54 protein-coding genes and 1 tRNA gene (1 of these 55 running past the window's edge) are annotated in these 54,326 nt (G+C 67.5%); 29 read left to right on the plus strand and 26 right to left on the minus strand.

Translation table 11 applies throughout. The features are described from left to right. The 4 genes in view from urtB to urtE are tightly spaced (at most 5 nt apart) and all read left to right on the plus strand, a layout consistent with a single transcriptional unit that may run on beyond the window. A protein-coding gene (gene urtB / locus QZ772_RS17985) for an urea ABC transporter permease subunit UrtB (RefSeq protein ID WP_295529252.1) crosses the window boundary here: on the plus strand, nucleotides 1–549 show its 3' end. It extends 1,020 nt beyond the left edge of the window; only the last 549 of its 1,569 coding nucleotides appear in the window; its start codon lies beyond the left edge, outside the window; it ends in the stop codon at nucleotides 547–549. Nucleotides 550–553: 4 nt separating this feature from the next. Beyond that, entirely contained in the window at nucleotides 554–1,789 is a 1,236-nt protein-coding gene (gene urtC, locus QZ772_RS17990; RefSeq protein ID WP_295529095.1) for an urea ABC transporter permease subunit UrtC, read from the plus strand. Further along, the gene (urtD, locus tag QZ772_RS17995) at nucleotides 1,786–2,661 is read left to right on the plus strand and encodes an urea ABC transporter ATP-binding protein UrtD (RefSeq protein WP_017761594.1); all 876 of its coding nucleotides are present in this window, start codon (nucleotides 1,786–1,788) and stop codon (nucleotides 2,659–2,661) included. The genes urtC and urtD overlap by 4 nt, the downstream gene beginning before the upstream one ends. Before the next feature lie 5 nt (nucleotides 2,662–2,666). Then, on the plus strand, nucleotides 2,667–3,371 hold the full coding sequence (gene urtE / locus QZ772_RS18000) for an urea ABC transporter ATP-binding subunit UrtE (protein WP_295529098.1): 705 nt from the start codon (nucleotides 2,667–2,669) through the stop codon (nucleotides 3,369–3,371). A 9-nt stretch (nucleotides 3,372–3,380) separates the two neighbouring features. Here the strand turns inward: urtE and QZ772_RS18005 are convergent, their stop codons facing one another. Beyond that, nucleotides 3,381–4,262: a LysR family transcriptional regulator gene (locus QZ772_RS18005; protein ID WP_295529100.1), complete on the minus strand. Its 882-nt coding sequence runs from the start codon at nucleotides 4,260–4,262 to the stop codon at nucleotides 3,381–3,383. A gap of 76 nt (nucleotides 4,263–4,338) precedes the next feature. On the opposite strand from QZ772_RS18005, the gene QZ772_RS18010 reads away from it, so the two are divergent. The 3 genes from QZ772_RS18010 (at nucleotide 4,339) to QZ772_RS18020 (ending at nucleotide 7,421) form a co-directional block, all read left to right on the plus strand. After that, a complete protein-coding gene (locus tag QZ772_RS18010) occupies nucleotides 4,339–5,214 on the plus strand; it encodes a CoA ester lyase (RefSeq protein WP_295529102.1) in 876 nt (291 codons plus the stop codon). 69 nt (nucleotides 5,215–5,283) lie between these two features. Further along, nucleotides 5,284–6,267, plus strand: coding sequence for a tripartite tricarboxylate transporter substrate binding protein (locus tag QZ772_RS18015; RefSeq protein WP_295529105.1), 984 nt, complete (start codon nucleotides 5,284–5,286; stop codon nucleotides 6,265–6,267). Next, a complete protein-coding gene (locus QZ772_RS18020; RefSeq protein WP_295529107.1) occupies nucleotides 6,264–7,421 on the plus strand; it encodes a CoA transferase in 1,158 nt (385 codons plus the stop codon). The genes QZ772_RS18015 and QZ772_RS18020 overlap by 4 nt, the downstream gene beginning before the upstream one ends. A gap of 65 nt (nucleotides 7,422–7,486) precedes the next feature. Here the strand turns inward: QZ772_RS18020 and QZ772_RS18025 are convergent, their stop codons facing one another. Next, the gene (locus QZ772_RS18025; RefSeq protein ID WP_295529109.1) at nucleotides 7,487–8,611 is read right to left on the minus strand and encodes a TauD/TfdA family dioxygenase; all 1,125 of its coding nucleotides are present in this window, start codon (nucleotides 8,609–8,611) and stop codon (nucleotides 7,487–7,489) included. A gap of 101 nt (nucleotides 8,612–8,712) precedes the next feature. Here QZ772_RS18025 and QZ772_RS18030 point away from each other — a divergent pair, with 101 nt between their 5' ends. Then, nucleotides 8,713–9,606 (plus strand): LysR family transcriptional regulator, encoded by an 894-nt coding sequence (locus QZ772_RS18030; RefSeq protein WP_295529111.1) that lies wholly within the window; start codon nucleotides 8,713–8,715, stop codon nucleotides 9,604–9,606. A 66-nt stretch (nucleotides 9,607–9,672) separates the two neighbouring features. On the opposite strand, the gene QZ772_RS18035 is transcribed toward QZ772_RS18030, so the two are convergent. The 12 genes from QZ772_RS18035 to QZ772_RS18090 form a co-directional block, all read right to left on the minus strand. Then, a complete protein-coding gene (locus tag QZ772_RS18035; RefSeq protein WP_295529113.1) occupies nucleotides 9,673–10,680 on the minus strand; it encodes an aldo/keto reductase in 1,008 nt (335 codons plus the stop codon). Continuing rightward, the gene (locus QZ772_RS18040) at nucleotides 10,652–11,227 is read right to left on the minus strand and encodes a hypothetical protein (protein ID WP_295529115.1); all 576 of its coding nucleotides are present in this window, start codon (nucleotides 11,225–11,227) and stop codon (nucleotides 10,652–10,654) included. Before QZ772_RS18040 ends, QZ772_RS18035 begins: the two co-directional genes overlap by 29 nt. Continuing rightward, nucleotides 11,224–11,682 carry an AsnC family transcriptional regulator gene (locus tag QZ772_RS18045; protein WP_295529117.1) on the minus strand — a complete coding sequence of 153 codons (459 nt, stop codon included), beginning with the start codon at nucleotides 11,680–11,682 and terminating at the stop codon, nucleotides 11,224–11,226. The genes QZ772_RS18040 and QZ772_RS18045 overlap by 4 nt, the downstream gene beginning before the upstream one ends. Continuing rightward, nucleotides 11,679–12,059, minus strand: a complete 381-nt coding sequence (locus tag QZ772_RS18050; protein ID WP_295529119.1) for a GIY-YIG nuclease family protein — start codon at nucleotides 12,057–12,059, stop codon at nucleotides 11,679–11,681. Before QZ772_RS18050 ends, QZ772_RS18045 begins: the two co-directional genes overlap by 4 nt. Nucleotides 12,060–12,255: 196 nt before the next feature. Continuing rightward, entirely contained in the window at nucleotides 12,256–13,218 is a 963-nt protein-coding gene (locus QZ772_RS18055; protein WP_295529121.1) for a Gfo/Idh/MocA family oxidoreductase, read from the minus strand. Nucleotides 13,219–13,247: 29 nt separating this feature from the next. Then, nucleotides 13,248–14,117 carry a class III extradiol dioxygenase subunit beta gene (locus QZ772_RS18060; RefSeq protein ID WP_295529123.1) on the minus strand — a complete coding sequence of 290 codons (870 nt, stop codon included), beginning with the start codon at nucleotides 14,115–14,117 and terminating at the stop codon, nucleotides 13,248–13,250. A 32-nt stretch (nucleotides 14,118–14,149) separates the two neighbouring features. Beyond that, nucleotides 14,150–14,593, minus strand: a complete 444-nt coding sequence (ligA, locus tag QZ772_RS18065; protein ID WP_295529125.1) for a protocatechuate 4,5-dioxygenase subunit alpha — start codon at nucleotides 14,591–14,593, stop codon at nucleotides 14,150–14,152. Between the two features lie 179 nt (nucleotides 14,594–14,772). Continuing rightward, nucleotides 14,773–15,702: an amidohydrolase family protein gene (locus tag QZ772_RS18070; RefSeq protein WP_295529127.1), complete on the minus strand. Its 930-nt coding sequence runs from the start codon at nucleotides 15,700–15,702 to the stop codon at nucleotides 14,773–14,775. A 25-nt stretch (nucleotides 15,703–15,727) separates the two neighbouring features. Beyond that, nucleotides 15,728–16,720 (minus strand): tripartite tricarboxylate transporter substrate binding protein, encoded by a 993-nt coding sequence (locus tag QZ772_RS18075; RefSeq protein ID WP_295529129.1) that lies wholly within the window; start codon nucleotides 16,718–16,720, stop codon nucleotides 15,728–15,730. A gap of 1 nt (nucleotide 16,721) precedes the next feature. After that, nucleotides 16,722–17,711, minus strand: coding sequence for a tripartite tricarboxylate transporter substrate binding protein (locus QZ772_RS18080; protein WP_295529131.1), 990 nt, complete (start codon nucleotides 17,709–17,711; stop codon nucleotides 16,722–16,724). 70 nt (nucleotides 17,712–17,781) lie between these two features. Further along, on the minus strand, nucleotides 17,782–18,465 hold the full coding sequence (ligK, locus tag QZ772_RS18085) for a 4-carboxy-4-hydroxy-2-oxoadipate aldolase/oxaloacetate decarboxylase (protein WP_058640580.1): 684 nt from the start codon (nucleotides 18,463–18,465) through the stop codon (nucleotides 17,782–17,784). Between the two features lie 20 nt (nucleotides 18,466–18,485). After that, complete coding sequence (locus QZ772_RS18090) at nucleotides 18,486–19,514, minus strand: amidohydrolase family protein (RefSeq protein ID WP_295529254.1); 1,029 nt, start codon at nucleotides 19,512–19,514, stop codon at nucleotides 18,486–18,488. Nucleotides 19,515–19,699: 185 nt separating this feature from the next. Between QZ772_RS18090 and QZ772_RS18095 the strand changes: the two genes are divergently transcribed. Beyond that, a complete protein-coding gene (locus QZ772_RS18095; RefSeq protein ID WP_295529133.1) occupies nucleotides 19,700–20,605 on the plus strand; it encodes a LysR substrate-binding domain-containing protein in 906 nt (301 codons plus the stop codon). A gap of 191 nt (nucleotides 20,606–20,796) precedes the next feature. Here the strand turns inward: QZ772_RS18095 and argH are convergent, their stop codons facing one another. Continuing rightward, the gene (gene argH / locus QZ772_RS18100; protein WP_295529135.1) at nucleotides 20,797–22,197 is read right to left on the minus strand and encodes an argininosuccinate lyase; all 1,401 of its coding nucleotides are present in this window, start codon (nucleotides 22,195–22,197) and stop codon (nucleotides 20,797–20,799) included. A 193-nt stretch (nucleotides 22,198–22,390) separates the two neighbouring features. Between argH and QZ772_RS18105 the strand changes: the two genes are divergently transcribed. The 3 genes from QZ772_RS18105 to QZ772_RS18115 are packed head-to-tail and all read left to right on the plus strand — an operon-like array spanning nucleotide 22,391 to nucleotide 25,441. Further along, entirely contained in the window at nucleotides 22,391–23,422 is a 1,032-nt protein-coding gene (locus QZ772_RS18105) for a sensor histidine kinase (RefSeq protein WP_295529137.1), read from the plus strand. Beyond that, nucleotides 23,403–24,170, plus strand: coding sequence for a LytTR family DNA-binding domain-containing protein (locus tag QZ772_RS18110; protein WP_295529139.1), 768 nt, complete (start codon nucleotides 23,403–23,405; stop codon nucleotides 24,168–24,170). Before QZ772_RS18105 ends, QZ772_RS18110 begins: the two co-directional genes overlap by 20 nt. After that, complete coding sequence (locus QZ772_RS18115) at nucleotides 24,167–25,441, plus strand: AI-2E family transporter (protein WP_295529141.1); 1,275 nt, start codon at nucleotides 24,167–24,169, stop codon at nucleotides 25,439–25,441. The genes QZ772_RS18110 and QZ772_RS18115 overlap by 4 nt, the downstream gene beginning before the upstream one ends. 68 nt (nucleotides 25,442–25,509) lie before the next feature. Here QZ772_RS18115 and QZ772_RS18120 read toward each other — a convergent pair whose 3' ends face one another. Further along, the gene (locus tag QZ772_RS18120; RefSeq protein WP_295529143.1) at nucleotides 25,510–26,256 is read right to left on the minus strand and encodes an aspartate/glutamate racemase family protein; all 747 of its coding nucleotides are present in this window, start codon (nucleotides 26,254–26,256) and stop codon (nucleotides 25,510–25,512) included. A gap of 22 nt (nucleotides 26,257–26,278) precedes the next feature. Continuing rightward, nucleotides 26,279–27,772, minus strand: a complete 1,494-nt coding sequence (locus QZ772_RS18125; protein ID WP_295529145.1) for an NCS1 family nucleobase:cation symporter-1 — start codon at nucleotides 27,770–27,772, stop codon at nucleotides 26,279–26,281. A gap of 286 nt (nucleotides 27,773–28,058) precedes the next feature. On the opposite strand from QZ772_RS18125, the gene QZ772_RS18130 reads away from it, so the two are divergent. Next, nucleotides 28,059–28,964, plus strand: a complete 906-nt coding sequence (locus QZ772_RS18130; protein WP_295529147.1) for a LysR family transcriptional regulator — start codon at nucleotides 28,059–28,061, stop codon at nucleotides 28,962–28,964. A 16-nt stretch (nucleotides 28,965–28,980) separates the two neighbouring features. On the opposite strand, the gene QZ772_RS18135 is transcribed toward QZ772_RS18130, so the two are convergent. The 3 genes from QZ772_RS18135 to QZ772_RS18145 all read right to left on the minus strand — a co-directional run bounded on the left by QZ772_RS18135 (nucleotide 28,981) and on the right by QZ772_RS18145 (nucleotide 32,657). After that, entirely contained in the window at nucleotides 28,981–30,054 is a 1,074-nt protein-coding gene (locus QZ772_RS18135; RefSeq protein ID WP_295529149.1) for an AI-2E family transporter, read from the minus strand. A gap of 102 nt (nucleotides 30,055–30,156) precedes the next feature. Then, on the minus strand, nucleotides 30,157–31,137 hold the full coding sequence (locus QZ772_RS18140) for a tripartite tricarboxylate transporter substrate binding protein (protein WP_295529151.1): 981 nt from the start codon (nucleotides 31,135–31,137) through the stop codon (nucleotides 30,157–30,159). Between the two features lie 110 nt (nucleotides 31,138–31,247). Then, entirely contained in the window at nucleotides 31,248–32,657 is a 1,410-nt protein-coding gene (locus QZ772_RS18145; protein WP_295529153.1) for a M20 family metallopeptidase, read from the minus strand. Between the two features lie 120 nt (nucleotides 32,658–32,777). Between QZ772_RS18145 and QZ772_RS18150 the strand changes: the two genes are divergently transcribed. Both QZ772_RS18150 and QZ772_RS18155 read left to right on the plus strand, forming a co-directional pair. Continuing rightward, a complete protein-coding gene (locus tag QZ772_RS18150) occupies nucleotides 32,778–33,758 on the plus strand; it encodes a LysR family transcriptional regulator (protein WP_295529155.1) in 981 nt (326 codons plus the stop codon). Nucleotides 33,759–34,073: 315 nt separating this feature from the next. Then, the gene (locus QZ772_RS18155) at nucleotides 34,074–34,685 is read left to right on the plus strand and encodes a LysE family transporter (RefSeq protein WP_295529157.1); all 612 of its coding nucleotides are present in this window, start codon (nucleotides 34,074–34,076) and stop codon (nucleotides 34,683–34,685) included. 185 nt (nucleotides 34,686–34,870) lie between these two features. Here the strand turns inward: QZ772_RS18155 and QZ772_RS18160 are convergent, their stop codons facing one another. Genes QZ772_RS18160 through QZ772_RS18175 form a run of 4 tightly spaced genes read right to left on the minus strand, consistent with a single transcriptional unit; the run spans nucleotide 34,871 to nucleotide 39,550 of the window. Further along, the gene (locus tag QZ772_RS18160; RefSeq protein ID WP_295529159.1) at nucleotides 34,871–36,109 is read right to left on the minus strand and encodes a M20/M25/M40 family metallo-hydrolase; all 1,239 of its coding nucleotides are present in this window, start codon (nucleotides 36,107–36,109) and stop codon (nucleotides 34,871–34,873) included. Next, nucleotides 36,106–37,905 (minus strand): 2-oxo-4-hydroxy-4-carboxy-5-ureidoimidazoline decarboxylase, encoded by a 1,800-nt coding sequence (uraD, locus tag QZ772_RS18165; RefSeq protein WP_295529161.1) that lies wholly within the window; start codon nucleotides 37,903–37,905, stop codon nucleotides 36,106–36,108. Before uraD ends, QZ772_RS18160 begins: the two co-directional genes overlap by 4 nt. Nucleotides 37,906–37,917: 12 nt before the next feature. Then, nucleotides 37,918–38,877 carry an allantoinase PuuE gene (puuE, locus tag QZ772_RS18170; protein ID WP_295529163.1) on the minus strand — a complete coding sequence of 320 codons (960 nt, stop codon included), beginning with the start codon at nucleotides 38,875–38,877 and terminating at the stop codon, nucleotides 37,918–37,920. A gap of 7 nt (nucleotides 38,878–38,884) precedes the next feature. Then, nucleotides 38,885–39,550 carry a GntR family transcriptional regulator gene (locus QZ772_RS18175; RefSeq protein WP_234196637.1) on the minus strand — a complete coding sequence of 222 codons (666 nt, stop codon included), beginning with the start codon at nucleotides 39,548–39,550 and terminating at the stop codon, nucleotides 38,885–38,887. 118 nt (nucleotides 39,551–39,668) lie between these two features. Between QZ772_RS18175 and uraH the strand changes: the two genes are divergently transcribed. Beyond that, on the plus strand, nucleotides 39,669–40,019 hold the full coding sequence (gene uraH / locus QZ772_RS18180) for a hydroxyisourate hydrolase (RefSeq protein WP_295529165.1): 351 nt from the start codon (nucleotides 39,669–39,671) through the stop codon (nucleotides 40,017–40,019). 45 nt (nucleotides 40,020–40,064) lie between these two features. Here uraH and QZ772_RS18185 read toward each other — a convergent pair whose 3' ends face one another. Continuing rightward, nucleotides 40,065–40,571: a hypothetical protein gene (locus QZ772_RS18185; RefSeq protein ID WP_295529167.1), complete on the minus strand. Its 507-nt coding sequence runs from the start codon at nucleotides 40,569–40,571 to the stop codon at nucleotides 40,065–40,067. Nucleotides 40,572–40,687: 116 nt separating this feature from the next. Between QZ772_RS18185 and xdhC the strand changes: the two genes are divergently transcribed. Next, on the plus strand, nucleotides 40,688–41,515 hold the full coding sequence (xdhC, locus tag QZ772_RS18190) for a xanthine dehydrogenase accessory protein XdhC (RefSeq protein ID WP_295529169.1): 828 nt from the start codon (nucleotides 40,688–40,690) through the stop codon (nucleotides 41,513–41,515). 61 nt (nucleotides 41,516–41,576) lie between these two features. On the opposite strand, the gene QZ772_RS18195 is transcribed toward xdhC, so the two are convergent. Further along, nucleotides 41,577–43,073, minus strand: a complete 1,497-nt coding sequence (locus QZ772_RS18195) for a deoxyribodipyrimidine photo-lyase (RefSeq protein ID WP_295529171.1) — start codon at nucleotides 43,071–43,073, stop codon at nucleotides 41,577–41,579. Between QZ772_RS18195 and QZ772_RS18200 the strand changes: the two genes are divergently transcribed. The 12 genes from QZ772_RS18200 (at nucleotide 43,074) to QZ772_RS18255 (ending at nucleotide 54,164) form a co-directional block, all read left to right on the plus strand. Continuing rightward, nucleotides 43,074–43,697 carry a YqgE/AlgH family protein gene (locus tag QZ772_RS18200; RefSeq protein ID WP_295372784.1) on the plus strand — a complete coding sequence of 208 codons (624 nt, stop codon included), beginning with the start codon at nucleotides 43,074–43,076 and terminating at the stop codon, nucleotides 43,695–43,697. It abuts the gene before it with no gap. Beyond that, a complete protein-coding gene (ruvX, locus tag QZ772_RS18205; protein ID WP_295529173.1) occupies nucleotides 43,690–44,100 on the plus strand; it encodes a Holliday junction resolvase RuvX in 411 nt (136 codons plus the stop codon). Before QZ772_RS18200 ends, ruvX begins: the two co-directional genes overlap by 8 nt. Next, on the plus strand, nucleotides 44,097–44,594 hold the full coding sequence (gene pyrR, locus QZ772_RS18210; protein WP_295529175.1) for a bifunctional pyr operon transcriptional regulator/uracil phosphoribosyltransferase PyrR: 498 nt from the start codon (nucleotides 44,097–44,099) through the stop codon (nucleotides 44,592–44,594). The genes ruvX and pyrR overlap by 4 nt, the downstream gene beginning before the upstream one ends. After that, nucleotides 44,594–45,556, plus strand: coding sequence for an aspartate carbamoyltransferase catalytic subunit (locus tag QZ772_RS18215; RefSeq protein ID WP_294378034.1), 963 nt, complete (start codon nucleotides 44,594–44,596; stop codon nucleotides 45,554–45,556). Before pyrR ends, QZ772_RS18215 begins: the two co-directional genes overlap by 1 nt. A 138-nt stretch (nucleotides 45,557–45,694) precedes the next feature. Next, a complete protein-coding gene (locus QZ772_RS18220; RefSeq protein ID WP_295529178.1) occupies nucleotides 45,695–46,978 on the plus strand; it encodes a dihydroorotase in 1,284 nt (427 codons plus the stop codon). Between the two features lie 40 nt (nucleotides 46,979–47,018). Then, nucleotides 47,019–47,774, plus strand: coding sequence for a 1-acyl-sn-glycerol-3-phosphate acyltransferase (locus QZ772_RS18225; RefSeq protein WP_295529180.1), 756 nt, complete (start codon nucleotides 47,019–47,021; stop codon nucleotides 47,772–47,774). Nucleotides 47,775–47,822: 48 nt separating this feature from the next. Further along, a tRNA-Arg gene (locus QZ772_RS18230) sits at nucleotides 47,823–47,897 on the plus strand. 162 nt (nucleotides 47,898–48,059) lie between these two features. After that, complete coding sequence (locus QZ772_RS18235) at nucleotides 48,060–49,232, plus strand: tyrosine-type recombinase/integrase (protein ID WP_295529182.1); 1,173 nt, start codon at nucleotides 48,060–48,062, stop codon at nucleotides 49,230–49,232. Beyond that, the gene (locus tag QZ772_RS18240) at nucleotides 49,229–50,032 is read left to right on the plus strand and encodes a hypothetical protein (protein ID WP_295529184.1); all 804 of its coding nucleotides are present in this window, start codon (nucleotides 49,229–49,231) and stop codon (nucleotides 50,030–50,032) included. Before QZ772_RS18235 ends, QZ772_RS18240 begins: the two co-directional genes overlap by 4 nt. Before the next feature lie 844 nt (nucleotides 50,033–50,876). Then, on the plus strand, nucleotides 50,877–51,335 hold the full coding sequence (locus QZ772_RS18245; protein ID WP_295529186.1) for a hypothetical protein: 459 nt from the start codon (nucleotides 50,877–50,879) through the stop codon (nucleotides 51,333–51,335). 381 nt (nucleotides 51,336–51,716) lie between these two features. Further along, the gene (locus QZ772_RS18250; protein ID WP_295529188.1) at nucleotides 51,717–52,892 is read left to right on the plus strand and encodes a hypothetical protein; all 1,176 of its coding nucleotides are present in this window, start codon (nucleotides 51,717–51,719) and stop codon (nucleotides 52,890–52,892) included. A gap of 171 nt (nucleotides 52,893–53,063) precedes the next feature. Next, the gene (locus tag QZ772_RS18255) at nucleotides 53,064–54,164 is read left to right on the plus strand and encodes a hypothetical protein (protein ID WP_295529190.1); all 1,101 of its coding nucleotides are present in this window, start codon (nucleotides 53,064–53,066) and stop codon (nucleotides 54,162–54,164) included. Nucleotides 54,165–54,326 lie beyond the last annotated feature (162 nt).

Genomic DNA, 54,326 nt, shown 5'->3' on the forward strand with positions numbered 1-54,326 from the left:
ATTTTCGGCGCGCAGAACGTAGGCGTCGAGAACCCCGGCTGGATGAGCGGCGGGCTGGAGGTGCTCTCCAACCTGGTGCTGCCCTGGAACCGCATCGGCATCATCATCTTTGCCGGCCTCGTGCTGGCGTCCATGGCCTGGCTGATCAGCCGCACGCGCCTGGGCCTCTTCGTGCGCGGGGTGACGCAAAACCGGCCCATCGCCTCGTGCATGGGCGTGAACACGGCTCGGGTGGACACCTACGCCTTCGCGCTGGGTTCGGGCATTGCCGGCCTCGCGGGCTGTGCGCTCAGCCAGATCGGCAACGTGGGCCCCGACCTGGGCCAGAGCTACATCGTCGACAGCTTCATGGTGGTGGTGATGGGCGGCGTGGGCCAACTGGCCGGCACCGTCTACGCGGCCCTGGGCCTGGGCGTGCTCAACAAGTTCATCGAAGGCTGGGCGGGCGCGGTGCTGGCCAAGATCGCCATCCTGGTCTTCATCATCGTGTTCATCCAGAAGCGGCCGCAGGGCATCTTCGCGATCAAGGGCCGCAGTGCCGAGGCCTGAAGCCGTGACGACATCCGTTCAACTTCCCTCCAAGGCGCCGCTGCTCAGCGGCAAAGGCTGGACCGCCTTCTTCATCGCGCTGATCGTGGCCTGCGGCCTGGCGCCGGTGCTCAACCTGTGGGTGCCCGAAGGCAGTGCCTTCCATCTCAGCGATTACGCGGTGGCGCTGCTCGGCAAGATCATGTGCTACGCCATCTGCGCGCTGGCCATGGACCTGATCTGGGGTTACACCGGCATCCTGTCGCTGGGCCACGGCCTGTTCTTCGCGCTGGGCGGCTACATGATGGGCATGTACCTCATGCGCCAGATCGGCCGCGACGGCAACTACAAGAGCGATCTGCCGGACTTCATGGTCTTCCTCGACTGGAAGACCTTGCCCTGGCACTGGACCTTCAGCGACAGCTTCGTCTTCCAGATGTTGATGGTGGTGGTGGTGCCGGGCCTGCTGGCGCTGGTCTTCGGCTACTTTGCCTTCCGCTCGCGCATCAAGGGCGTGTACTTCTCGATCATCACGCAGGCCATGACCTTCGCGGCCATGCTGCTGTTCTTCCGCAACGAGACAGGCTTCGGCGGCAACAACGGCTTCACCGACTTCAAGCGCATCCTGGGCATTCCGATCGCCACGCAGGAGATGCGCATGACGATCTTCGCCCTGACCGGCGCGGTGCTGCTGGGCTTCTTCCTGTTCGCCAAGTGGCTGATCGGCAGCAAGTACGGCCGCGTGCTGCAGGCGATTCGCGACGCCGAGTCGCGCACCATGTTCTGCGGCTACAACCCACTGCCCTACAAGCTCAGCATCTGGGTCATCTCGGCCATGATGTGCGGCGTGGCCGGCGCGCTGTACGTGCCGCAGGTGGGCATCATCAACCCGGGCGAGATGAGTGCCGCCAACTCCATCGAGATCGCCATCTGGACGGCCGTGGGCGGCCGGGCCACCCTGGTCGGGCCCATCGTGGGTGCCTTCCTGGTCAACGGTGCCAAGAGCTGGCTCACCGTGGTGGCGCCGGAATACTGGCTGTACTTCCTGGGGGCGCTCTTCATCGCCGTCACGCTGTTCCTACCCGACGGCATCGTCGGCCTGGTGCGCCGGCTGATGAGCCGCGGCAAGGCCGAGGCCGTTGCAGAGCCCCTCGCGCCCACCGGTCGCGAGGAAGCCCAGCGCGCGCTGGCCAAGGCCGAAGGCGTGGAGCCCGAAGCCCTGCCTACCGTGCATGTCGAACCCAAGGGAGCCCAGGCATGACGCCCGACCTGATGGAAGCCGGCGCCGAGCGCCATGCCCGCGCCCAGGGCCTGCCTGCCGGCGCATCGACCGAATCCGGCGGCCGCACTGCCGGCTACGGCCGGCCCGCGGTGGCCGGCGAGGTGGACGTGACCCACGGCCGCATCCTGTACCTGGAAGACGTGAGCGTGAGCTTCGACGGCTTCAAGGCCATCAACAAGCTGAGTCTGGACATCGCGCCTGGCGAACTGCGCTGCATCATCGGCCCCAACGGTGCAGGCAAGACCACGATGATGGACATCATCACCGGCAAGACGCGGCCCGACGAAGGCACCGTGTACTTCGGCAGCACCATCGACCTGCTGCGTCACCGCGAGGCCGAGATCGCGCAGCTGGGCATCGGCCGCAAGTTCCAGAAGCCCACCGTCTTCGAGCACCTGACCGTGTTCGAGAACCTGGAGCTGGCGCTCAAGACCGACAAGCGCGTCAAGCCCTCGATGTTCTTCAAGCTCGACTCGGCCCAGGCCGACCGCCTGGCCGACATCCTCCAGACCATCCACCTGGCCGACAGCGTCAACCGCATGGCCGGCACGCTGAGCCACGGCCAGAAGCAGTGGCTGGAGATCGGCATGCTGCTCATGCAGGATCCGAAGCTGCTGCTGCTGGACGAGCCCGTGGCCGGCATGACCGACGAGGAGACGGCGCGCACGGCCGAGCTCTTCCTCACGCTCAAGGGCAAGCATTCGCTGATGGTGGTGGAGCACGACATGAGCTTCATCCGCACCATCTCCGAGATCGTCACCGTGCTGTGCGACGGCTCGGTGCTGGCGCAGGGCACGTTGGACGAAGTCCAAGCTGACGAGCGCGTCATCGAGGTGTATCTAGGACGTTGAAGACCATGTTGAAAGTCAAGAACATCCACCAGTACTACGGCGGCTCGCACATCCTGCGGGACGTGAGCTTCGAGGCGCCGCTCGGCCAGGTCACCGTGCTGCTGGGCCGCAACGGCGTGGGCAAGACCACGCTGCTGAAGTCGCTCATGGGCCTGGTGCCCATCAAGAGCGGCAGCATCGAGTTCGACGGCCAGCCGGTGCACAAGAAGACGCCCTACGAGCGTGCCCGCTCCGGCATGGGCTTCGTGCCGCAGGGCCGCGAGATCTTCGCGCGGCTGACCGTCGAAGAGAACCTGCGCATGGGCCTGGCCTACCGCAGTGCCTCCACGCCCATCGCGCCCGAGCTCTACGAGCTGTTCCCGGTGCTCAAGCAGATGCTGCACCGGCGCGGCGGGGACCTGTCGGGTGGCCAGCAGCAGCAACTGGCCATCGCCCGCGCACTGGCGCCCGGCCCGAAGATGCTGATCCTGGACGAGCCCACCGAAGGCATCCAGCCCAGCATCATCAAGGACATCGGCCGCGCCATCCGCCGCCTGGCCGACGAGGGCTGGAAGGGCCAGAAGATGGCCATCGTGCTGTGCGAGCAGTACTACGACTTCGCCGAGGAACTGGCCGACCACTACCTGGTGATGGAGCGCGGCGAGGTCATCGCGCGCGGGCTGGGCAAGGACATGGAGGCGCAGGGGGTTCGCCAGCTCGTGGCGATCTGAAGCCCTTCCCTAGCCGTGCCCCTGCGCCACGACGTGCCGCGCATGGTCCACCAGCACCTCGATGGCGCGCGTGCGCGGGGAGTTGCGCAACCACACCATGCCGAATCGCCGTGATTCGGCGGGGCGCGGCAGCGGTAGCCGCGCGACCGGCGGCGCACTCGACCAGCCGGTGGCCACGTCAGGCGCGATCGACACGCCCGTGCCTCGGCCGACCAGGGCCGCGATGGCGGCGAGCGAGCTGATCTCGAAGCGCTCCCGCGGCACGATGCCCGCCCGGCGCAGATAGCGCTCGGCCGCCTGGCCCCCGCCCAGTCGGCGGTCGTAGCGGATCAGGGCCTCTTCCCGCAGCAACGCATGCGGGTCGCGATGTGCCCACGCGTGTGGCGCCAGCACCACCAGGGGCTCTTCGCGCAGCAGCAGCCAGTTCAGGGACTTGGGCAGCGCGAAATCCGGATGCAGGCACAGGGCCGCGTCGAGCCGGCCTGCAAGCACTTCGGCGTACAGCTCGGCCGACAGTCCCATGCGCACGACGATGCGCGCCGCCGGGTGCTCCTGCGCGAGCGCATCGAGCACCACCGGCAGCGGCCCGTTGAGCATCGTGTTGGTGGCGCCCACGGTCAGCTCCAGCACGCCGTCCACATTGCCGACGGTCGTGCGCATGCCCGCCAGTTCCGCCAGCAGCGCGCTGGCGCGGCCGGCGAGGCGGTGGCCGCCTTCGGTCGGGGTCACGGTCCGGCCCGAGCGGCGCAGCAGGGGGACGCCGAACTCGCGTTCGAGGACGCGCATCTGCTGCGCCACTGCAGCGGCTGTCAGATCCAGCCGCCGTGCCGCCTCCGACATCGATCCCGCGTCCAGGACTGCCATGAACGTGCGCAGGTAATTGGTCTCCATGAAGATAGATTTTGTTTGATCTGATCGAAGATCCGCATGCTTTTTCTTCGTGCCGGGCATCGCCACACTGCCGGACATGCGCAGCAAACTCTTCGTTCCGGGATCACGGCCAGAGCTTTTCGACAAGGCGTTTCGCAGCGACGCCGATGCCCTCTCGTTCGACCTGGAAGACTCGGTCAGCCCGGATCGAAAGACTGAAGCCAGGCAGGTCTTGCAGGCGCTGCTCAGCGCCGAGGCGCCCCGTGCATCGGGCAAGACGCTGATCGCGCGCGTCAACCCGTGCCAGTCGGCGCACTTCGCCGCCGATGTCCTTGCGGTGGTCCGCCCCGGCCTGGCGCTGCTGAACCTGCCCAAGGTCGAATCGGCCGAAGAGGTGCTTGCCGCCGCGGCAGCGCTCGATGCCGCCGAAGCGGCCAATGGCGTCGCCGAGCCGGTCGGCCTGCTGCTCAACATCGAGAGTGCGCGTGGCCTTCGCCTTGCGCATGCGCTGGCCGCGGCCCATCCGCGCGTGGCCGGGCTGCAGCTCGGGCTGGGCGACCTGTTCGAGCCCCTGCAGATCGACCGCCATGACCCGGCGACGGTGCATGCGGTGATGCTCCAGCTGCGGCTGGCGGCGGGTGAGGCCGGCGTCTTCGCCTATGACGCCGCCTACGCACGGTTTCAGGACGTGGACGGCTTCCGTGCCGAAGCGGGCGAGGCCCGGCGGCTTGGCTTCCTGGGCAAGAGCTGCATCCATCCGAGCCAGGTGGCCCATGCGAACGACATCTTCCGCCCCAGCGACGAGGAGATCGCGCGGGCGCAGCGCGTCGTGGCGGCCGCCGACCAGGCGCAGGCCCGCGGCGTCGGTGCCTACACCGTCGATGGCGAGATGGTGGACGCGCCATTCGTGCTGCGTGCCCGCGCGACGCTTGCCACCGCCCGGCGACTGGGTCTCGGACAAGGCCCGACTTGAACCCCACGGGCGGCCTGGCAACGCGGGCCGCGCCAGTCCATCACCCACAAAAAAGGAGACTTCGAAATCATGTCCATCGCCTTCCAGCGGCATCGCCGCGCGGCCATCGCCCTCGCGTCGCTGTGCGCCCTGGGCATCCCGTCCGTCCACGCCCAGGACAACTACCCGGTCAAGCCGATCACTATCGTCGTGCCCTATGCAGCCGGGGGCTCCAACGACAACTTTGCGCGCTTCATGGCGCGCGGCCTGTCGGTGGGCCTGAAGCAGCCGGTGGTGGTCGAAAACAAGCCTGGCGCCAGTGGCAATACCGGCACCGCCTTCGTCGCCAAGGCCCCGGCCGACGGCTATACGCTGGTAGCGGTGTCGTCCAGCCTCGTGACGAACGCGGCGATCCAGACGCGACTGCCCTTCGACGCGGCCAAGGACCTGGCGCCGGTGGCCATGATGGCCAAGGGCCCGTTCATCGTCGCCGTGAACAACGAGTTTCCGGCCCATACGCCGAGGGAACTCGTGGCTGCCCTGAAGGCCTCGCCGGGCAAGTACGGCTATGCCAGCTCGGGCATCGCCAGCACGAACCAGTTCGCCACCGAACAGCTGAAGGCGCTCACCGGCACGTACGTGCTGCATGTGCCCTACCGCGGCATCGGCCCGGCGGTGACCGACCTGATCGGCAACCAGGTCCAGCTGCTGATCTCGAGCGGGCCGTCGATCATGCCGCACGTGCGCAGCGGGCGCATCCGTGCCATTGCCGTCACGAGTGCGCAGCCGAGCCCGATCGCGCCCGAACTGCCGCCCATGGCTACGGCGGCGCCGGGCTACGACTTCGAGGCCTGGTGGGGCCTGCTCGCACCCGCAGGCACCCCGCCCGACGTCGTCTCGAAGCTCAACGCCGAGGTGAACAAGGTGCTCGCCACGCCCGAGTTCAAGGAGTTCCTCCTGAAGGAAGGCGCCCTGGCCGCCCCGATGACGCCGGCGCAGTTCGCGGCCGTCATTGCCGCCGACATCCCCCGCTGGCGAAAGCTGGCGAAGCAACAAAACATCCTGCCCGAATGACGACCTCCTTTTCCATCCCTGCCGCCAGCGGGCCGCTGGCCGGCGTGCGCGTGCTCGACCTCAGTGCCTACATCGCGGGACCCTACGGCTGCACGCTGCTGGCCGACCAGGGTGCCGAGGTGCTGAAGATCGAGCCGCCCGGCGGTGACAACCTGCGGCACTACCCCTCGACCCTGGCCCACGAAAGCCGCGCCTTCGTCGGCGTGAACCGCAGCAAGCGTGCTGTCGTGCTCGACCTGAAGCAGGCTGCCGACCTCGCGCTGCTGCTGCGCCTGGTGGCCGAGGCCGACGTGCTGGTGCACAACTTCCGGCCGGGCGTTGCCGAGCGCCTGGGCATCGGCTATGCGCAGCTCCAGCCGCTGAACGACCGGCTGATCTACTGCGACATCACCGGCTTCGGCACCACCGGACCGCTCAAGGACAAGGCGGGCTACGACCAGGTCCTGCAGACCTACAGCGGCATGTGCGACGAACAGGGGCCACGCGGCGGGCCGCCGGAGATCCTCTACGGCTCGGTGGTGGACTACTTCGCCTCGTCCCTGGTGGCCGGCGGCATCGCCTCGGCCCTCTATGAGCGGGAGAAGAGCGGGCGTGGGCAGCAGGTCGGCGTGTCGCTGTTGCGCGCGGCATTGACGATGCAGTCTGCCCGCCTCGTCTGGGCCGAAGACGAGCCGCGGGACGTGGGCCGCGACATGCGCTCGGGCGGCCTCACCGGCCTGCACCCGACGCGCGAGGGCCACCTTTACCTGTCGGCGAACACGCCGCACTTCTGGCGCGCGCTGTGCGAGCGGACCGGGCTGATGGCGCTGCACGACGACCCGCGCTACGACACCGTGAAGAAGCGTGCACAGCACCGCGACGAAATCGTGCCGCGCCTGCGCGAGGCACTGGCCGCGCGGACTGCGCTGGAATGGGAAACGGTGTTCGGCGACAGCGTGCCATGCGCGGCAGCGCGCACTGTCGCCGACATGTTCGACGACCCCCAGGTGCAGGCCGAATCCATGATCGCGACCTTGCCGCATCCCACTCTGGGCAGCTATCGCGCCTTCGCCCAGCCCTGGGTCTATGGGCGCACGCCGGGACCCGCGCCCTTTGCGGCGCCGACACTGGGCCAGCACGACGACGCCGTTCGGGGCGAGGTGGGCGCAGCCTGAATGCGGCGGTGCCGCCGCGGCGGCACCCTTGCACGGCCGCGGTCACGGCATGCAGCGTGCGCGCCTCAGGCAGCGACAGCCGCTTCGCGTCGACGCACGGGTGCCCAGGGCTTCCAGGCCATGCCCAGTGCCGCGGCCTGCCGCTTCTCGTAGGCCGCGAACTCGTCCGTCGACTGCGATCCGCGCAGCCCGCCCCGCACCGAGCCGGGCCGCGTGTCGATGAAGTATTCGGCCCAATCGGCAGGAAGCGGCTGGGAGCCGGGGACGGCCAGCCACAGGCGCAGCAGGTGACGCTTGCGGTCGGGTTCCTCGAAGTCCTCGAAGGGCGTGCGCGAATGCACGATCACATAGTTGTTGACGAGCTGCACGTCGCCTTGCTCCAGCTGCATGCGGAAGCACCAGCGCGGGTCGGCCATGATCTCTTCGAGCAGGTCGATGGCTTCCCACTGTTGCGGCGTCACGCGAGGCAGCTCGGGGAAGTCGCGCTCGGCGGCGACGATGTTCTTGCGGTTGACCCGCATCGTGAAGTGCTCGGGGTCGCTGCCGATGATCGGGCAGGCGTAGTAGGGCGGTTGCTCGGGGTCCTGCGAGCCCTGGTAGTGGTGGTAGTAGGGCTGCTTGAGCACTTCCAGCAGATCGGGCCGCCGGCGTTCCAGCTCGGCGGCCACGGCGATCGTGCTGGCCACCAGGCTCTCGCCGCCCGTCTTGGCGGTGCGTCGGCACAGCAGCGCCACCACGTCCGCCGAGTCCATGTGGAAGTCCAGCCCGGCTTTGGTGTTGTAGCCGCGGCTGCGGCCATTGGCGGCCTTATAGGTCGCGCCCTCGTCGCGCACGTCGTTCATGTACTGGCTGGCCGGGTTCTGCGTGCGCGCGACGCCCACATGCAGCCCCATGCCCCAGTAAGCCAGCTTGGTGTCTTCCTCGCTCCAGCGGTCGACCGGAAAGCCCTTGAGCAGGCACATGCCCCATCGCCCCTGCGTGGTGGCGAAGGCGCGTTGCAGCGCCGTGCGTGCGGCATCGTCGAGCGGGAAGTCCGCGGCGGTCATTGCCAGCCAGGACTTGCCAGAGGCTTTGGCATGCGCCAGTGCGTGGTCGAAGCCCGCCACTTCGGCGCTGCTCAGACGTTGGATCCAGGAGGTGTCGAGCCGGGCGTCTTCGGTGGTCCAGCCTTGGGGTTTGGCGGTGTTCATGGGGCGTCTCTTTTGACTGAAGTGATTCGGTGCACGCAGTCTAGGAAGGCCTCTTGCCAAGAAAAAGCGAATAAATTTGCGCTCCAAAGCAAGGAAATCTGATGAAGATCGAGATGTTCGACACCCTGGATGCCGTTCTGCGTGGCGGCTCGCTGGCGGCGGCCGCCACCGAGATGAACCTGACGGCCAGCGCGGTGAGCATGCAGATGCGACAGCTCGAGGCCTATCTGGGGCAGCCCCTCTTCGATCGCTCGGGCCACGCGATCCGCGCGACGGCGCTGGCCCATGAGGTGGCTGGGGCGCTGCGGCCGGGCCTGGCCCAGTTGCAGTCGTTGCGACGGCGGGAGGGAACCACGATCGAGGGCGTTGTGCGCTTCGGCATCATCGAGTCGCTGATGCCCACGCTGCTGCCGGGCACCTTGTCGGCGCTGCGTGAGCGGTATCCGCGTCTGGAGGTGCGCCCGACGCGCGGCCGCAGCGCTGGCCTGACCGATGCGGTCAAACGTGGAGAGCTTGATGCCGCGGTCGTCGCCGAGCCGGAGGGAGGCGGCTCCGTGCGGCTGCATTGGCGCCCACTGATGCGCCGCGAGATGCATCTCATCGCGCCGCCCGACGCGCGCGAGACCTCGGTCCCGGCGCTGTTCAAGCAGTACGAATGGATTCGCTACGACCGCCAGACCATTTCAGGCCAACTGGCGGCGCGCTACGTGGCCAGCCAGGTGGACGCCGCCCGCGGGGCGCTGGAGTTCGACAGCGTGCCGGCGATCGTGGCGATGGTCAGCGCGGGGTTGGGCATCGCACTGGTCCATCTGGTCGACAGCGGCTTCTGCCAGTCGTACCCCGTGCGCTTCGTGCGTCTGGGCAGGTCGGCACCGGCGGTGCAGATGTCGCTGGTGTGCCGCAAGTCGGACGCCGACAGCCGGCCCCTGCGCGCGGTCGGTGACGCGATGACCGCGGTGCTGACCGGCACGGTGCGCGCGCTGGCGGGCCGCTGAGGGGCCGGGCGTGGCATCGGGCGCGGCCGAGGCGTCCCGCCCGGCGGCCGGCCGAGCGACGGCAGTTCAGCCGGAGAACTCCTCCGTGTCCACTTCCTGGGTGGCCTGCGCCGGATAGCGGGGCCCGCTCACCGTGCGCTGGTTGATCAGCTCGCCGGCGCGCGCGATCACGTCGGCGGGCAGCTTCAGGTCGGCCGCCGCCAGGTCCTCGTGCAGATGGTCCACGCTGGTGGTGCCGGGGATGGGAATGATGTCCTCGCCCTGCGCCAGCAGCCAGGCCAACGCCAGCTGCGCGGGCGTGCAGCCGGCTTCCTGCGCCAGGGCCTCGAAGCCGGAGAGCAGCGAGAGGTTGCGCGGATAGTGCTCGGCCGAGAAGCGCGGCATGGGCCGGCGGATGTCCTTGGCGTCCAGCGCCGCCACGTCGGTGAGGCGGCCGGTCAGATAGGCGCGGGCCAGCGGGCTGAAGGCCACGAAGGCGGTGCCCAGTTCGCGGCAGGCGGCCAGCACGGCGATCTCGGGATTGCGCGTCCAGAGCGAATACTCGGTCTGCACGGCAGCGATGGGGTGCACGGCCGCTGCCTTGCGCAGTGTGCCGGCCGAGACTTCCGACAGGCCCAGCGCGCGCACCTTGCCTTCTTCGACCAAGCGCGACATCTCGCCGACCGAATCCTCGATGGGCACCTTCTTGTCCCAGCGGTGCAGGTAATACAGGTCGATGACGTCGGTGTTCAGGCGGCGCAGACTGTCCTCGCAATTGCGGCGCAGCGTGGCGGGTCGGCCGTCGATCACGCGGCGCATGACGCCGTCCTCGCCTTTCACGCCGGCCATGCCGCCCTTGCTGCAAAGCGTGAACTGCTGGCGGTGCTTCTTCAGCACACGGCCCACCAGTTCCTCGTTGGCGCCGAAGCCGTAGAGCGCTGCGGTGTCGAACAGCGTCACGCCGGCATTCAGCGCAGCGAGCAGCACGCGCTCGCCCTGCTCGGGCGAGGGGGGCACGCCATAGGCGTGGCTCAGGTTCATGCAGCCCAGGCCGATGGCCGAGACCTCAAAGTTCGCGATACGTCGTGTGTGCATGGGCAAAGCTTAGTCGGGGTTGGAAGGTTGAAAGTGGTGCGCGGACTCTTTGCCAGGCCAGGTGCTGCCAGGCCGGCGTGCCGTAGCCTGCCACCAGATCATGGCCGATGGCCCGCCAGGCGGGGTCGGTCGCGTCGAGGCCCAGGGCTTCGATGAAGGGTGCCTGCACGATGAAGCACTGGCGGCGGTAGGGGAGCAGGAAGCCGCCGGGCTGCGTTGCGAGTGCCAGCGCTGCCTCGTCACGGCGGGCGAACCAGAGGTGCAGCAGCAGGCCCGTCCGCGGTGCGTGCCAGAAGTCACCCATGTCATCGCCCGGCGCGGCGAGGCCGCCCAGCACGCGGCGGGCATGGTCCCAGTGCACGAAGCCGAGTTCGCGCGCTGCGGTCTGCAGATGGTCGCCCAGGGTGTGGCCATCGCTGCGGCCCTCGCGGCGCGCGCCATTCAGGCGCACGCGGGCACGCACCTTGAGTTCCTCTGCCGGGACCTTGGCGCTCCCCTTCAAGACGTCGTCGCGGGCATGCTTGTGCCCGAGGGGCTGCTGGCTCATGGCGCTGGCGTCGCAGACGGTGTCGGGATGACGGCGCCGCTTGCCACGGCATCGAGCTGCGACTGCAGAGCGTCCGGGCCGCACGGGTCCAGACCGACGCCGGCCCACGCTTTGGCGCACACCGCTCCCACGGTCTGCGCAGCTTCGGCATGCAGTTGCCGGCCGGCGGGCCGCAGCAGTACGGCACCGGCATCGCGTGCCACGAGGCCGGTCTTTTCCAGTGGCATCAGTTGCCGGACGAGCGCCGAGGGTGCGAGGTGCAGGGCCTGCGCGAGCCGCAGCGTGGGCAGACCTCCGTGCGACGCCCGTGCCAGTGCGTCAAGCAGCAGGAAGTCCGACGCGTCGAGGCCATGCCACATGCCCAGGCGCTCATCCAGGCGCTGCTGTTGGCGTGCATGGGCCCGGGCCAGTGCAAGGCCGAGACGCATGGCTTGGGCGTCGGTCAGCCGGCTCATGCGCTGCCTCCTTGTCGTGCGCCGCCCTCGGCCGCGGGTGAAAGCAACTCGGCCTCCCACAGCGCCAGCAGCGTCGCCAGCTCGGCGTCGTAGTCGAAGTCGGGCTCGTCGCGTTCCTTCACCCGGTCGACGACCTCGAAACGGAAGGCCTCGGCGCCATGCGTGTTCCAGGCCGATTGCAGGACCCGGTCGCGGTGGGCGCCGCGCATCAGTTCGAAGCGCAGGCGGTTGAAGATGCCGTCCAGATGACGGCTGCTGCCCACGCGCAGCAGTCCGGCAGCGTTGCAGCGCAGGGCATAGATGCCCATGGCGGGGAAGGCCTGCTTGTACTGGCGCGTCAGCTCGCGACGGGCCTGCAGGGAAAGGGAAGGGGTCATGGCAGTGCTCCAGGTCCTCGTCGGCGAGCCGGTCCCGCATGGGGCTCGAACGAAGACCGCGGTCTGTCCACGGAGTAAGAGAAACGGATCGGGAGGGTGAGAGCCTCTTGTGCGGGCAGGCGCCCCTCAGCACCTGCCCACAATTTTACCCGGGTTATTTTGACCGGATCAAGCGATCCGATTTCCGGGCCGTGCCTCAACCGGCGAGCTGCTGCTCCAGCTGATGCAGCACCTGGTAGCAGGGCAGCACCTGCGCCACGCTGCTGTTGGGCTCGCGGCCTTCGCGGATGGCGGCGAAGAATTCGCGGTCCTGCAGCTCGATGCCGTTCATCGACACGTCGACCTTGCTCACGTCCACCGGCTCTTCGGCGCCCTTGCTGTGCGACTGCACCAAGTCGTCGTAACGCGCGATGTAGGTGGCGGTGTCGCCGATGTAGCGGAAGAAGGTGCCCAGCGGGCCGTCGTTGTTGAACGAGAGCGACAGCGTGCAGATGGCGCCGTTGGCGGCCTGCAGCTGGATGCTCATGTCCATGGCGATGCCCAGGTCCTTGTGGATGGGGCCCTGCACGGCGTTGGCCTTCACGATCGGGCTGCCGGCCTGGTAGGCGAACAGGTCCACGGTGTGGGCGGCGTGGTGCCACAGCAGGTGGTCGGTCCAGCTGCGCGGCTGGCCCAGCGCATTCATGTTGGTGCGGCGGAAGAAGTAGGTCTGCACATCCATCTGCTGGATGTTGAATTCGCCGGCCTGGATCTTCTTGTGCACGTACTGGTGGCTGGGGTTGAAGCGGCGGGTGTGGCCCACCATCGCCACCTTGCCGACGTGCTTCTGCAGGGCCAGCACTTCCTCGCCTTCCTTGAGCACGTCGCACAGGGGAATCTCCACCTGCACATGCTTGCCGGCCTGCAGGCAGGCCTTGGTCTGGGCGGCGTGCATCTGCGTGGGCGTGCACAGGATGACGGCGTCCAGTTCCTGGATGGCCAGGCTGTCGGCCAGGTCGGTGGTGACGTGTTGGATGCCGTACTTGTCGGCCACTTCCTGGGTCTTGGCCAGGTCGCGGCTGATGAGCGAGATCACCTCGACGTCGGGGATGTTCTTGATGCCGTCCAGGTGCTTGATGCCGAAGGCGCCGGCGCCGGCGAGTGCGACTTTGATGGTCATGTCGGTGTTGGCTTTGGGTGGATGGTTGGTCAGGCCTGGTCTTCCAGGATGAGATGGCCCACGGCGGTGTTGGACGCCGGCACGTGGAAGAAGCGGTGCGCCAGTTTGGGCGCCGGGCCGCCGGCCACGTCGCCCATGGCGCCGCGCGCGATCAGCCACATCACCAGCTCGATGCCCTCGCTGCCGGCTTCGCGCACGTACTCGATGTGCGGCACCTTGGCCAGCTCGGTGGGTTCGGCGATCAGCCGGTCCAGGAACTTGTTGTCCCATTCCGAGTTGATCAGCCCGGCGCGTGCGCCCTGCAGCTGGTGGCTCATGCCGCCCGTGCCCCAGATGTGCACGTTGAGGTCTTCGTCGAAGCTCTCCACGGCTTTGCGGATGGCACGGCCCAGGTTGAAGCAGCGCTGGCCGCTCGGCACCGGGTACTGCACCACGTTCACGGCGAAGGGGATCACCGGGCAGGGCCAGGCCCCGCTCTTCGGGTCCTGCTCGCCGCACATCAGCGACAGCGGCACCGTCAGACCATGGTCCACGTCCATCTTGTTGACGATGGTGAGGTCGAAGTCCTGCTGGATCACGCTCTGCGCGATGTGGCTGGCAAGCTCCGGATGGCCCACCACCTTGGGCACCGGGCGCGGGCCCCAGCCTTCATCGGCCGGCTGGTACTCGGCGGCCGTGCCGATGGCGAAGGTGGGGATCATGTCCAGGCTGAAGGCCGTGGCATGGTCGTTGAAGACGAGGATGACGACGTCGGGCTTGTTGTCCTTCATCCATTGCTTGGAGAAGTCGTAGCCGGCGAACAGCGGCTTCCAGTAGTCTTCCTTGGTCTTGCCCAGGTCCATGGCCGCGCCGATGGCGGGCACGTGCGAGGTGTAGACGGATGCGGTGATGCGGGCCATTCAAGCCTCCTGAGGGGTGTGGGGGCACATGGTCATGCCGCCTTGGTGGGGTGATGGGCGCCTTGCGGCTGACGATGGGCTTGCGCATCGCCGTCCTCGCCCACATAGCGGTTGCCGTCCACGCGGCGGCCGCCGTTGATCATCATGTTGCGGTATTCCTCTTCGGTCATGCCGGTCATCGAGCCCGCCATCTGCTGGAAGCTCCTGCCGTCGGTGGCACCGATCTTGGCGAGGAAGTAGATGTTGCCGCCGGTGCGCATGCACCAGTTGAGGTCGCGGGCCAGCACGGCCTGCTTCTGCTCCTCGGTCATCGGCCATTCGTCGAGGTAGGCACGTTCGTCGGCCTTGAAGCGCTCGCGGTTCTCGGCCTTCATCAGGCTCATGCAGAACTGGTTGAGCCAGTAGCCTTTGCGGCTCTGCTCGGCGTCGAAGATGATCGTGCCGGGCACGTCCAGGTAGGGTTTGTCGAGGGCCATGGTGGATCCTTTATTGATGAATCGCCGCCGGGCCGCCCCAAGGCGATTCGCGCCCCCTTGGGGGGCAGCGACCCGCGAAGCGGCGGAGCGTGGGGGTCATTCTTCTGCCGCCGGGCCACCCCAAGGCGATTCGCGCCCCCTTGGGGGGCAGCGACCCGCGAAGCGGTGGAGCGTGGGGGTCATTCTTCGGGCCAATACAAACGCATCGGGTTGTCGACCAGGAGCTTCTGCTGAAGCTCGGGTGTCGTCGCGATGTGCGGGATGAAGTCCACCAGCAGCCCGTCGTCGGGCATGTGGTCCTTCAGGTTGGGGTGCGGCCAGTCGGTGCCCCACAGCACACGGTCGGGGAACTGCTCGACGATGCGGCGTGCGAAGGGCACCACGTCCTTGTAGGCGTTCTGCTCGCCGTCCAGCGCCTTGGGGCCGGTCACCGACAGACGCTCGGGGCAGCTCACCTTGCTCCACACATTGCCGTGCTCGCGCATGAACTTCTCGAACAGCGCGAACTCGGGGCCATCCACCGGCTTGGTCACGTCGGGGCGGCCCATGTGGTCCACCACCACCGTGGTCGGCAGCGCGGTGAAGAAGTCCCACAGCTCGGGCAGGTCCACCGCCTCGAAGTAGATGACCACATGCCAGCCCAGCTTGGCGATGCGGCCGGCGATCTCCATCAGCTCGTCCTTGGGCGTGAAGTCGACCAGGCGCTTGACGAAGTTGAAGCGCACGCCACGCACGCCGGCAGCGTGCAGGGCCTGCAGCTCGTCGTCGGTCACGCTGCGCTTGACGGTGGCCACGCCGCGCGCCTTGCCGTTCGAGGACTGCAGCGCATCGACCAGCGCGCGGTTGTCCGCACCGTGGCAGGTGGCCTGCACGATCACGTTGCGGGCGAAGCCCAGGTGGTCGCGCAGGGCGAAGAGCTGTTCCTTGCTGGCGTCGCAGGGCGTGTACTTGCGCTCGGGCGCATAGGGAAACTCGGCGCCGGGGCCGAAGACGTGGCAGTGTGCATCGACGCTGCCGGCCGGCACCTGGAACTTGGGCTTGCTGGGACCGGTGTACCAGTCCAGCCAGCCGGCGGTTTTCTCGAAGGGGCCTGTGGTGGGTTTGCTCATGAGCGTTGCTCCTGGGGAAATGGGTTCAATCGGGCTTGATGCCGGCTTCACGCACCAGCTTCTCGTAGCGCACGCGCTCCGAGTGGATGAGCTGGGCAAATTGCTCGCTGCTGCCGGGCAGCACTTCGCCGCCGACCTGGGCCATGCGCTCGCGCACGGCCGGCGTCTGCAGCGCCTTCTGCACTTCGGCATGCAGTTGCGTGACGATGGGCTTGGGCGTGGCCGCGGGCGCCACGATGCCGTACCAGACCGAGGCCTCGAAGCCCGGAAAGCCGGACTCGGCAATGGTGGGCACGTCGGGAAAGACGGCGCTGCGGTTGGGGCTCAGGGCCGCGAGCACCTTGAGCTTGCCGCTCTTCACATGCGGCTGCGCCTCCAGCGCATTGATGGCCACCAGCGGCAACTGGCCGCCGATCACGTCGGTCAGCGCCTGGGCGCCGCCGCGGTAGGGCACATGCTGCAGGCGGATGCCGGCCGCGCGTTCGAAGAACTCCACCGCCATGTGCGGCGTCGAGCCGTTGCCCGGCGACGCGAAGGACAGCCCGTCCGGCCTGGCCTTGGCGGCGGCGATCAGCGCCTGGATGGTGTCGAACGGCGCGTTGGCGTTGGCGGCAATCACCACCGGCACGCGGCCGATCAGCGACACCGGCACGAGGTCGCGCTCGGCATCGAAGGGCGCGGGCTGGTACAGCGCCATGTTGGCGGCCAGCGCATTGGCGGCCACCATCAGCGTATAGCCGTCGGCGGGTGCGTCGATGGTCGCCTTGACCGCGATGTTGGTGCCGGCACCGGGCCGGTTGTCGATTACGAAGGGCTGGCCCAGGCTGCTCGCCAGGGCCAGCCCCACGCTGCGCGCCACGGCATCGACCGCGCCGCCGGTCGAGTAGCCGACCAGCACGCGCACCGGCTTGGCCGGATAGCTCTGCGCACCCGCCAGCGTCGGCGCCAGTAGCGCCGCCCCTGCGGCCAGCGCCACGCGGCGGGAGACGAACGGGCCTTGCGCGTCGGTCTGGTGCATGTCAGTCCAGGGAGACGTTGGCCTTGCGGATCACGTCGCCGAAGCGCTGCGATTCGCTCTTCACGAACTGCTCGAACTGCGGGCGCGTGACCGGGAAGGGCTCGTAGCCGAAGCTCTTGAAACGGGCCTGCACGTCGGGGCCGGTCAGCGCCTGCTCGATGTCGCGCTTGATCTTCTCCGTCACCGCATCGGGCAGACCGCGCGGGACGGCGATGGCGTTCCAGCCCGTCACCTCGAAGCCCTTGGGGCCACCGGATTCCGCCACGGTGGGCACGTCGGGATAGGCGGCCATGCGCTGCGGACCGGTCACGGCCAGAAAGCGCAGCTTGCCGGACTGGTAGAGCGGACCTGCCGTCGCGGCGCTGCCCAGGGCGAAATCGATGTCGCCTGTGGAGACCGAGGTGTAGAGCTGCGTGGTCTCCTTGAAGATCACGTGCTCCATCTGCGTGCCGGTGGCCGACTTGAACAGCTCCGTGCCCAGGTGAACGGGATTGCCGATCGACCACGAGCCGTAGTTCAGCTTGCCGGGCCGCGCCTTGGCGTCGGCCACGATGTCGCCCACGCTCTTGTACTTGCTGTTGGCGCCGACGGTGAAGAAGAAGTAGGTCTTGAACAGCGGCAGCAGGACGTCGAAGTCCTTGGCCGGGTCGTAGGGCAGCTTCTTGAACAGCGACGGGTAGGCGGCCAGGTGGACGTTGTCCAGCAGCAGCAGGTCGGTGCCGTCCTTGGCGCCGCGCTTCCAGGCGTCGATGGCGATGAAGCCGTTGCCGCCGGGACGGTTGTCCACCGTCACCGGCACGCCCCAGGTGCGCGACAGCTTGTCGGCCACCAGGCGCGAGACGCCGTCCGGGCCACCGCCCACGGGGAAGGGGTTGACGATGCGCACCGGCTTGCCATACGGGAAGGCGCCCTGCTGCTGGGCCTGGGCGGCGAAGGGCAGGGCGGCGGCAAGGGCGCAGGCCGTCACCAGGGCGCGGCGGGAAAAGCTCATGAATGTCTCCGAACGTGGAAGAGGGCCGCGCCCGCTTAGGGGGGCGCTGGCCCGGGAACAACAGAAAGGATCAGTCGATGTACTTGAGGCCCGCAGCCGCCAGCGGCTCGCGCATCTTGTACATGTCCAGGCCCAGCACGCCGCTGGCCAGCTTGGCGCGCTTCTCGCCTTCGAAGGACTCGCGCTTGCGGGCGGCTTCGAGCGTCTTGGCGGCCACGGCGCGCGGCACGCAGACGACGCCGTCGTCGTCGGCCACGATCACGTCGCCGGGCGTCACCAGCATGCCGGCGCACACCACGGGGATGTTGACCGAGCCGATGGTCGCCTTGATGCAGCCCTTGCTGCTGATGCACTTGCTCCACACGGGGAAGTTCATCTCCTGCAGCGTCTTGACGTCGCGCACGCCGGCGTCGATCACCAGGGCGCGGGCACCGCGGGCCTGGAAGCTGGTGGCCAGCAGGTCGCCGAAGTAGCCGTCGGTGCATTCGGCGGTGATGGCGGCCACTACGATGTCGCCCGGCTGGATCTGCTCGGCCGCGACGTGCAGCATCCAGTTGTCGCCCGGGTGCAGCAGCACGGTGACGGCCGTGCCGGACACCTGCTGGCCCGGGTAGATCGGGCGCATGTAGGGCTTGAGCAGGCCCACGCGGCCCATGGCCTCGTGCACCGTGGCCGAGCCCAGGGCGGCCAGGCCGTCCGCGGTCTCGCGGTCGGTGCGCTGGATGTTGCGATAGACGACGCCTAACTCGTACATGCTTGTCTCTCCGGAAGGGGTTACAGGCTCTTGGCCTTCAGGGCGGCATCTAGGCGCGGGAAGACCCGGCGCGCGTTGCCTTCGAACACCTGGAAGCGCTCGTCGTCCGTCAGGTTGGCGGTCGCGCTCACGTAGCGCTTGGTGTCGTCGTAGTAGTGGCCGGTCTGCGGGTCGATGCCACGCACGGCGCCGATCATCTCGGAGGCGAACAGGATGTTCTTGACCGGGATCACCTTGGTCAGCAGGTCGATGCCCGGCTGGTGGTAGACGCAGGTGTCGAAGAAGATGTTGTTGAGCAGGTGCTCTTCGAGCAGCGGCTTCTTCATCTCCTGCGCCAGGCCGCGGAAACGGCCCCAGTGGTAGGGCACCGCGCCGCCGCCGTGCGGTATCACGAACTTCAACGTCGGGAAGTCCTTGAACAGGTCGCCCTGGATGCACTGCATCACGGCCGTGGTGTCGGCATTCAGGTAATGCGCGCCAGTGGTGTGGAAGCAGGCGTTGCAGCTGGTGCTCACGTGCACCATGGCCGGGATGTCGTACTCCACCATCTTCTCGTAGATGGGGTACCAGTGACGGTCGGTCAGCGGCGGGCTGGTCCAGTGGCCGCCCGACGGATCGGGGTTCAGGTTGATGCCGACGAAGCCGTATTCCTTGACGCACTTCTCCAGCTCGGGAATGCAGGTCCTGGGGTCCACGCCCGGCGACTGCGGCAGCATGGCCGCGCCGATGAAGTTGTCCGGGAAGAGCTCGCTCACGCGGTAGCACAGCTCGTTGCAGATGGCGGCCCAGGTGCTGGAGACTTCGAAGTCGCCGATGTGGTGGGCCATGAAGCTGGCGCGCGGGCTGAAGATGGTCAGGTCGCTGCCGCGTTCCTTCATCAGGCGCAGCTGGTTCTGCTCGATGGATTCGCGCAGTTCGTCGTCGCTGATCTTCAGGTCGGCCGGGTTGGGCTTGGCCGACGGGTCCTTGATGGCCGCGATCTGGGCATTGCGCCAGTTCTCGAGGGCCTTGGGGGCGGTGGTGTAGTGGCCGTGGCAGTCGATGATCAGCGGCTGACCGTTGGATTTCGGCATGGCGTCTCCTGGGAGGGGGCAGGGCGGGCCGGTCACAACGGGCCGCGGGTCTGGAAGGCAGCGCCCATTCTGTGCTCTGGCCCCTTCCGCCTCCAGGGGGCAGATCGACTAGCAGCTAGAACAAACTGCTATAGCATGCGTGTCGATATGCGTCTGAAGTCATGGATCTGAAACAGCTGGAGTACTTCGTCCGGGTCGTGGAGCTGGGCAGCTTCACCCGCGCCGCGCTGGCGCTGGACATCGCCCAGCCCGCCCTCAGCCGCCAGGTGCGTACCCTGGAGGTGGAATTGCGCCAGAACCTGCTGGTGCGCAACGGCCGCGGCGTGACGCCGACCGAAGCCGGCGCGCTGCTGCTGGAGCACGGCCGCGGCATCCTGCACCAGGTGCGGCGGGCGCAGGAGGAATTGGCGCGAGTGCGCGGCGGCCTGGCGGGCCGGGTGGCGCTGGGCCTGCCGCCCACGGTGGCGCGCGCGCTGGCCGTGCCGCTGACCCGGCGCTTCCGTCGCGAGCTGCCCGAGGCGCGGCTGTCGATCAGCGAGGGCCTGTCGATTTCCATGCACGAGGCTCTGTCCGCCGGCCGGCTGGACATCGCCGTGCTCTACGAGGCCAAGCCCATCGCCGGCCTGGACATCTCGCCGCTGATGACCGAGGAACTGATGCTGGTGCAGGCCCGCCCGCCCGGCCTGGCCGAAGACCCGCCGCCGCCGCCCATCGCGCTGGCCGAGGTGGCGAAGCTCCCGCTCATCATCCCGAGCCGGCCCAACGCCGTGCGCATGCATGTGGAGTCGGAGATGGCGGCGCTGGGCTGCGAGCCGCAGATCGCGCTGGAGATCGACGGCGTGCCCGCCATCCTGGACCTGGTGGCCGACGGCGCCGGCTGCGCCATCCTGGCGCGGCGGGCGGTGCAGACCTCCATCCGGCCCTCCGCCTTCAGCGTGCGGCCCATCGGCCCGCCGCGGCTGCAGGTGCAGGCGCATGTGGCGGTGAGCGCGCAGCGGCCGGTGACGCGCACGCAGGCCGCGGCGCTGGAACTGCTGAAGGCCGTGGCTGCCGAAACGGGCGGCTGACCCGCAGGGTTGAGCCTCTCAACGAAAAGGGCGCCACGATGCCAAACGGCGTAGTCACTCGATCCGTTTGCCCTGAGCCACTTAATCCGTTCGCCCTGACCTGTCGAAGGGCGGGTGCCCAGGCTTCGACAGGCTCAGCCCGAACGGTATTTGGTTGACTCACCCCGCCGCTGGCCGCAACGCCGTCTTGCTCAGTCGCCCAGCCGCGCCCGGTGCCGCGCGATCTGCGCCGTCACCTGCACCGGCGCCGTGCCGCCCAGCGTGTTGCGGGCCTCCAGCGAGCCGCGCAGGCTCAGCACGCCGAACACGTCGTCGCCGATCGCCGGATTGAACTGCTGCAGCGTCGCCAACGGCAACTGCGACAGGTCCACGCCCTGGGCGAGGGCGGTCTTGACGGCATGGGCCACCGTCTCGTGGGCGTCGCGGAAGGGCAGGCCCTTCTTCACCAGGTAGTCGGCCAGGTCCGTGGCGGTGGCGTAGCCGCGCAGGGCGGCGGCCTCCATGGCCTCGCGCCGCACGGTGATGCCGCCCACCATCTCGGCAAAGATGCGCAGCGTGTCCTTGAGCGTGTCGACGGTGTCGAACAGCGGCTCCTTGTCTTCCTGGTTGTCCTTGTTGTAGGCCAGGGGCTGGCCCTTCATCAGGGTGATCAGGCCCATCAGGTGGCCGACCACGCGGCCGGTCTTGCCGCGCGCCAGCTCGGGCACGTCGGGGTTCTTCTTCTGCGGCATGATCGACGAGCCGGTGGTGAACCGGTCGGCGATCTGGATGAAGCCGAAGTTCTGGCTCATCCACAGGATCAGCTCTTCGCTGAAGCGGCTCACATGCACCATCGCCATGGTGGCGAAGGCGGTGAACTCGATGGCGAAGTCGCGGTCGCTCACGGCGTCCAGGCTGTTCTGGCAGACGCCTTCCATGCCCAGGGTGCGGGCCACGCGCTCGCGGTCCAGCGGGTAGCTGGTGCCGGCCAGCGCGGCGGCGCCCAGCGGCAGGCGGTTGACGCGGCGGCGCAGGTCGGCCAGGCGCTCGGCGTCGCGGGCGAACATCTCCACATAGGCCAGCATGTGGTGGCCGAAGCTCACCGGTTGCGCCACCTGCAGGTGGGTGAAGCCGGGCAGGATGGCGTCCACGTTGTCGGCGGCGATCTTCACGAGCGCCTTCTGCAGGTCGGTCAGCAGGCCATCGATCAGGTCGATCTCGCCGCGCAACCACAGGCGCACGTCGGTGGCGACCTGGTCGTTGCGGCTGCGGCCGGTGTGCAGGCGCTTGCCGGCATCGCCCACCAGCTGGGTCAGGCGGGCCTCGATGTTCAGGTGCACGTCTTCGAGGGCGAGCTTCCATTCGAATCTGCCGGCCTCGATCTCGCCGCGAATCTGAGCCATCCCACGTTGGATGTCGGCGAGGTCCTGCGAACCGATGATGCCTTGGGCGGCGAGCATCTCTGCATGAGCCAGCGAGCCTTCGATGTCTGCCTGCGCAAGCCGCTTGTCGAAGAACACGCTGGAGGTGTAGCGCTGCACGAGTTCGCTCATGGGCTCGGAAAACAGCGCGGACCACGCTTCGGATTTCTTGTCGAATTGGTTCTGGGTCATGGGTCGGGACCGCGGGCGGCCTTGGAAGAGCGACGGGGCGGGAAGTCGGTGGAGCACGGGGGCGCAGCGATGGCGGCAGGGCGCCGTCGTGCGCAAGGCGAGGGCCATAATCGGCGGCCCTTCAGCGTCGCCAGCCATGCGAAACCCCCGGATTTTATCGGCGCGCCCTTCTGCGAGCCCCGCCCGCGCGGCCATGGCGCCGCAATCCGACTTTTGCCGACCGGAGATGGTGATCCGGACGGTACTGGCCACCGAGATGCTCACCGCCTTGGCGGTGGCCTTCGTGGCGCAGTCGCCCACCGACGGGCTTATGCATTTCGCGACGGCGACGGGCGGCGTGCTGCCGTCGACCCTGCTCTGGCTCATCGCGGCGTGTGCGCTGCGTCGGCGCCTGGCGCGGTGGCCGGTGTCGTCCCAGTATCTGGCCGGTGCCGTGGCCGGCGTGCTGGCCGGCTTGTATGGCTGTGCGGTGCTGCAGGGCACCGGCGCGGTCGCGCAAGCCCCTTGGTTCGGAGGCGCGTGGGCGGGGGGGCTGTTCGGGGTGACGGCCATGGGCGTGATGAACCTGCGCACGGCGGCGCAGATGCCCGCCGCCACCACGGCGCGGCTCACCGAGCTGCAGCAGCGCATCCGGCCGCACTTCCTCTTCAACACCCTCAACAGTGCCATCGCCCTGGTCCGGGACGATCCAGCCCGTGCCGAGGCCATGCTGGAAGACTTGGCCGAACTCTTCCGCCAGGCGCTGGCGGAGCCGGGCGAGTCCGCCTCGGTGGCCGAGGAGATCGACCTGGCGCAGCGCTACCTGGCCATCGAGCAGGTGCGCTTCGGTCCGCGCCTGCATATCGCCTGGCAGCTGGACGCCGCGGCGGCGGACGCGCGCCTGCCGCCCCTGCTGCTCCAGCCCCTGGTGGAGAACGCAGTGCGCCATGGCGTGGAACCGAGCCCCGAGGGCGGCGAGCTGCGCATCCGCACCGAGCGTCGCGGCGCCCGCGTGGTCATCGAGGTCGTCAACACGCTGCCGCCGCTGCGGTGGGCCGGCGCGCCTCTGCCGCGCGGCCATGGCATCGCCCTGGACAATGTGCGCAGCCGTCTTCGCCTGCTGCACGACATGCAGGCCAGCCTGAGCGCCGGCCTGGATCGCGATTGCTGGCGGGTGCGCATAGACATTCCCGTCCACGCAACGGACAGCACGAAGAGACGCAGCCATGAGCCTGGCGCCCACTGACAACGCGCCGCTGCGCATCCTGCTGGTGGACGACGAACCGCTGGCACGTGCCCGCCTGCGCACCTTGCTGGCCGCCTGCCGTGCGCCGGCGGCGCAGATCGTGGGCGAGGCCGGCGATGGCCGGGCCGTGCTGTCGATGCTGCGCGAGATGCCGGTGGATCTGCTGCTGCTGGACATCGCCATGCCCGGCCTCGATGGCATGGCCTTGGCCGACCAGCTGCGCAGCCAGCCGCAGGCGCCGGCCATCGTGTTCGTCACGGCCCACGCCGAGCATGCCGTGAGCGCGTTCGAGCTCGATGTCGCCGACTACCTCACCAAGCCGGTGCGGGGAGCCCGCCTGCAGGAGGCGCTGGTCCGTGCACAGCGCCATCTCCGGCAGCGCCGCGCGGAGCTGCCAGATACCGAGCATCTGCTCATCCAGGACCGTGGACGTCTCGAACGTGTGCCCCTGTCCGAGGTTCTCTACCTGAAGGCCGAATTGAAATACATCACCGTGCGCACCGCGCAGCGCCAACTGATCCTGGACGGCTCGCTCAACGACCTGGAGGCGCGGCACGGGGAGCGCTTCTTGCGCGTGCACCGCAGCGCGCTGGTGGCCCGCGCGGCGATCCGTGCCCTGGAGCGCCACGATGGCGGCGAGGAGGCAGAGGGCTGGGCCGTGCGCCTGGCCGGCCTGCCGGAGCTGCTGCCGGTGTCGCGCCGGCAACTGCCGGCGGTGCGCGATGCGTTGCGGGAGCGCTCGGAATGAGCGCCCCGGTGCCGCCATCCGGCGCTGGCGCAGGCGTGCCCGAGGTCGTCGCTCTCGAACCTTCCGAACCCCCGCCGTCCGCGGCCGAGTCCGCCACCGACCGGGCCATCCGCGAGGCGGAAGCCGAGCGCGCCCGGGGCGCGGTGCCGGAGCCGGGCAGCGGCGATCCACCGCGTCTTCTGTTGCACATGCCGGTGGATGTGCGCAGCGCCTCGCTCGTCATCCTCGGCGTTCTGGCCTGTGTCTACACGCTGCGCTGGGCCGCGGCGGTGCTGATCCCGCTGGCGCTGAGTCTGATGCTCGTCTATGCCCTGTCGCCCGTCGTTGACCGGATGGAGCGCTGGCGTCTGCCCCGCTGGGCCGGCGCTGCGGTGTTGCTGCTGGCCCTCACCGGCGGCACGGCGTGGACGGGCTACTCGCTGGCAGGCAGTGCCGGCCAGCTGGTCGACGCCCTGCCGGCGGCGGCCCAGAAGCTGCGCAATGCCATCCGCACCAAGTCGGTCAAGGCCAGCCCGCTGGACACCGTGCAGCAGGCGGCCGATCACCTGGAGCGCGCCGCCAATGAAGGCTCGCCCACCACCTTCCGGCGCGGCGTGCAGCGCGTGATCATCGAGCGACCGCCGTTCAATGTGCGCGACTATCTCTGGAGCGGTACCGTGGGCCTGATGGAAGGCGCCGGTCAGGCCACGCTGGTGCTCTTCCTCACCTTCTTCGCGCTGTGCTCGGGCGACACCTTCCGGCGCAAGCTGGTCAAGATGGCCGGCCCCAGCCTGCACAAGAAGAAGGTGACGGTGCATGTGCTGGACGACATCACCGGCCACATCCAGCGCTACCTGCTGGTTCAGATCCTCAGCAGCGCGCTGGTGGGCGTGACCACCGGCCTGGCCTTCTGGGCGCTGGGGCTGGAGAACGCCGCGGTGTGGGGCATCATCGCGGGCGTCACCAACCTCATTCCCTACATCGGCTCGGTGCTGGTGCTGGGCGCCGCGGGGCTGGTGGCCTTCCTGCAGTTCGGCACCATCGGCATGGCGCTGCTGGTGGCGGGCACCTCGCTGCTGATCCACACGCTGGTGGGCAACCTGCTGGTGCCCTGGCTCACCAGCCGCAGCTCGCGCATGAACCCCGTGGCGGTGTTCGTGGGCGTGATCTTCTGGGCCTGGATCTGGGGCGTGTGGGGCCTGCTGCTGGGCATGCCGATCATGATGGTCATCAAGTCAGTCTGCGACCGGGTGGACGACCTGCGGCCGGTGGGCGAGCTGCTGGGCGATTGAGCGGCCGCGCGGCCCGCGGCACCCGGTGGCGGGCACTGCGCGGCCAAGCCGAGCGCCGACCCCGCCGTTCAACGCGCGCCGGAGCCCAGCGCGAAGGGCTGCATCAGCCCCGTCATGGGCTTGGGCAGCGGATGCGCCAGCTCGCCGCGCTTGCTGGTCTTCAGGCCCAGGGACACGAGCGACTCCAGCAGCGTGACGCCCGCCGACACGCCGTCGATCACTGGCACGCCCAGCTCTTCCGACAGCGAGCGGCACAGGTCGGCCATGCCGGCGCAGCCCAGCACCAGCACGTCGCAGCCGTCCTCGTCCAGCGCGCGGCGGCATTCGGCGGCGATACGGGCCCGGGCGTTGGAGCGCGGATCTTCCAGCTCCAGCACCGGCAGTTCGCAGGCCCGCACGCGGGCGCAGAAGCGCGCCATGCCGTAGGCCTCCGCCAGGTGGTGCGCCTGGCCCATGGTGCGCGCCAGCGTGGTGACGACCGTGAAGCGGCTGCCGATGAAGCTGGCCGCATGCATCGCGGCTTCGGCGATGCCCAGCACCGGGCCTCGGGCCAGCTCGCGGGCGGCCTTCAGGCCCGGGTCGCCGAAGCAGGCGATCAGGTAGGCGTCCACGCCTGCCGCCTCACCAGCGGCGACCTCGGCCAGCAGGCCGGGCGTGGCCAGGGCCTCGTCGTAGTGGCTTTCGATGGAGACCGGCCCCATCGCCGGGCTCACGGCGATGACCTCGGTGCCCGGCCGCGCGGCGGCGCGGGCACAGGCACCGATCTTGTCGGTCATGGTCTGGGTGGTGTTGGGGTTGATGACCTTGATGCGCATGGACAGGGCGTTTTCTTCGAAATCAGGAGCGGCGGGACAGCACAGCGTAGATGACGAAGCCCAGGCCCATGCCGATGAACCAGGCGTAGTTGGCGGCGCCGCGCCAGGCCGGCACCAGCACGCACAGGATCGGGATCAGGGCCGAGGGCACCATCGTGGCGACGGCCTTCAGGTTGTAGCCATTGCTGTACCAGTAGGTGCCGGTGGGCTTCATGGTGTAGAGGTCGTCCACCACCACCTGCTGGCGGCGCACCAGGTAGAAGTCGGCGATCAGGATGCCGAACAGCGGCCCGATGAACGAGCCCAGGATGTCCAGCGTGTAGTGGATCACCTCGGGATTGTTGTAGAGGTTCCAGGGTGTGATGAAGATCGAGCCCACCGCGGCGATCATGCCGCCGGTGCGCCAGCTGATGTGCTGCGGCGCCACGTTGGAGAAGTCGAAGGCCGGCGAGACGAAGTTGGCCACGATGTTGATGCCGATGGTGGCGATCATGAAGGTCAGCGCGCCCAGCACCACGGCGGTGGTGGAGTCGATCTTGCCCACGGTGTGCACCGGATCGGTGATCAGCTCGCCGAACACCGGCAGCGTGGCGGCGGTGGTGATCACGGTCAGCAGCGAGAAGAACACGAAGTTGACCGGCAGGCCCCAGAAGTTGCCCTTCTTCACCGCGTCGAAGCTCTTGCCGTAACGCGAGAAGTCGCCGAAGTTGAGCATCGGGCCGCTGAAATAGCTCACCACCAGCGCGATGGCCGACAGCATGACTGGCAGCGCGTCCCAGCCCTCGAACTTGACGCCGCCCAGGTTGAGGTCGATGTTCTTCCAGCCCGCCTTCCAGACCAGCCAGCCGCACAGGATGGCCATGACCACGTACACGCCCGGGCCGGCCCAGTCGATGAATTTGCGGATGGCCTCCATGCCATGCCAGAAGACGAAGGCCTGCAGCACCCACATCACCATGAAGGCGACCCAGCCCAGCGTCGAGAGGCCGGCGAAGCCGTGCTGTGCCACGTCGGCGTAGGGCGCCAGGTTGGGAAACAGGTGCAGCGCCATCACCATGAAGGCGGCCGACGCCAGGTAAGTCTGGATGCCATACCACGCCACCGCGATCAGGCCGCGAATGATGGCCGGGATGTTGGCGCCCTTGACACCGAAGGAGGCGCGGCAGATGACGGGGTAGGGCGTGCCCGTCACCTGGCTGGGTTTGGCCACCAGGTTGCAGAAGAACTGCACGATCACGATGCCGACCAGCAGCGCCACCAGCACCTGCCAGCTCGACAGGCCCAGCGCGAACAGGCTGCCCGCCGTGATGTAGCCGCCGACGCTGTGCACGTCGGACATCCAGAAGGCGAAGATGTTGTATTGCCCCCAGGTCTGTTGCTTGAGCGGCGCCAGGTCCTCGTTGGTGAGGGCCGGGTCGTAGCCGGGCTTGATGAGGGCGTGCGATGCCACGTTGCCGTGGCCAAGGGGCTCGGCCGCGGCAGCGGCGGCGAGCGGGGTGATGGTGGCCGTGTTCATGGGGGCTCCTGGTGGGGTCGGTGGAGGAAGGCGGCGCCGCATGCGCCACGCGCGATTGCACGGATTGGGTGCATTATTTGTATACAAAAATTGGATCGCAAGTGCTGTGCCAGGATGCGACCTTGGGAGATTCCCGTAGCTCGGGTCGAATTCGGCGCACGCCGGGGGCCGCAGCCTCATGCTTCGGCCCGTCACCGACGAGCAGGTAATCTCCGACGTGCTGCCCGGTGCCGATGGCCACGGTCGGCCGATAACAGGCGGCGGCGCCAACAAGGAGACAACCCCGATGGACCGACTGCAGGCCATGGAAATGTTCGTGCGCGTGGCCGAGAGCGGCAGCTTCTCGCAGGCGGCGCGGGAGTTCCGCACCACGCAGCCCACGGTGACCAAGCAGGTCGCCGCCACCGAGCGGCGCCTGGGTGTGCGGCTGCTCAACCGCAACACCCGCGGTGTGAGCCTGACGGAGGCGGGCGCGCTCTATTACGAGAAGTGCAAGGCCATCGTGCGTGACGTGCAGGCGGCCGACGACATCGCGCGGCAGGCCCGCAGCGAGGCGCAGGGGCTGCTGCGCATCGGCACATCGGTGGCCTTCGGAAGGCGGGTGGTGGTGCCGCTGGCGCTGGAGTTCATGCGCGCCCATCCGCAGGTGCAGGTCGACCTGAGCTTCGACGACCGCTACGTGGACCTGGTGGCCCAGGGCATCGACGTGGCCATCCGCATGGGCAAACTGGCCGACTCCACGCTGGGCGCCCGCTACCTGGGCAGCAATCCGTGGGTGATGGCGGCCTCGCCTGCCTACCTGCAGGGGCGGGGTGTGCCGGCCGCCGCGGCCGACCTGCCGGCGCACCAGGCGCTCATCTACAGCAGCGTGGTGGGCGACGACGTGTGGCGCCTGCACGGGCCGGGCGGCGAGGCGCTGACGGTGCCGGTGACCGGGCGCTTGCGCTCCAATAACCTGTCGGCGGTGCTGGCGGCGGCGCGGGAGGGGTTGGGCATCGCCCTCCTGCCGCGCTACGTGGCGGAGGAGTCACTGGCACAGGGGCGGCTGGTGCCGGTGCTGGCCGATCACCAACTGCAGGAGCAGGAGATCCACGCCGTCTTTCCCTCGCCCCGGCTGGTGCCCGCCAAGGTGGCGGCCTTCACGGCCTTCCTGCAGGGCCGCTTCGGCGAAGGCTGGTGGCGCTCGGGTTGACGGCGCTGGGCTGCGCTCAGGTGCGTGGCGCGTTGCCGTCCTCTTCGTTCGAGGCCATGAACAGCCCCCAAACCGCCATGAACAGCGCCGCCACCACCGGCCCGATCACGAAGCCGCTGATGCCGAACAGTGCCATGCCGCCGATGGTGGAGATCAGCACGATGTAGTCGGGCATCTGCGTGTCCTTGCCCACCAGGATGGGGCGCAGCAGGTTGTCGACCAGGCCGATCACGAACACGCCTACGAAGACCAGCGCCAGGCCCTTGACGATGGCGCCCGTGGCCAGGAAATAGATGGCCACCGGCCCCCAGATCAGCGCCGCGCCCACGGCCGGCAACAGCGACAGGAAGGCCATCACCACGCCCCACAGCAGCGCGCCCTGCACGCCCAGCGCCCAGAAAGCCAGCCCGCCGATGGTGCCCTGCACCGCCGCCACCACCACGTTGCCCTTGACGGTGGCGCGGATGACGGTGGTGAACTTGTTGAGCAGGTAGTGGGTGTGCGGCCGTGCCAGCGGCACGGCTTCGCGGATGGTCTTGGACAGGTCCGCGCCGTCACGCAACAGGAAGAACAGCAGGTAGAGCATCACGAAGAAGCTCACCAGGAAGTCGAAGGTGTTCTGGCCGATGCTCACGGCCTGGGCCGCCAGCATCTGGCTGCCCTGGGCCGCCCCCGCGCTCAGCTTCTCGAGGATGGCCTCGAAGTTGCCCAGCCCGAAGCGGTCCAGCAGGTTGGTGGCCCAGCCCGGCAGCGCGCCGACGATCTGCTGGAAGTAGTTGACGAAATTGAGCTCGCCCGAGCGGATGCGTTGAGTCACGAGCACCACGTCCTGCACCAGCGTCACCGCGATCATCGACAGCGGGATGATCACGATCACCAGCACGAGGGCCAGGGTGGCGAGCGCCGCCGGTGTGCGCCGCCGGTTGCCGAACTTGTTCAGCAGCCGCTTGTAGAGCGGCGTGAACAGAATGGCCAGCGCCACGCCCCACAGCACGGCCCCGAAGAAGGGCATCAGGATCCAGACGAAGGCGACGGTCACGGCCGCCAGCAGGAACAGGAAGAAGCCGCGCTGCAGCTGAGGGGAATTCATGGTGGCAGCGAATGTAGCCGCCCGCCATGACCGCAAGCTGTCGGAGGGGATGCCGCCGACACCGGGGCCGGCGTGCGCTTCTTCACGAAGCGCCAAACTTCTTCACTCCATCGGGATGTTGGCCCGGTGGGCCAGGGCGCGGTAGCGCGAGATCTCACCTTCCATCTGGCTGCGGAAGGCCGCCGCGTCGATCCACACGGGCTCCATGCCCTGGGCTTTGAGCGTGGTCTGCAGAGCAGGGTCGGCCAGCAGCGCGCGGGTTTCCTTGGCCAGCCGGTCCAGCGCGGCCGTGAGGCTGCGGGCCGGTGCGGCCAGACCGTACCAGGCGTCGAAGGTGGCCTCGGGCAGGCCGAGCTCGGCCAGGGTCTTGACGTCCGGCAGCAGGCTGGAGCGCGTGGCGCCCACGATGCCCAGGGCGCGCAGCTTGCCGGCGCGCACATGAGGCGCCACGGCGGCGACGGTGTCGATGCCCATCTCGATCTCGCCGCCCATCACGGCGATCGTGGCCTGGGCGCTGCCCTTGTAAGGCACGTCCTGCAGCTTCGCGCCGCAGGCCAGGGCGAACAGTTCGCCCGCCAGGTGCGGACCGGAGCCGCTGCCGAAGGTGGCATAGCGGATGGCCTGCGGCTTGGCCTTGGCGGCGCGCACCAGGTCGCCCACGGTACGCCACGGCGCGCTGGCCGCCACCACCAGCACCAGTGGCGTGCGCGCCACGATGCCGATGGGCGCCAGGTCGCGCACCGGGTCGTAGGGCAGTCTGGCGCGCAGCGCGGCATTGACGCTGTAGCTGGTGGAGCCCGACAGCAGCAGCGTGTAGCCGTCCGGTGCGGCCTTGGCCACGGCGTCGGTGCCGATGATGGTGGAGGCGCCGGGCTTGTTGTCGATCACCACCGGCTGGCCCAGCCGCTCCGCGAGCTTCTGGCCGAGGGCGCGGGCCACGATGTCGGTGCCGCCGCCCGGCGGGAAGGGCACCACCAGGCGCACGCTGCGGGTGGGCCAGGGTTCCTGCGTAAAGCCGAGGGCGGGCAGGGCGGCGCCGAGCGCCAGGGCGGCGCTGGTGCCGAGGAAATGACGTTTGTTCATGGGAATGTCCTTGGAGAAAGTCCGAAAAGCAAAGAGATGGGAAGGCGCAGCAGCGCCCGCGCATGCAGCGCGGATCGCCCGCCAATGTGGAAACCGGTTTGGTGTCCCCGTCAGGCCATGGGGCGATCCGGCCAGGGTGCCGCGCCCGGCTCGCCCAGGTCCCAGTACAGGCCGGCCATCACGGCCAGGCCTTCGCGCACCAGCGGCACCAGCAGGTGTTCGTTCGGCGCATGCTGGGCGCAGCCGGCATGCCCGTGCGGCACCCACAGCGTGGGCAGGCCGAGCTGGGTGGCGAAGATGTCGTTGGGCAGGGAGCCGGCCAGGTTGGGCAGCAGGTGGGGCGCGTGACCGGCGCTGCGGGTAATCGATCCGACCGCCCAGTCCACCCACGGATTGCGCAGGTCGAGCCGCGTCGCGGCGCCGGCCAGCGTGACCTGGACTTCGACGTCATCGAAGCCATGGGCCGCCAGGTGGGCCTGCACATGCTCGGCCGTGTGCTCCCAGTCGGTGCCGACTACGAATCGCAATTGGCAATGCGCCGCCGCCTGGTGCGGGATGGCGTTGATCGGCCGCTGCGGATGGCCGGCTTCCAGGGCCAGCACCTCGAAGGTGTTCCAGGCGACGAGCCGTTCGGCCGGCGTCAGGCCGGGCTCGCCCCAGCCCGCATCCAGTGCCGGATCGTCCGGCTCGGCGCCGATGGGGATGTCGGCCAGCGCACGGCGCACGGCATCGTCCAGCGGCGGTGGGCGCAGTGCTTCCACCAGCAGCCGGCCGTGCGCGTCGGCCAGCGTTCCGACCGCATGGGCGATGCGCGTCGCCGGATTGGCCAGCACGCCACCCCAGTTGCCCGAGTGGTAGCCGCGCGTGCGGCCGCTGCGGATGCGCAGCGTGAAGTTGACGGCCCCCCGCGAACCGAGGAAGAGCGTGGGCTGGCGCGTGCCCACACGTGGCCCGTCGCTGGCGATGAACAGGTCTGCCGCCAGCGCGGCGCGCTCGGCCGCGCACACGGCGGCCAGGCCGGGCGAGGCGGCTTCCTCGCCGGTCTCGAACAGCCACGTCATGTTGAAGCCGAGCCGGCCGCCGCGGGCCTGCAGCACGGCTTCCAGCGCGGCGAGCGCGATGCTGTGCTGGCCCTTGTTGTCGGACGTGCCACGGCCGTACCAGCGCTCCCCCTCGGCCACCAGCGTCCAGGGCGCGAGGCCTTCGCGCCACTGCGCGTCCTGGCCGCTCACTACGTCGCCGTGGCCATAGCTCAGCAGCGTGGGCAGGGCCGGGTCCTCGACGCGGCGGGCGATGAGGAACGGGCCGCCCTTCGGGTCGGGGTTGGGGCAGAGGCGGCAGTCGAAACCCAGGGCTTCGAGGCTGGGCCGCAATTCGTCCGTGAGGTAGGCGGCGAGCGCCGGTGGCACGTTGCCGCCATCGCTTTCGGTGCGCAGGGCGACCCGGCGGCGCAGGTCGGCGAAGAGGCGGCCACTGTCGAAGGCCGACTGGGCCAGGGTGAGGGCATCGTTTCGGTGCATGGGTGATCCTGTGCCGGCGATGCATGCAAGGGGAAGGCCGGAAACCCGTTGCCTGGCCTATCGTTTTGTCGAGGGGGTATTGCCCTGAAGGCAATGCCGTCGGCGGCAGAATCGGAAGCCATGGCCCGCGCTCCCCAACTGCTCAGCATTCCGATGCGCCACTTCCTGGAGGTGGCGCAGACCGGCTCGGTCAACCAGGCCGCCGCCCGGCTGCATGTGGCGCCCTCGGCCGTGAGCCGGCAGATCGCCCGGCTGGAGGACGAGATGGGCACGCCGCTCTTCGAGCGCCGCACGCGCGGCATGACGCCCACCGCCGCCGGCGAGCGCCTGGCCGCCTACCTGCGCCATGCGGTGGCCGACGGTCTGCAGGCGCTGGAGCAGGCGAGCGCCCTGGGCCGCGTGCAGGCCCAGCGCGTGTGCGTGGCCTGCACCGAGGGCTTCGCGCCGCAGTTCATGCCGGGCGTGATGCAGGCCTTCCGCGATGGGCATGGCGAAGCGCGGCTGGAATTGCGCGTCGGCTCGCCCGACGAGGTGGCGCGCTGGCTGCTGCGCGGCGAGGCGGACCTGGGCCTCAAGTACAGCGTCGCGCCCGAATCGGACCTGCATGTGGAATACGAGGCGCCCGCACCCGTCTATGCCGTGATGGCGCCCGAGCATCCGCTGGCGCGCCACACGGCGGTGGAGGTGGCGCAGGTGGTGGCCTTTCCGCTCTACCTGGGCAGCCGCGGCATGACCACGCGCCAGCTCTTCGACCAGGCCTGCAGCCTGCAGGGGCTGCGTTATGCGGCGGCCTTCGAGAGCAACTTCTCGTCGGTGCTGCTGCCCCTGCTGCGCGCGCCGGGGATCGTGCTGTCGGGCCACCTGACGGTGGCGCATCTGATCGCCGACGGCACGGTGGTGGCGCGGCCTTTTGCCGAGGCGCCCCTGCAGCAGCGGCGGCTGCGGCTGCTGTCGCTGCCAGGCCGCACGCCCACCGAGCCGGTGCGGGCCTTTGCCACGCACCTGGCGCAGGCCATCCAGGCGGTCGGGCGGCGCAAGCTGGGGCGGGCGCGGCGGGTGGCGCCGGCGCGAGTCTCGATCTCGCGCAGCCGTTCGGGCTGAGCGCGTAGAAGCTCAGGGGCCGGTGCTTCGACAGGCTCAGCGCGAACGGGTGTGGGTGCATCAGGCCCGCGCGGACCGCCCTGGCATCAGGTTCACCTCCGCACCGCCGTGGCAGGAACATCCCACCGTACCAGGATCGCCCTCCATACCAGGATCGCCCCCCATACCAGGATCAGCCCCCCCGTACCAATATCCCCCCCGTGCCAGGATCACCCCCAAACCGTTCAGGCTGAGCTTGTCGAAGCCCGGCGCAAGCACCCCGGGTCGCAATCACGCCGCCAACTGGCAAGGCTATGCTCGCTGCTCCTCCTGCCCATGGCCCTGCACGTCTGGCTCGTCTACACCCTCGCCGCCCTCGGCCTGTCGCTCTCGCCCGGTCCCAACAGCCTGCTGGCGCTGACCCATGGCGCCCTGCATGGACGCCGCCGCACGCTCTACACGCTCTTTGGCGGCAGCGCCGGCTTTCTGCTCGTCATCGCGCTGTCGATGTTCGGCATCGGCGCGCTGCTGAAGGCTTCGCTGGTGTGGCTCACGGTGCTCAAGTGGCTGGGCGGTGCGTACCTGGTGTGGTTGGGCGTGCAGGTTTGGCGGTCGCCGCCCATCGAGGTGGCGCGGCCGGCGAATGCGGTGCAGGCGCGGGGCGTCCTGCTCTTCCGCCAGGGCTTTCTGGCGGCGGCGACCAACCCCAAGGGCATCCTGTTCTTCGCCGCCTTCCTGCCGCAGTTCGTGGACCCGGCCCGCAACGTGGCCGTGCAGTTCGCGGTGATGGCGGGCACCTTCCTGCTGATCGAGTTCCTGACCGAACTGGTGCTGGCCAGCCTGGCCCAGCGCATCACCGCCTGGCTGGCGCGTGTGGGCCGCGGCTTCAACCGGGCCTGCGGCGCGCTGTTCGCGGCCATAGGCATCCTGTTGCCGTTGCGCGGCTGAGCGCGTAGTGCCGCGAGTGGGGCGGCGCTTCGACCCTTCGACACGCTCAGGACAGACCAAGCGCAGCGCGAACGGTCAGCGGCCCGCCCCGCCGATCCACCCCAACCGTTCGGGCTGAGTGGCCCAGTCCTCCGATCCACACCAACCGTTCAGGCTGAGCCTGTCGAAGCCCAGCCCCAACCCCGTCAGGCCAGCAGGTCGGCCAGCGTGCGCGCGATCACCTTGGTGGCACGGCGCAGGTCTTCGAGCTCCAGGCGCTCGTCGGCGCGCTTGGCGTGCGACTCCAGCACCGTGCGCGGCCCGGCGCCGTAGATCACGCCGGGAATGCCGGCCTCGCCATACAGCCGCACGTCGGTGTAGAGCGGCGTGCCCATGGCCGGGATTGGCTGGCCGAAGAGCTGTTCCCCATGCTTCTGGATGGCCTCGACCAGCGGCTGGTTGCCCGCCAATGGCTTCATGGAATTGGCCAGCAGCAGGCGCTTGACTTCGACCTCAATGCCGCCAGCCGGCGTCTTGAACTCGGCCGCGGCCTTGGCGATCACGTCACGGATGGCGGCCTCGACTTCGGCCGGGTTCTCCTCCGGGATCATCCGGCGGTCCAGCTTGAACACCACCTTGCCGGGCACGACGTTGGTGTTGGTGCCGCCCTCGATGCGGCCCACGTTGAGGTACGGGTGGCTGATGCCCTCGACCTTCGACGTGACCTGCTGGTAGAGCGTGTTCTGCGCATACAGCGCATTGAGGATGTGCACCGCGCCTTGCAGCGCGTCCACGCCCGTGGTGGGAATGGCGGCGTGGGCCATCTTGCCGTGCACCGTCACTTCCATCTGCAGGCAGCCGTTGTGGGCCGTGACCACCTCGTAGCTGAAGCCGGCGGCGATCATCAGGTCGGGCTTCGTGAGGCCGTTCTTCAGCAGCCAGCCGGGGCCCAGGATGCCGCCGAACTCCTCGTCGTAGGTGAAGTGCAGCTCGACCCCGCCCTTGGCCGGCTTCGCGACTGCCTCCAGCGCACGCACGGCGAAGGTGAAGCTGGCGAAGTCGCTCTTGCTCACGGCCGCGGCGCGGGCGTAGAGCTTGCCGTCCACGATCTCGCCGCCGTACGGGTCGTGCGTCCAGCCTTCGCCGGGCGGCACCACATCGCCGTGGGCATTGAGCGCCACGGTGCGGCCGCCGTCGCCATAGCGGCGGCGCACGATCAGGTTGGTGATCGACTCGAGGCCGTAGTCCTTGACCTCCTGCGCGGGCACGGCGTGCTTCTCGGCCTCGAAGCCGTAGCCGGCGATCAGCTCGGCGGTGCGCTCGGCATGCGGCGCGTTGTTGCCCGGGGGGGTGTCGGTGGGCACGCGCACCATCTCCTGAAGGAACTTCACCTCCTCGTCGAAATGGGCGTCGATCCAGGCGTCGAGCTGGGCGTAGTCGGTCATCGTTGTTCTTTCGCGAGGTTGTCCAGCAGCTTCTGCGTGGCGAGCACGGCCAGTTGCATGTCGTCGCTGGTGGTGGATTCGAGCGGGTTGTGGCTGATGCCGCCGTTGAGGCCGCGCACGAAGAGCATGGCCTGCGGCATGACCTCGTGCAGCTTCATGGCGTCGTGGCCGGCGCCGCTGGGCATGCGGAAAAGTGGCACGCCGAGCGATTCGACAGCAGTCTCCCAGCGGGCCTGCCAATCCGGATGGCTGGGTGCGGCGGCGGCGCGCATGGCTTCTTCGAGCGTGTAGCGCAGGCCGCGGCGGGTGCAGATCTCCTCCAGCGCGGCCAACGCATCGGCGATGACGGCATTGCGCTGGTCGTCGCGTGGCGCGCGGATGTCCAGGCTGAATTTGGCCAGGCCCGGCACCACGTTGATTGAGCCGCCCGGCACATTCAGCATGCCCACGGTGGCGACCGAGTCGGCGTCCTGGCGGGCGCGCTTCTCGGCCGCAAGGATCAGCTCGGCCACCGCACAGGCCGCGTCGCGGCGGCGGTCCATGGGCGTGGTGCCGGCATGGCTGGCCATGCCGTGGATCTCGCCCACGTAGCGCACGCCGCCGTTGATGGAGGTGACGATGCCCAGCGGCAGGTTCAGCTCATTGAGCACCGGGCCCTGCTCGATGTGCACCTCGATGAAGCCCAGGTACTTGGCCGGGTCGCGCTGGATCTTCGGGATGTCCTCGATCTTCAGGCCGGCCTGCTGCATGGCCTCGCGCATGGTGATGCCGTCGGCATCGGCCTGGTCCAGCCAGGCTGGGTTGAAGTGGCCGGTGAGCGCGCCCGAGCCGATGAAGGTGGCCTTGTAGCGCTGGCCTTCCTCTTCCGCGAAGCCCACCACCTCGAAGGCGAAGGGCAGCCGGCGGCCCTGGCGGGCCAGTTCCTTCACACACGCCATGGGCACGAAGATACCCAGCCGGCCGTCGTACTTGCCGCCGTTGCGCACGGTGTCGTAGTGCGAGCCGGTGAGCAGCGTGGGCGCGCCGGGCACGGCACCGCCGCTGGTGACGAAGCCCTCGGCCTCGTAGCGGCCGATGACGTTGCCGACCGCATCGATCTCCACCGAATCGAAGCCCACCTCGTGCATCCAGGTGCTGATCTGCAGCGCGCAGGCACGGTGCGCCTGGGTGAGGTAGGTGACGGTGAGCTGACCCTGCTCGGCAAAGCCGGGGTCGCTGTGCACGGCCAGCTGTTCCTGCCAGTCCCACACCTGGTTGCCCAGCTCGGGCGAGACGCCGAACTTGTCGTTGAGGCGAATCTCCGCGATGCGGTGAATGTTGCGCAGCGCCTCGGCCCGCTCGTAGTCCGGGTGGTTGTTCAGCCGCCGTGCGAAGGTGGCCAGGATCTCGGCCTTGGGCAGGCCGGTGCCGCGCGGGCCGCGCACGGCCAGGATGAAGGGGAAGCCGAACTTCTGGCCGTAGGCCGCATTGAGCTCGCGGATGCGCGCCAGCTCCTCGGGCGTGCAGGCCGTCAGGCCCGCCTTGCTCTGCTCGTTGGTCGATTCGGCGGTGAGGGCGTTGCTCTCCATCGCCTTGCCGGCGAGCTCCGGGTGCATGCGGATGAGGGTGAGCTGCTGCTCGGCCGGTGCGCGCGTCACGACCTGGGCCATGGCGGCCTTGAGGTGCTGCAGCGAGCGGAAGGGCCGCTCGGCCAGCGCGCCTTCGGCGACCCAGGGCGAATGCTCGTAGGTGCCTTCCAGCAGTGCGACGGCGTCGGCGGCGGAGGCGGCGTTGAGTTGTTCGATGGTCAGGGCCATGGTCGTGTCTCCTCAGGCCGCGTCGGTGAAGGGGTATGTCTGGCGCCAGTGGCGCGCGATGTCCACGCGACGGCAGACCCACACCTTGTCGTGGCGGCCGATGTGGTCCAGAAAGCGCTGCAGCGCCGTGATGCGGCCCGGGCGGCCCAGCAGGCGGCAGTGCATGCCGATGCTCAGCATCTTGGGCCGGTCCAGCCCCGCCGGGTCGCCCTCGGCATAGAGCGCGTCGAAGCTGTCCTTCATGTACTGGAAGAAGGGGTCGGCATGCGAATAGCCCTGGGGCAGGGCGAAGCGCATGTCGTTGCAGTCCAGCGTGTAGGGCACGATCAGTTGCGGCACCACGCTGCCGTCGGTCTTCTGCACCTTCATCCAGAAGGGCAGGTCGTCGCCGTAGTAGTCGCTGTCGTATTCGAAGCCGCCGTCGTCGGCCACCAGGCGGTGGGTGCGCGGGCTGTCGCGCCCGGTGTACCAGCCGACCGGGCGCTCGCCGGTGAGCTTCTCGATCGCTTCCATGCCCAGGCGCATGTGCTCGCGCTCCAGCGACTCGTCGGCGCTCTGGTAGTGGATCCAGCGCCAGCCGTGGCAGGCGATCTCGTGGCCCAGCTCCTTGAAGGCGACGGCCAGCTCGGGGTAGCGCTGCAGCGCCATGCCCACGCCGAACACCGTGAGCGGCAGGCCGCGCTGCTCGAACTCGCGCAGGATGCGCCACACGCCCGCGCGCGAGCCGTACTCGTAGATGCCGTCCATGCTCATGTGCCGGTCGGGGTAGCTCGCCGGGTTGAACATCTCGGACAGGAACTGCTCCGAGCCCGGGTCGCCGTGCAGCACGTTGTTCTCGCCGCCCTCCTCGTAGTTGAGGACGAACTGCACCGCGATGCGGGCACCGCCCGGCCAGCGGGCATGCGGCACGTCGCGGCCGTAGCCGACGAGGTCGCGCGGATAGGGAAGGGTGGCGTCGTAGACGGTGGGCATGGGGGTCTCAGGAAAGCGCCAGCGTGATGTCGCTGGTGGGAACCTTGCGGTCCAGGGTGAGGTTGTCCTCGACGTGCTGCAGGTGCTCGGTCATCAGCCGGGCGGCCTTGTCGCCGTCGCGCGCCGCCAGGGCGCGGACGATGTCGGCATGCTCGTCGTTGGAATGCGCGGCCTCGGCGGCGCTCTGGTACATGAGCGTGATCAGGGCGCAGCGCGAGATCAGATCGCTCAGGATCTGCGCCAACACCTGATTGCCCATCAGCTCCGCCATGCGCACATGGAAGTCGCCGAGCAGCTCGGTTCGACCTTCCACGTCCTCCCCGGCCACGGCGGCCTTTTCTTGTGCAACGTGTTCCTTCAGGGCCTTGATCTGCGCCGTCGTGGCCTGGCGGGCGAACTCGCGCGCCATCTCGGCCTCCAGCATGCGGCGCACGCCGAACACCTGGCGGGCCTCGTCGGCCGAGGGCGCGGCCACGAAGGCACCGCGCGCGGGTTCCAGTCGGATCAGCCCGTTCTGCGAGAGCTGGAACAAAGCTTGCCTCACCAGCGTGCGCGAGACGCCGAAGTGGTCGGCCAGCTTCTGCTCGGCCAGCTTGCTGCCTGGCTGCAGCCGATGTTCGACGATGGCCCGGGTCAGGGCATCGACGATCGCGCGTGTCGTGGTCGGCTCCATGATGGCGGGCATGATAGCTTCACGACACAAATGTGTATACACTTTTGTGGACGGATCGCGCCGGTCGCGCCCCGGTAGGCTTCGCCGTCCCTTTCAACGACTCGCAAGGAGATGCCCCATGGGCCTGAGCACCCACGTACTGGACACGATGCACGGCTGCCCCGCCGCCGGCATGGAGGTGGCGCTCTACACGACGGACGGTGAGGCGGCCACGCTGGTGCGGCGCTTCACCCTCAACCACGACGGCCGCAGCGACGGGCCGCTGTACGACAACAACAGCCTCAAGGCCGGCACCTACCGGCTGGTGTTCGATGTAGCGGGATATTTCAAGGCGCGCGGTGTCGAGCTGCCGCAGCCCAACTTCCTCAACCGCGTGGCGCTGGATTTCGGCGTGGCCCACACCGACCAGCACTACCACGTGCCGCTGCTGGTGAGCCCGTGGAGCTACTCCACGTACCGGGGTTCCTGAATGCATCGCCCGCCCCTGCATCGGTTCGGCAGCGGCGGGCCTGTCTCACTGCTGCAGCTGGCCCTCGCTCAGCGTGTCGAGCTGGAAGCGGCCGCTCTTGTCCCACAGCCAGGTGTCGGTCCACACGACAGGGCCGAGCCGCGTGGCAACCGGGTAAGGCGCGGCGGCCAGCACGGTGCGCTCGATGCCGGCGATGGCGTCCGGTGCGTGCTTCGGCGCCCGCAGCCAGTGCATGCCGGTGACCTGGCCGCGCGCGTCGAGCTTCACTTCCAGCACGCCGACGGCGTAGAGCATGGGTGGCAGCTTGCCCGCGTAAATGCGCGTCGCGTTGCGGGCGTAGACATGGCGGGCCGCGTCCTGCCGGTACTCGCGCGGCGTGCGGGCGCGCGAGCTGCCCGCAGGTTCGGCGGCGGCCACCGCTTCGCGTGGCGCCGTGGCGTCGGAGATCTGGCCCGGCACCGTGGAGCCGGTGCTGCCGCAGCCGGCCAGCCATGCGGCGGCCCCGGTGCAGGCGGCCAGCAGGCCCAGGCGCGAGAGGGTGTTCTTGGTCATGGCGCGGCTTTATACCTGCGCCGCGGCGCGGCCGTGTTTCCATTGATGACGGCGCCTGCGGGCTCCGCCCGGGGTGCTGCGCGGCACCGGTCCGCGCCGCTGCCTGGGGGCGCGCGATGAGCACCGGCGCCCTCGACGAAGTCCTGGCCCGCCTGGCCCGTGAAGACGGCGTGCTGGTGCGCGTCGAGGCGACCGAAGGCTCGGCGCCGCGTGAGGCCGGCACCTGGATGTTGGTGTGGGCCCAGGGCCTGACGGCGACCATCGGCGGAGGCCAGCTGGAGTTCCAGGCCATCGACGAGGCGCGCGCGCTGCTGCGGGCGGCGACGGGCTCCGATGCCGAGCCGCTGCGCAAGCGCTACCCGCTCGGCCCCAGCCTGGGCCAGTGCTGCGGCGGCGTGGTGCACCTGTCGATGCGCCGCGTGGGTGCGGCCGATGCGACCGAACTGCGCCGTCAGCTCACCGAGCACCTCGCGCCCGTCGCCATCTTCGGCGGCGGCCATGTGGGGCTGGCGCTGGCGCGGCTGCTGGCCACGCTGCCGTACTCGGTGCGCTGGATCGACAGCCGCGACGGCGTCTTTCCCGAGGCACTGCCGGCCCAGGTGCAGACCGAGCACAGCGAGCCGGTGCAGGACGCCGTCGCCACGCTGCTGCCCGGCACGCATGTGCTCATCATGAGCTTCAGCCATGCGGAAGACCTGGACATCGTCATCGCCTGCCTCCGGCGCCTGCGTGAGCGTGGCGATCTGCCCTATGTCGGCCTGATCGGCAGCAAGACCAAATGGGCCACCTTCCGGCATCGGCTGGAAGCGCGCGGCTTCGGCGAGGCCGAGATGGCGCGCATCACCTGTCCCATCGGCGTGCCAGGTGTGACAGGCAAGGAGCCCGAGGTGATCGCCGTCGCGGTGGCGGCGCAGCTGCTGCAGCGGCGCACGGCGGCCGGCTGAATGCGGCGGGGAGTCGCGCGCTGGGCACATCGCCCAACGCGAGCGCCATGAGCCATTCCTCTCAGGCCGCCCGCTCCGCGCTCTCCCGCGCCACTGCATAGCGCTCCAGCGTCTGCTGCCGCGCCTCGCCATGGTCCACCACCGGCGCTGGATAGTCGTGCCCGATGCGCAGCCCGGCGGCCTGCAGTTCGACGGGCTTGGCCAGCCACGGCGCATGGATCATCTTGTTCGACAGCCTGGCGAGCTCGGGCACATAGCGGCGGATGAACTTGCCATCCGGGTCGAAGCGCTCGCTCTGCGTCACCGGGTTGAAGATGCGGAAGTAGGGCTGTGCGTCGCAGCCGCTCGAACTGGCCCACTGCCAGCCGCCATTGTTGGAGGCGAACTCGAAGTCGTTCAGGTGTTCGGCGAAAAAGGCCTCGCCGCGGCGCCAGTCCAACCCCAGGTCCTTGCACAGGAAGCTTGCGGTCACCATGCGCAGCCGGTTGTGCATGTAGCCCGACTGCACCAGCTGGCGCATGCCGGCGTCCACCAGCGGATAGCCGGTGCGGCCCTCGCACCAGGCGGCGAAGAGCTGGTCGGCATGCTTGCCGTGGTGCCAGCGGATGCGGTCGTACTCGGGCTTGTAGCTCTTGCCCTCGGCCAGGTCGGGACGGTGGGCCAGCACCTGGGCATAGAAGTCGCGCCAGATCAGCTCGCCCAGCCAGGTGGCGGCGCCGCGGCTGCCGTTGCCGGCCAGGGCATGGGCGGTGGCCGCCGCCTCGCGGATGGACAGCGTGCCGAAGCGCAGGTGCACGCCCAGGTAGCTGGGACCGCGCACGGCGGGAAAGTCGCGCGTGCTGTCGTAGCGGTCGATGCGGCCGACGAATTCGTCGAAGAGCTGCCGCGCGCCGGCCATGCCGCCGCCCAGGCCCAGCTCGTGCAGGTTGGTGGGCTCGAAGCCCAGCTCGGCCAGGGCCGGCACCTCGGTGCGGTGCTCGGCCGGCGTGGGGATGAGGGCGTCGGCGTAGCGCTCCACCGGGTAGGGGCTCAGGTAGAAGGCGTCTTCCGCCTTGGCCATCCACGCGCGCTTGTAGGGCGTGAACACCGAATAGACGCCGCCGGCCTGGGTCAGTACCTCGTCCCGCTCGAAGACCACATGGTCCTTGAAGGTCTGGAAGCTCACGCCCGCATTGGCCAGGGCGCCGAGCACCTGGGCGTCGCGGTCCAGCGCGGCGGGCTCGTCGTCACGGTTGGCGAAGACGGCCTGTACCTCCAGCTGGCGGGCGAGGGGGGCGATGTCTTCCTCGGCCACGGCATGGCGCACCACCAGGTCACCGCCCATGCCGCGCAGGGCGGCCTGCAACTGCAACACCGACTCCTGGATGAACTCGACCCGCCGGTCCCGGCGGGGCAGGGCGTCGAGGATCGCCCGGTCGAAGACGAAGGCGCAGACCACCTCGCGGCAGCTGCGCAGCGCGTGGTAGAGCGCCGCGTTGTCCTGCACCCGCAGGTCGCGCCGGAACCACATGAGCCCCCGGGCGAAGGGCTTGTCGACGGCCACTAAAATTGGAGGCATATGTCCGTCGATTCTGCCCTGACCAATCTCACGCATCACTTCCTCATCGCGATGCCGGGCATGCAGGACCAGGCCTTCAGCCGCAGCGTCGTCTACCTGTGCGAGCACGGCGAGCGCGGCGCGCTGGGGTTGATCATCAACAAGCCGAGCGACATCGACCTCAAGGGCCTGTTCCAGAAGATCGAACTGCGCCTGGCGCGCCCCGACCTCGACGATGCCCCCGTCTTCCAGGGGGGACCGGTGCAGACCGAACGCGGCTTCGTGCTGCATGAGCCCGTCGTGGGCGAGGACACCACCGGCGCCCCGCCGGCCGACGACGGCAAGCCGCAGTCGGTCTACGCCTCCACCATGACCATCCCCGGCGGCCTGGAGATGACCACCTCCAAGGACGTGCTGGAGGCCATGGCCACCGGTGCCGGCCCGCGCAAGGTGCTGGTCACCCTGGGCTATTCGTCGTGGGAGCAGGGCCAGCTCGAATCCGAGATCGCCGAGAACGCCTGGCTCACCGTGGGCGCCGACCCGGCCGTCATCTTCGACACGCCGGTGGAGCAGCGCTATGACAAGGCCCTGTCGCTGCTCGGCCTGGCTGCCTGGACCCTGTCGCCGGAAGCCGGCCATGCCTGAGAACGTCGACGTCCCCGCGCACTTCCAGAGCTTCCTCGCCTTCGACTTCGGCCTCAAGCGCACCGGTGTGGCCAGCGGCAACCGCCTGCTGCGCAACGCCACGCCGCAGGCCACGATCAAGGCCGAGGGCGACGCCCGCTTCGTGCAGATCCAGACCCGCATCCGCGAATGGCAGCCCGACGCGCTGGTGGTGGGCGTGCCCTACCACCCCGATGGCGCCGCGCACGACAACACCCGCGCCGCCCAGCGCTTTGCCCGCCAGCTGCACGGCCGCTTCGGCCTGACGGTCTACCAGGTGGACGAGCGCTACAGCACCACCGAGGCCATCGCCTCCGGCGCGCGCGACGCCGACGCCGCCAGCGCCTGCATCATCCTTGAACAATTCCTGAGGAACCTTCCGTGAACGCATTGCCCGATGCCGAGGGGCTCTACCAGACGCTGCTGGCCGGCGTGAAGCCGCTGATGCGCGACCACACCCGCCTGGTGGGCGTGACCTCCGGCGGCGCCTGGCTGGTCGAGCGGCTGCAGAAAGACCTGGGCCTGGCCGGCGCGCCCGGCGTCATCTCCTCCGCGATGCACCGCGACGACTTCGCCCGCCGCGGCATGGCCGCCAGCGCGCAGACGCAACTGCCCTTCGACGTCGACGGCAGCGATGTGCTGCTGCTGGACGACGTGCTCTACACCGGCCGCACCATCCGCGCGGTGCTCAACGAGCTGTTCGACTTCGGCCGTCCGGCCTGCGTGCGGCTCGCGGTGATGGTGGACCGGGGCGGGCGCGAGCTGCCGGTGGCGGCGGACTTCGCGGCGGCCCATCTCACGCTGCCCGACACGCAACTGCTGGCGCTCGCCCGGGGCAACGATGGCAGCCTGCGTTTCAACGTTGAGGAGCAGGCCTGATGCTCTACAAACGCAATCCCCAGCTCAACAAGAACGGCGAGCTGATCCACCTGCTGTCCATCGAGGGCCTGCCCAAGGCCATCGTCACGCAGATCCTGGACACCGCCGCCAACTTCGTCAGCGTGAGCGACCGCGAGGTCAAGAAGGTGCCGCTGCTGCGCGGCAAGAGCGTGTTCAACCTCTTCTTCGAGAACAGCACGCGCACCCGCACCACCTTCGAGATCGCGGCCAAGCGGCTGTCGGCCGACGTCATCAACCTCGACATCGCCCGCAGCTCCACCGCCAAGGGCGAGACGCTGCTGGACACCATCGCCAACCTGAGCGCGATGGCGGCCGACCTGTTCGTGGTGCGGCACAGCGAATCGGGCGCGCCCTACCTGATCGCGCAGCATGTGGCGCCGCATGTGCACGTCATCAATGCCGGCGATGGCCGGCATGCGCACCCCACGCAGGGGCTGCTCGACATGTACACCATCCGCCACTACAAGAAGGACTTCTCCAACCTGACGGTGGCCATCGTGGGCGACGTGCTGCATTCGCGCGTGGCCCGTTCCGACATCCACGCGCTGACCACGCTAGGCGCCGCCGAGGTGCGTGTGGTGGGCCCGCGCACCCTGGTGCCGGGCGACCTGGCGCCGATGGGCGTCAAGGTCTTCCACAAGCTCGAAGAGGGCATCAAGGACTGCGACGTGGTCATCATGCTGCGCCTTCAGAACGAGCGCATGAGCGGCGCGCTTCTGCCGTCGAGCCAGGAGTACTTCAAGACCTACGGCCTCACGCCCGAGAAGCTGCAGCTGGCCAAGCCCGACGCCATCGTGATGCACCCGGGGCCCATCAACCGCGGTGTGGAGATCGCCTCGGAGGTGGTGGACGGCAAGCAGAGCGTGATCCTGCCGCAGGTGACCTTCGGCATCGCGGTCCGCATGGCCGTCATGAGCATCGTGGCAGGTAACGAAGCATGAAATGGCGCCCGCTCGGCTACTGCGCGCGCCGATCTTGCGCCTGCGCTGCTCGCCGTACATGAGTACGGCTGCGCTGCTCGGCACAAGCTCGACGCGCTCGCTACGCCGCTCGGACGCCATTTGCTGATGGGAAGAATGATGAATACGTTGATCCAACACGGCCGGGTGATCGATCCGGCCTCGGGCCTTGATGGCGTGGCTGACGTGGCCATCGCCGATGGCCGCATCGCCGGCATCGGCGAGGTGCCTGCTGGCTTCAACGCCGAGCGCACCATCGATGCGAGCGGCTGCCTGGTGCTGCCCGGCCTGGTCGACCTGGCCGCGCGTCTGCGTGAGCCCGGCTACGAGCACGAAGGCATGCTCGAAAGCGAAATGGCCGCGGCCGTAGCCGGCGGCGTGACCAGCCTGGTCTGCCCGCCCGACACCGACCCGGTGCTCGACGAGCCCGGCCTGGTCGAGATGCTCAAGTTCCGCGCCGAGAAGCTGCAGAAGGCCCGCCTCTTTCCGCAAGGCGCGCTCACGCGCGGCCTCAAGAGCGAGGTGCTGACCGAGATGGCCGAGCTGACCGAGGCCGGCTGTATCGGCTTCGGCCAGGCCGAGGTGCCGCTGTCCGGCAACGTGGTGCTGCAGCGCTCGCTGCAGTACGCCAGCACCTTCGGCTACACCGTGTGGCTGCGCCCGCAGGACCGCGACCTGGGCAAGGGCGTGGCCGCCAGCGGGGCCCTGGCTACGCGCATGGGCCTGTCGGGCGTGCCCGTGGCCGCCGAGACCATCGCCCTGTTCACCATCTTCGAGATGATGAAGACCACCGGCGCCCGCGTGCACCTGTGCCGCCTGTCGAGCGCGGCCGGCGTGCAGCTGGTGCGCGAGGCCAAGGCGGCAGGCCTGCCGGTGAGCTGCGACGTCAGCATCAACTCGCTGCATCTGGCCGACACCGACATCGGCTTCTTCGACAGCCGCGCGCGCCTGACGCCGCCGCTGCGCCAGCAGCGCGACCGCGATGCGCTGTCGGCCGCGCTGGCCGACGGCACCATCGACGCGCTGGTCTCCGACCACACGCCGGTCGAGGCCGATGCCAAGACCCTGCCTTTCGCCGAGAGCGAGCCCGGCGCCACCGGCCTGGAGCTGCTGCTTCCCCTGGCCCTGTTATGGGCGGAGCGCAGTGGCGCCGGACTGTCGCGCGCCGTGCAGGCCATCACCCAGGCGCCGGCGCGCCTCCTGGGGGAGACCGGCGCGCAACTCGGCCGCCTGGCCGTGGGCGGCCCTGCTGACGTGGTGGTGGCCGACCCGCGCCGCGAATGGCAAGTGCTGCCCGAGGCGCTGCGCAGCCAGGGCAAGCACACGCCCTTCGCCGGCCACGCGCTGGGGGGTGCCGTGCGCGCGACCTTCGTGGGCGGACAGCTGGTGCACGAGGCCGCCTGAGCGGCACGCCGGCTTCCTTCGCGTCCGTCGACCGACACCCATGCCCCGATCCCTCATCGCGCTGGGCCGCCTCGTGCGGCTGCTGGCCCATGCCCTGCGGGGCTGGTGGATCATCCGCCGCCGCTTCGACGCGCTGGATGCGCCGGCGCGGGCCGATCAGGTGGAGCGCTGGGCCCAGCGCGCGCTGCAATTGCTGGGCATCCGCCTGGTGGTGCGCGGGCCCGTGCCCCAGACGGGGCCGGTGCTCGTGGTGGCCAACCATGTCTCGTGGCTGGACATCATGACCTTGCATGCGGCCCGCCATGTGCGCTTCGTTTCCAAGTCGGCCGTGCGGCACTGGCCGCTGATCGGCACGCTGGCCACCGGCGCCGGCACGCTCTACATCGAGCGCGAAAAGCGCCGCGATGCGCTGCGCGTGGCACACCACATGGCGGAGGCGCTGCGCGCGGGCGACCGCATCGCCGTCTTCCCCGAAGGCACCACCAGCGACGGCCGCGGCCTGCTGCCCTTCCATGCCAACCTGCTGCAGTCGGCCATCTCGGCCGATGCGCCGGTGCAGCCGGTGGCGCTTCGTTTCCTGGATGCCGCCACGGGCGACGTGAGCTTTGCGCCCGTCTACGTCGACGACGACACCTTGATCAGCTCGCTCTGGCGCACCCTGCGCGCGCCACCGCTGGTGGCCGTGGTGCAGTTCGGCGAGCCCCAGAGCCCCGAGGGCCGCGACCGCCGCGGCTGGGCCCAGAGCCTGCATGCGGACGTGCTGGCCCTGCGCGGCGAGGCCGGCCGCTTGGGTTAAAGTCGCGGGCCTGCCGCCGGCCTCCCACGGCCCGCGGCCAGTGCCCCGGTCCCTATAGTTCAATGGATAGAACGGCCCCCTCCTAAGGGGCAGATGCAGGTTCGATTCCTGCTGGGGGCACCACACCGAGACCTGCTGGCGACCAACGGTTGCCAATCTACGTCTAGTTGCCTCTGAACGGACGTGCTTTGTTGCACAACAATCGGCAACGGCAACTCACCCCAGCCAACGGATTCGACGGTAGTTCTGGCGGTACTTTAGAGGCCTGTGTGCGAAGATACCGTCATGCCTTTGACCGACCTTGCATGCCGCAACGCCAAGCCCTCTGACAAGCCACGCAAGATGGCCGATGGCAGTGGCATGTACCTCCTCGTCAACAAGTCCGGCAAGTACTGGCGCTGGGACTATCGCTTCGCTGGCAAGCGCTTCACGATGGCGTTCGGCGTCTACCCAGAGGTCAGCCTCGTGCAGGCGCGAGAACGCCTGCAGCGGGAGCGAAAGACATTGAGTTCAGGTGTGAACCCGATGGTCCAGAAGAAGCTGTCTAAGCAGGCCGCAGACAGTGATGCCGTCAACACGTTCGAGGCCCTTACGAAAGAGTGGCTGGCTCATCAGGCGGGGCGCTGGGAGGCTGTAACGCTCCAGCGCACCCGTGCGTCGCTTGAAGCGGATGTCTACCCGGTAATCGGAGCGCTGCCTGCCACGTCGGTAACGCCACGCGTCGTCATGGACTTGGTCAAGGGAATCGAGAAGCGTGGCGCGTCGGAGGTCGCCATGCGTGTGCTCCAACGCATCAAGTCGGTTTACCGCTACGGTGTGACTCACATGCGAGTTGACAGCAATCCGATGGTCGACTTAGTGCCTTCCGACATCTTGCGCCCTCGCCGCGTGCAGCACCGGCCTGCCCTCTCAAAGCCGGAGCTACCGAATTTCGTTAGGCAACTGAACGACTACTCGGGAGATCCCCACACAGTCAACGGTCTGCGACTTTTGCTGCTGACGGCCACAAGGCCGGGAGAGGTGCGTGGTGCGCGGTGGAGCGAGTTCGATTTGGAGTCGAGACAGTGGCGCATCCCGGCTGAGCGAATGAAGATGCGCAGTGAGCACGTGGTGCCTCTGTCGACGCAGGCCGTGGAGGTAATCGAAGCGATGCGGCCTTTGAGCGGAACACGAGAACTTGTCTTTCCTAGTCCCTTCTATCCGAGCAAGCCATTGAGCGAAAACACATTCAACAGTGCCTTGGCGCGGATGGGTTACAAGAACTGCGCCACCGCCCATGGGTTTCGTGCGCTTTTTTCAACTATGGCGAACGAGCAAGGCTGGCCGCCGGATGTCATTGAACGGCAACTTGCGCACGTCGAAAGAAATCAGGCTCGAGCAGCTTACAACCGCTCGACTTATCTGAAGCAACGTTCTGAGATGATGCAATGGTGGGCCAACCTAGTGTTTAAAGAATGACGACAGACGAAAATCCGTTCTCAAAATTGTTCAAGAAAATTGAACTAAAGCACTCTAAAGCTAATACTAAATCCCTTCAATTTTTAATTGAGACAGTTAATTTTGAAATATCAGTGGTATATTCATATTTCAAGAACTGGATTGGTGAATACCACAAATGGGATGAAATCGAATGCCTAGATTTTTGCATAGGATGCTCAAAAATTGTCATTGAGAATCCTCAATTTTTTAAATTTGGAGAATTATCTTACGACGAATTTAATCCATACCTAAATTCTAATTTTAAATCAGACCGTTTTGTTAATGACTGGATAATTTGCTTTGAGGGTCTATTGCTGTCGATAAAAGCATTCACGTTGTTCAAAAAGAAAAAGGTCGTGACGTCGTTTCTTTTTCTTGCGGCTGCTCATCGTAGGCAGGGAACTCTGAATTTTATTGGAAGAACCGACTTATCTCCAGAAATTCCCATATACAAAAACATTCAGTCATATCTAGCGCGTAAGTACGCTGCTAATGGGGCGAAAAAAACTAATCAGCTGCGGGACGCAGCATACGCCATTGCAAGATCGAGGCGCTGGAAAAGTAGAGCGGCTGCAGTAAGGTATGTAATACAAGAATTAAACACAAAAGAGGAAGATCCAAGTCTGAATGAGGGCAAGCTGGTCCGGTGGCTTAAAGCTATAGATCACGAGGGCCACTGGCCGCCACCCAAGAAAGAAAAACAGAAAAAAGCGCTATTAGCCCTAGTGCCGAATGGCCTGCAGACCAACTGGTTGAACGCCAAGATAGACAGTGAATGAGCGTAGGCAAGTCTGAAGAATTTTAAATCACAATAGGCCGCACGCTGATTTTTCGGGGTGAGAAATAGAATATTGATCTCGTTGGAAAATAATTATTAAAAATCATGAGTGGCTGGGCCCTCGCTTCTGCGCAGTTCGCCGGCATGACGCGCATGCGCCTCACACTCTAATAGAACGCTTCGTCAACAATTTAAATAATAATCTTATTTTCCCCCAAACACTTGTGTTTTAGTTGAAGGATGTTTTACTGTCAAGCTCAGGGGCGATCAGCGCGGAGATATACCGGGTACCGAGAAGCCTATCTGATCGGGACAAGGAAGAAGCGCAGGAAAGATCAGTCGCAGGTTTTGCCCAGCGGCGCGCATCAGCAAGTCCGGCGCATAGTCCGACGTACCTGTAAGTAGGTATTCCGTACTTGAATCGACAATTGCGTCCTCGGACGCGTCGAAGACGTGCTGAAGATAAGGCAACCAAGGCGATAAGGCTCGGTGCCAGGGTCGGACGCCCTCGATAGGAGCCGTAGGGTTTGGTCATCGAACAAGCTTCGCCAGGGGCCAGTTGGAGCAAGACTGCCCTTCCAGAAATAGAGATTCACCTGCAATGGGTGAATCCTGATTCGATACGCGAAAGGCAAAGCATGAGTGCGAGCTTTGCTAACTGTTGCTCGAAATTCATCGATCCTGTGGCATTTGGAGCGTCTTCGCGTTGAGTTGCATAGCAGGAGTCGGTCGCTCTGTCAAGTGCGAACAGCTACCTGCCGCAGCTTTTCGGTATGGAATGGAAGGCGTTCAATCCGGTTGGTCGCGACAACCCAACCCAACCAGTCTTTAACCGGAGAACTTTCTTGACTGACCAACTGAACGAACGCAACGACGACGCTTACGAAGACCAACTGAACGCGGCACGCGGCAAAGCCCACCTGAAGGTGGTGGAGCGCGGCATCCAAGACCTGCGTCGCCGCGGCATCAACCCTCCTTGGAAGCATCTGATGAAGCTTGTCGACGCACCTGAACTCAAGGTTCTCGAGGCGGCCGAGTCGCGAATGACACCGTCTAACGAGCCGGTGAAGTGCTCCGACGCTCGCGCACAACTTGCCGATCTCGCATTGTTGCGAAAGGAGGAGCTCGTGGATTGGCTGCCCATCGAAAAATCTATGCTGGATCTTTGGCTTAAAGAGGGCAGCCGTTACTACGACCCCACGTTTCCGCAACCGTTCTACTTGAACAATAGCCGCATCCCCCTCTGGTTCGCCAAGGACATCGTGCACTGGGCTGAAGCTCAAGCAAGCAAGCGAACTGCCTAGCCAACCGCGGTCTCGATGCGCTGGATTCGGGGTCAGGCTCGGATCCAACGCTTACCGCTCTCGAGGTCGAATTCTCGCTCTCAGCGGAGTCACTTTGCCGTCCCAACGTGTCGTCAAGAGGCGTCTGCTTCGTGGCTGACTCACGGGTACGAGCGGAGCTCCTGCGAGCAACCGCGCGGCCTACATCGACCCCTGCCCCGCATGAAATCTTGGACGAGACCCTGTGGACTCGCCCCAAGATAGGGGCCTTGATGCAGTAGCCGAATTCGTGGGTGCCTATTGATATTGAAAACGTGATGTTAAACCTCCTGCTAATCGCACGAGATAAAACGCCTTTTCAAACACGAGAGGCATCTGCCTCATCACGAACATAAATCAACCATGTCGAAGTCCAAAAAGCCAAATGCTGATCGAGCACCGAGCGGCATGAAAGATTCAGGCTTGGCAAGTGCTGCGCAAGCAGCTATCAGCGCAAGCCGATACGAGCACTTGCCGAACGGTGACATTCATTTCGCACCAACATACGACTATCCCATCGCCCACGTTGAGGCGTTGGGCCGAAAAATCGCTCGGGAAAAGAAGCCCTTGATGCGCATCGAGCCCGCGCCTGCTGGCATGGTGCGTCTGCGATTGACCGATCTCGGCAAGGACGTGCTGAAGGCGCTGAACGCGGACTGGCCTGCGATCGAAGCAGCCTACTTAGGCTACACCCTCAACCCTGTACTGCAGCTTTTCCTGCGCGTCATCCGCCAGGTGCCGCTCTCGGCTTTCGGCTTCCTGAACTGTCCGATGCCCCAGGAGTCGGCCATTGAGATCGCCGCCAATGTTGAGCGAGTCATGGTGAAGGCTCGATTTCGCCTGAAATCTGCTGCAATGAAAAGCGCAGTTGATAACTTCAGCCGTGGAGCCCGCGACAATTTCGCCCGCCTTATGAACGGCGTCGACTGGCTGGCTCAGCGTCATCGCAACGTGGTGAGCGTTCGCCTTGATCTGTATTTGCCGAAACGCGAGTCTGAGCCGTCCTCGACCGATGCCGGTGCGCAGGAGGATGCGCGACGCTTAGCAGGCCTACGCGACGATTACGCACGCTGCTTGCGCCGCAAGTTCGGCAATTCGCTGATCGCCACGGCGTCTGGCTTGGAGCATGGCCGTGCTCGAGGTTTTCACGTTCATCTATGGGCCGTGTTCAAACCCGCGGTCGCGGACGATATCGAGCAGTTCGCTGAAGGTCTCGGTCTTGAGTGGGCTGGCATGATCGATGGAGATGCTGCCTGCTTCTTCAACTGCCATAAAAAAATAACCAAGTACCGGTATCCAATGATCGGGCAGGTCGATCTTCATCAGCCCGACGTGATCGATGGCATCCGAGCGCTATGTACTTACTTTACCGCTGCTGCGCTTTTCGTGAAGCTCAACATAGATCGACTGCGCACGTTCCGGATGTGGGGCTTTCCCAATGCGCCGCTGAGCAAGCCAGGCCCTAAGCCAAAAATGCGCACGCCCGTTATGCGGGTGCCGCTCCACTGGGCGCGCGACCGCTTTATTAAATGGATTTAAGGGGGCGCGGATGAGAACCGATACAGAGCTATTCGAATTGAGCACAGAGTCGACAGCGCCCGGCAGTCTTCCCGCGCGAGCGCGGTGGTGCGCGCGTGGTCGAGTTCTTTTGCACGTTGCGCAGTACGGCTCGCAAACGCTTGCACAGGTCCGGGGGCGCGCGGGGATGCCATGACTGCAAAGCCGCTGAAATCCACGGATAACGTGTTGGCCGCATACGAAGGCGCTCTACCCACGTCGCTCTTCGCCGCTCCCACGGAGATGGCGCAAGCGCTGGTGCCGCTATCGCCCGACTTGAACCGCCACCTCGCGCTGGAAGAGCTCGGAAAGCTTGCAAAACGCATTCCGCAGCACACTGAAGCGTGGGCAAGGGTCCGGCAGGTCGCGGCCGCTCCCCACCTTCTGACGCTCTGGCTCTCGAAGGATGCAGAGCGCTTCCTAGAATTGCTCGCGGTTCTGGCAGCCGATGTCGTTAAGCATACGCTGACCACGTCGATTCACCCGCGGCTGAGGGTGATCTTCGCAGAGGCAGCGACTGTTCTCCACTTAAGTCATTCGCCGGAGCGGCTTCTGGATGATCTTCGCCGCGATCCTTGGGGCGGGCTTGGAAAACTGGATGACCTACTTGCTTTACTAAGGAGGGGTTTGCATAGCCGAGCGCAGATCGAGCGCGAGCTCCAGCATGAGCGGCGTGAAGCCGGTAAATTCGCACGGCTTCGCGTCGGTCTCAGCGAAATCGCACGAGCGCATCCAGAAGCCGTGGTGCTGCGTGTCGAGCTCTACAGGGACATCGATGTGACTGACTTGGTCTATCCGGGCCCCGCTGCCCGAGCCGCAGCCCAGCGGCATAGCCGCTGGCTACAGCAGGTCAGAGCGACGTTTGGGTCCAACCTCGTCCACGTCCACCAGGCCCAGCAAAGAGGAGACATGGGCGACGCGGGCACACACGTGATGCTCATCGTGAAGGGGCAGGCTCAGAGCGCCATCGGCTCGCTGCAAGATCAATTGCTGGCATTGTGGAAAACTACGGCCGGTCATGGGGCGCGCGGCATCGCTTGTAAGGGTCCAGGGTTCAGGATTTATTGCCGAGGGCGTCAGTGGCCTACCGACGGAGACAGTCTCAAGGCCGAGCTTGCAGATGCGGCGCTATATTTTTTCTATTGCGGAGGGCCCGTCTCACCCTCCTTGCCTAAGCCCGCTAAGAGGCGACCGGGGTCCACCCGCCAAGGTGCAGATGGAGTTCTTGGGTTGCAGTGGCACGCGCGCTGCTAGCTGCAAGCCTGTAGGGCACGAGTCACAGGCGTGGCCGTGCCGCCTGAGCTAAGCCTCACTGGCGCACCATGCGGCGGTTCCGGGGCGCGGATGAACTCGTGCAACACCCTTTTGGATCTCCACACCTACCGGTCGCCTCGCTCTGCGCAAGAGCAGGAGCGT

Source organism: uncultured Pseudacidovorax sp. (assembly GCF_913773995.1).
Lineage (GTDB): Bacteria > Pseudomonadota > Gammaproteobacteria > Burkholderiales > Burkholderiaceae_C > Xenophilus.

Excerpts from the sequence above, each read along its gene's own strand:
- QZ772_RS18080 (WP_295529131.1), bottom strand. The coding sequence starts at position 17,711 with ATGAGCTTTTCCCGCCGCGCCCTGGTGACGGCCTGCGCCCTTGCCGCC.
- xdhC (WP_295529169.1), top strand. The coding sequence starts at position 40,688 with ATGAGCACCGGCGCCCTCGACGAAGTCCTGGCCCGCCTGGCCCGTGAA.
- QZ772_RS18045 (WP_295529117.1), bottom strand. The coding sequence starts at position 11,682 with ATGAGCCGGCTGACCGACGCCCAAGCCATGCGTCTCGGCCTTGCACTG.
- QZ772_RS18040 (WP_295529115.1), bottom strand. The coding sequence starts at position 11,227 with ATGAGCCAGCAGCCCCTCGGGCACAAGCATGCCCGCGACGACGTCTTG.
- urtE (WP_295529098.1), top strand. The coding sequence starts at position 2,667 with ATGTTGAAAGTCAAGAACATCCACCAGTACTACGGCGGCTCGCACATC.
- QZ772_RS18015 (WP_295529105.1), top strand. The coding sequence starts at position 5,284 with ATGTCCATCGCCTTCCAGCGGCATCGCCGCGCGGCCATCGCCCTCGCG.
- ruvX (WP_295529173.1), top strand. The coding sequence starts at position 43,690 with ATGCCTGAGAACGTCGACGTCCCCGCGCACTTCCAGAGCTTCCTCGCC.
- QZ772_RS18055 (WP_295529121.1), bottom strand. The coding sequence starts at position 13,218 with ATGACCATCAAAGTCGCACTCGCCGGCGCCGGCGCCTTCGGCATCAAG.
- QZ772_RS18135 (WP_295529149.1), bottom strand. The coding sequence starts at position 30,054 with ATGAATTCCCCTCAGCTGCAGCGCGGCTTCTTCCTGTTCCTGCTGGCG.
- QZ772_RS18005 (WP_295529100.1), bottom strand. The coding sequence starts at position 4,262 with ATGGAGACCAATTACCTGCGCACGTTCATGGCAGTCCTGGACGCGGGA.
- QZ772_RS18140 (WP_295529151.1), bottom strand. The coding sequence starts at position 31,137 with ATGAACAAACGTCATTTCCTCGGCACCAGCGCCGCCCTGGCGCTCGGC.
- QZ772_RS18200 (WP_295372784.1), top strand. The coding sequence starts at position 43,074 with ATGTCCGTCGATTCTGCCCTGACCAATCTCACGCATCACTTCCTCATC.
- QZ772_RS18240 (WP_295529184.1), top strand. The coding sequence starts at position 49,229 with ATGACGACAGACGAAAATCCGTTCTCAAAATTGTTCAAGAAAATTGAA.
- QZ772_RS18215 (WP_294378034.1), top strand. The coding sequence starts at position 44,594 with ATGCTCTACAAACGCAATCCCCAGCTCAACAAGAACGGCGAGCTGATC.
- QZ772_RS18125 (WP_295529145.1), bottom strand. The coding sequence starts at position 27,772 with ATGAACACGGCCACCATCACCCCGCTCGCCGCCGCTGCCGCGGCCGAG.
- QZ772_RS18255 (WP_295529190.1), top strand. The coding sequence starts at position 53,064 with ATGACTGCAAAGCCGCTGAAATCCACGGATAACGTGTTGGCCGCATAC.
- QZ772_RS18070 (WP_295529127.1), bottom strand. The coding sequence starts at position 15,702 with ATGAGCAAACCCACCACAGGCCCCTTCGAGAAAACCGCCGGCTGGCTG.
- QZ772_RS18105 (WP_295529137.1), top strand. The coding sequence starts at position 22,391 with ATGGCGCCGCAATCCGACTTTTGCCGACCGGAGATGGTGATCCGGACG.
- QZ772_RS18155 (WP_295529157.1), top strand. The coding sequence starts at position 34,074 with ATGGCCCTGCACGTCTGGCTCGTCTACACCCTCGCCGCCCTCGGCCTG.
- QZ772_RS18220 (WP_295529178.1), top strand. The coding sequence starts at position 45,695 with ATGAATACGTTGATCCAACACGGCCGGGTGATCGATCCGGCCTCGGGC.
- QZ772_RS18175 (WP_234196637.1), bottom strand. The coding sequence starts at position 39,550 with ATGGAGCCGACCACGACACGCGCGATCGTCGATGCCCTGACCCGGGCC.
- QZ772_RS18195 (WP_295529171.1), bottom strand. The coding sequence starts at position 43,073 with ATGCCTCCAATTTTAGTGGCCGTCGACAAGCCCTTCGCCCGGGGGCTC.
- QZ772_RS18145 (WP_295529153.1), bottom strand. The coding sequence starts at position 32,657 with ATGCACCGAAACGATGCCCTCACCCTGGCCCAGTCGGCCTTCGACAGT.
- QZ772_RS18120 (WP_295529143.1), bottom strand. The coding sequence starts at position 26,256 with ATGCGCATCAAGGTCATCAACCCCAACACCACCCAGACCATGACCGAC.
- QZ772_RS18025 (WP_295529109.1), bottom strand. The coding sequence starts at position 8,611 with ATGAACACCGCCAAACCCCAAGGCTGGACCACCGAAGACGCCCGGCTC.
- QZ772_RS18050 (WP_295529119.1), bottom strand. The coding sequence starts at position 12,059 with ATGACCCCTTCCCTTTCCCTGCAGGCCCGTCGCGAGCTGACGCGCCAG.
- QZ772_RS18110 (WP_295529139.1), top strand. The coding sequence starts at position 23,403 with ATGAGCCTGGCGCCCACTGACAACGCGCCGCTGCGCATCCTGCTGGTG.
- QZ772_RS18035 (WP_295529113.1), bottom strand. The coding sequence starts at position 10,680 with ATGCACACACGACGTATCGCGAACTTTGAGGTCTCGGCCATCGGCCTG.
- QZ772_RS18130 (WP_295529147.1), top strand. The coding sequence starts at position 28,059 with ATGGACCGACTGCAGGCCATGGAAATGTTCGTGCGCGTGGCCGAGAGC.
- QZ772_RS18225 (WP_295529180.1), top strand. The coding sequence starts at position 47,019 with ATGCCCCGATCCCTCATCGCGCTGGGCCGCCTCGTGCGGCTGCTGGCC.
- QZ772_RS18020 (WP_295529107.1), top strand. The coding sequence starts at position 6,264 with ATGACGACCTCCTTTTCCATCCCTGCCGCCAGCGGGCCGCTGGCCGGC.
- puuE (WP_295529163.1), bottom strand. The coding sequence starts at position 38,877 with ATGCCCACCGTCTACGACGCCACCCTTCCCTATCCGCGCGACCTCGTC.
- argH (WP_295529135.1), bottom strand. The coding sequence starts at position 22,197 with ATGACCCAGAACCAATTCGACAAGAAATCCGAAGCGTGGTCCGCGCTG.
- QZ772_RS18250 (WP_295529188.1), top strand. The coding sequence starts at position 51,717 with ATGTCGAAGTCCAAAAAGCCAAATGCTGATCGAGCACCGAGCGGCATG.
- uraD (WP_295529161.1), bottom strand. The coding sequence starts at position 37,905 with ATGGCCCTGACCATCGAACAACTCAACGCCGCCTCCGCCGCCGACGCC.
- urtD (WP_017761594.1), top strand. The coding sequence starts at position 1,786 with ATGACGCCCGACCTGATGGAAGCCGGCGCCGAGCGCCATGCCCGCGCC.
- QZ772_RS18060 (WP_295529123.1), bottom strand. The coding sequence starts at position 14,117 with ATGGCCCGCATCACCGCATCCGTCTACACCTCGCACGTGCCCGCCATC.
- QZ772_RS18235 (WP_295529182.1), top strand. The coding sequence starts at position 48,060 with ATGCCTTTGACCGACCTTGCATGCCGCAACGCCAAGCCCTCTGACAAG.
- QZ772_RS18010 (WP_295529102.1), top strand. The coding sequence starts at position 4,339 with ATGCGCAGCAAACTCTTCGTTCCGGGATCACGGCCAGAGCTTTTCGAC.
- QZ772_RS18075 (WP_295529129.1), bottom strand. The coding sequence starts at position 16,720 with ATGCACCAGACCGACGCGCAAGGCCCGTTCGTCTCCCGCCGCGTGGCG.
- QZ772_RS18150 (WP_295529155.1), top strand. The coding sequence starts at position 32,778 with ATGGCCCGCGCTCCCCAACTGCTCAGCATTCCGATGCGCCACTTCCTG.
- ligK (WP_058640580.1), bottom strand. The coding sequence starts at position 18,465 with ATGTACGAGTTAGGCGTCGTCTATCGCAACATCCAGCGCACCGACCGC.
- QZ772_RS18185 (WP_295529167.1), bottom strand. The coding sequence starts at position 40,571 with ATGACCAAGAACACCCTCTCGCGCCTGGGCCTGCTGGCCGCCTGCACC.
- QZ772_RS18115 (WP_295529141.1), top strand. The coding sequence starts at position 24,167 with ATGAGCGCCCCGGTGCCGCCATCCGGCGCTGGCGCAGGCGTGCCCGAG.
- QZ772_RS18030 (WP_295529111.1), top strand. The coding sequence starts at position 8,713 with ATGAAGATCGAGATGTTCGACACCCTGGATGCCGTTCTGCGTGGCGGC.
- ligA (WP_295529125.1), bottom strand. The coding sequence starts at position 14,593 with ATGGCCCTCGACAAACCCTACCTGGACGTGCCCGGCACGATCATCTTC.
- QZ772_RS18095 (WP_295529133.1), top strand. The coding sequence starts at position 19,700 with ATGGATCTGAAACAGCTGGAGTACTTCGTCCGGGTCGTGGAGCTGGGC.
- uraH (WP_295529165.1), top strand. The coding sequence starts at position 39,669 with ATGGGCCTGAGCACCCACGTACTGGACACGATGCACGGCTGCCCCGCC.
- QZ772_RS18160 (WP_295529159.1), bottom strand. The coding sequence starts at position 36,109 with ATGACCGACTACGCCCAGCTCGACGCCTGGATCGACGCCCATTTCGAC.